General features: G+C 65.2%; 57 protein-coding genes (2 of these 57 cut by a window edge). 21 read left to right on the top strand and 36 right to left on the bottom strand.

Annotated features, from left to right (window positions below):
• Both LDZ24_RS16550 and LDZ24_RS16545 read right to left on the bottom strand, forming a co-directional pair.
• Positions 1–977, bottom strand: the 5' portion of a protein-coding gene (locus LDZ24_RS16550) for a purine nucleoside permease (protein WP_371747465.1). The gene continues 100 nt to the left of window position 1, outside the view; 977 of the gene's 1077 nt are visible here — the first part of the coding sequence; the start codon lies at positions 975–977; its stop codon lies beyond the left edge, outside the window.
• A 198-nt stretch (positions 978–1175) separates the two neighbouring features.
• Positions 1176–3734, bottom strand: coding sequence for a mechanosensitive ion channel domain-containing protein (locus LDZ24_RS16545; RefSeq protein WP_248323325.1), 2559 nt, complete (start codon positions 3732–3734; stop codon positions 1176–1178).
• 245 nt (positions 3735–3979) lie between these two features.
• Between LDZ24_RS16545 and LDZ24_RS16540 the strand changes: the two genes are divergently transcribed.
• A complete protein-coding gene (locus tag LDZ24_RS16540) occupies positions 3980–4204 on the top strand; it encodes a hypothetical protein (RefSeq protein ID WP_248323268.1) in 225 nt (74 codons plus the stop codon).
• Positions 4205–4229: 25 nt separating this feature from the next.
• On the opposite strand, the gene LDZ24_RS16535 is transcribed toward LDZ24_RS16540, so the two are convergent.
• The 3 genes from LDZ24_RS16535 to LDZ24_RS16525 form a co-directional block, all read right to left on the bottom strand.
• Positions 4230–5159 (bottom strand): cation diffusion facilitator family transporter, encoded by a 930-nt coding sequence (locus tag LDZ24_RS16535; protein WP_248323267.1) that lies wholly within the window; start codon positions 5157–5159, stop codon positions 4230–4232.
• 34 nt (positions 5160–5193) lie between these two features.
• Positions 5194–6273, bottom strand: a complete 1080-nt coding sequence (gene selD / locus LDZ24_RS16530) for a selenide, water dikinase SelD (protein ID WP_248323266.1) — start codon at positions 6271–6273, stop codon at positions 5194–5196.
• 65 nt (positions 6274–6338) lie between these two features.
• Positions 6339–6878, bottom strand: coding sequence for a putative glycolipid-binding domain-containing protein (locus LDZ24_RS16525; protein ID WP_248323265.1), 540 nt, complete (start codon positions 6876–6878; stop codon positions 6339–6341).
• A 204-nt stretch (positions 6879–7082) separates the two neighbouring features.
• On the opposite strand from LDZ24_RS16525, the gene LDZ24_RS16520 reads away from it, so the two are divergent.
• Positions 7083–7505, top strand: a complete 423-nt coding sequence (locus tag LDZ24_RS16520) for a BspC domain-containing protein (protein WP_248323264.1) — start codon at positions 7083–7085, stop codon at positions 7503–7505.
• Between the two features lie 300 nt (positions 7506–7805).
• Positions 7806–8009 (top strand): hypothetical protein, encoded by a 204-nt coding sequence (locus tag LDZ24_RS16515; RefSeq protein WP_248323359.1) that lies wholly within the window; start codon positions 7806–7808, stop codon positions 8007–8009.
• A 98-nt stretch (positions 8010–8107) separates the two neighbouring features.
• On the opposite strand, the gene LDZ24_RS16510 is transcribed toward LDZ24_RS16515, so the two are convergent.
• The 7 genes from LDZ24_RS16510 to LDZ24_RS16480 form a co-directional block, all read right to left on the bottom strand.
• Positions 8108–8584 carry a type VI secretion system tube protein Hcp gene (locus LDZ24_RS16510; protein ID WP_248323263.1) on the bottom strand — a complete coding sequence of 159 codons (477 nt, stop codon included), beginning with the start codon at positions 8582–8584 and terminating at the stop codon, positions 8108–8110.
• A 4-nt stretch (positions 8585–8588) separates the two neighbouring features.
• Entirely contained in the window at positions 8589–8912 is a 324-nt protein-coding gene (locus LDZ24_RS16505; RefSeq protein WP_248323262.1) for a hypothetical protein, read from the bottom strand.
• On the bottom strand, positions 8909–9388 hold the full coding sequence (locus LDZ24_RS16500; RefSeq protein WP_248323261.1) for a DUF2778 domain-containing protein: 480 nt from the start codon (positions 9386–9388) through the stop codon (positions 8909–8911). The genes LDZ24_RS16505 and LDZ24_RS16500 overlap by 4 nt, the downstream gene beginning before the upstream one ends.
• Before the next feature lie 344 nt (positions 9389–9732).
• Positions 9733–10500: an anti-sigma factor gene (locus LDZ24_RS16495; protein WP_248323260.1), complete on the bottom strand. Its 768-nt coding sequence runs from the start codon at positions 10498–10500 to the stop codon at positions 9733–9735.
• Positions 10497–11012 carry a sigma-70 family RNA polymerase sigma factor gene (locus tag LDZ24_RS16490; RefSeq protein ID WP_175941743.1) on the bottom strand — a complete coding sequence of 172 codons (516 nt, stop codon included), beginning with the start codon at positions 11010–11012 and terminating at the stop codon, positions 10497–10499. The genes LDZ24_RS16495 and LDZ24_RS16490 overlap by 4 nt, the downstream gene beginning before the upstream one ends.
• Positions 11013–11055: 43 nt before the next feature.
• Complete coding sequence (locus LDZ24_RS16485) at positions 11056–11433, bottom strand: hypothetical protein (protein ID WP_248323259.1); 378 nt, start codon at positions 11431–11433, stop codon at positions 11056–11058.
• A gap of 158 nt (positions 11434–11591) precedes the next feature.
• Positions 11592–12581 (bottom strand): AraC family transcriptional regulator, encoded by a 990-nt coding sequence (locus tag LDZ24_RS16480; RefSeq protein ID WP_248323324.1) that lies wholly within the window; start codon positions 12579–12581, stop codon positions 11592–11594.
• A gap of 218 nt (positions 12582–12799) precedes the next feature.
• Here LDZ24_RS16480 and LDZ24_RS16475 point away from each other — a divergent pair, with 218 nt between their 5' ends.
• Positions 12800–13852 (top strand): aldo/keto reductase, encoded by a 1053-nt coding sequence (locus LDZ24_RS16475; protein ID WP_248323258.1) that lies wholly within the window; start codon positions 12800–12802, stop codon positions 13850–13852.
• Between the two features lie 33 nt (positions 13853–13885).
• Here the strand turns inward: LDZ24_RS16475 and LDZ24_RS16470 are convergent, their stop codons facing one another.
• A complete protein-coding gene (locus tag LDZ24_RS16470; protein ID WP_248323257.1) occupies positions 13886–14752 on the bottom strand; it encodes an SDR family oxidoreductase in 867 nt (288 codons plus the stop codon).
• A 183-nt stretch (positions 14753–14935) separates the two neighbouring features.
• Between LDZ24_RS16470 and LDZ24_RS16465 the strand changes: the two genes are divergently transcribed.
• Complete coding sequence (locus LDZ24_RS16465; protein WP_248323256.1) at positions 14936–16117, top strand: 4-hydroxybenzoate 3-monooxygenase; 1182 nt, start codon at positions 14936–14938, stop codon at positions 16115–16117.
• 613 nt (positions 16118–16730) lie between these two features.
• Here LDZ24_RS16465 and LDZ24_RS16460 read toward each other — a convergent pair.
• Entirely contained in the window at positions 16731–19001 is a 2271-nt protein-coding gene (locus tag LDZ24_RS16460; RefSeq protein ID WP_248323255.1) for an amylo-alpha-1,6-glucosidase, read from the bottom strand.
• A 190-nt stretch (positions 19002–19191) separates the two neighbouring features.
• On the opposite strand from LDZ24_RS16460, the gene LDZ24_RS16455 reads away from it, so the two are divergent.
• Together LDZ24_RS16455 and LDZ24_RS16450 are read left to right on the top strand one after the other, a co-directional pair.
• On the top strand, positions 19192–19986 hold the full coding sequence (locus LDZ24_RS16455; RefSeq protein WP_248323254.1) for a sulfite exporter TauE/SafE family protein: 795 nt from the start codon (positions 19192–19194) through the stop codon (positions 19984–19986).
• A 222-nt stretch (positions 19987–20208) separates the two neighbouring features.
• Positions 20209–21915, top strand: a complete 1707-nt coding sequence (locus tag LDZ24_RS16450; protein WP_248323253.1) for an acid phosphatase — start codon at positions 20209–20211, stop codon at positions 21913–21915.
• On the opposite strand, the gene LDZ24_RS16445 is transcribed toward LDZ24_RS16450, so the two are convergent.
• Positions 21912–22310, bottom strand: a complete 399-nt coding sequence (locus LDZ24_RS16445; protein ID WP_248323252.1) for a RidA family protein — start codon at positions 22308–22310, stop codon at positions 21912–21914. The two genes, LDZ24_RS16450 and LDZ24_RS16445, sit on opposite strands and share 4 nt — an antisense overlap.
• 36 nt (positions 22311–22346) lie before the next feature.
• Positions 22347–23246, bottom strand: coding sequence for a LysR family transcriptional regulator (locus tag LDZ24_RS16440; RefSeq protein ID WP_248323251.1), 900 nt, complete (start codon positions 23244–23246; stop codon positions 22347–22349).
• A gap of 113 nt (positions 23247–23359) precedes the next feature.
• On the opposite strand from LDZ24_RS16440, the gene LDZ24_RS16435 reads away from it, so the two are divergent.
• On the top strand, positions 23360–24256 hold the full coding sequence (locus tag LDZ24_RS16435; protein WP_248323250.1) for an NAD-dependent epimerase/dehydratase family protein: 897 nt from the start codon (positions 23360–23362) through the stop codon (positions 24254–24256).
• Between the two features lie 58 nt (positions 24257–24314).
• On the opposite strand, the gene LDZ24_RS16430 is transcribed toward LDZ24_RS16435, so the two are convergent.
• The 3 genes from LDZ24_RS16430 to LDZ24_RS16420 all read right to left on the bottom strand — a co-directional run bounded on the left by LDZ24_RS16430 (position 24315) and on the right by LDZ24_RS16420 (position 29549).
• Positions 24315–25418: a malate/lactate/ureidoglycolate dehydrogenase gene (locus LDZ24_RS16430; protein ID WP_248323249.1), complete on the bottom strand. Its 1104-nt coding sequence runs from the start codon at positions 25416–25418 to the stop codon at positions 24315–24317.
• Positions 25419–25584: 166 nt separating this feature from the next.
• A complete protein-coding gene (locus LDZ24_RS16425; RefSeq protein ID WP_248323248.1) occupies positions 25585–27054 on the bottom strand; it encodes a M20 family metallopeptidase in 1470 nt (489 codons plus the stop codon).
• 71 nt (positions 27055–27125) lie between these two features.
• The gene (locus LDZ24_RS16420) at positions 27126–29549 is read right to left on the bottom strand and encodes a penicillin acylase family protein (protein ID WP_248323247.1); all 2424 of its coding nucleotides are present in this window, start codon (positions 29547–29549) and stop codon (positions 27126–27128) included.
• Positions 29550–29724: 175 nt separating this feature from the next.
• Between LDZ24_RS16420 and LDZ24_RS28145 the strand changes: the two genes are divergently transcribed.
• Both LDZ24_RS28145 and LDZ24_RS16410 read left to right on the top strand, forming a co-directional pair.
• Positions 29725–30006, top strand: a complete 282-nt coding sequence (locus tag LDZ24_RS28145; RefSeq protein WP_371747453.1) for an oxidoreductase-like domain-containing protein — start codon at positions 29725–29727, stop codon at positions 30004–30006.
• 97 nt (positions 30007–30103) lie between these two features.
• Positions 30104–30613, top strand: coding sequence for a DUF1993 family protein (locus LDZ24_RS16410; protein WP_248323323.1), 510 nt, complete (start codon positions 30104–30106; stop codon positions 30611–30613).
• Between the two features lie 138 nt (positions 30614–30751).
• Here LDZ24_RS16410 and LDZ24_RS16405 read toward each other — a convergent pair whose 3' ends face one another.
• Positions 30752–32041: a virulence factor family protein gene (locus LDZ24_RS16405; protein WP_248323245.1), complete on the bottom strand. Its 1290-nt coding sequence runs from the start codon at positions 32039–32041 to the stop codon at positions 30752–30754.
• On the bottom strand, positions 32038–34635 hold the full coding sequence (gene mprF / locus LDZ24_RS16400) for a bifunctional lysylphosphatidylglycerol flippase/synthetase MprF (RefSeq protein ID WP_248323244.1): 2598 nt from the start codon (positions 34633–34635) through the stop codon (positions 32038–32040). The genes LDZ24_RS16405 and mprF overlap by 4 nt, the downstream gene beginning before the upstream one ends.
• A gap of 318 nt (positions 34636–34953) precedes the next feature.
• On the opposite strand from mprF, the gene LDZ24_RS16395 reads away from it, so the two are divergent.
• Complete coding sequence (locus LDZ24_RS16395; protein ID WP_248323243.1) at positions 34954–35280, top strand: hypothetical protein; 327 nt, start codon at positions 34954–34956, stop codon at positions 35278–35280.
• A gap of 14 nt (positions 35281–35294) precedes the next feature.
• Here LDZ24_RS16395 and LDZ24_RS16390 read toward each other — a convergent pair whose 3' ends face one another.
• Positions 35295–35837: a hypothetical protein gene (locus LDZ24_RS16390; RefSeq protein WP_248323242.1), complete on the bottom strand. Its 543-nt coding sequence runs from the start codon at positions 35835–35837 to the stop codon at positions 35295–35297.
• Between the two features lie 136 nt (positions 35838–35973).
• Positions 35974–36669: a response regulator transcription factor gene (locus tag LDZ24_RS16385; protein ID WP_175941781.1), complete on the bottom strand. Its 696-nt coding sequence runs from the start codon at positions 36667–36669 to the stop codon at positions 35974–35976.
• A gap of 178 nt (positions 36670–36847) precedes the next feature.
• Here LDZ24_RS16385 and LDZ24_RS16380 point away from each other — a divergent pair, with 178 nt between their 5' ends.
• The gene (locus LDZ24_RS16380) at positions 36848–37300 is read left to right on the top strand and encodes a histidine kinase (RefSeq protein WP_248323241.1); all 453 of its coding nucleotides are present in this window, start codon (positions 36848–36850) and stop codon (positions 37298–37300) included.
• 13 nt (positions 37301–37313) lie between these two features.
• Here the strand turns inward: LDZ24_RS16380 and LDZ24_RS16375 are convergent, their stop codons facing one another.
• The 10 genes from LDZ24_RS16375 to LDZ24_RS16330 all read right to left on the bottom strand — a co-directional run bounded on the left by LDZ24_RS16375 (position 37314) and on the right by LDZ24_RS16330 (position 46257).
• On the bottom strand, positions 37314–38228 hold the full coding sequence (locus tag LDZ24_RS16375; protein WP_248323240.1) for an aldose epimerase: 915 nt from the start codon (positions 38226–38228) through the stop codon (positions 37314–37316).
• Positions 38225–39064 carry an ABC transporter permease gene (locus LDZ24_RS16370; protein ID WP_371747464.1) on the bottom strand — a complete coding sequence of 280 codons (840 nt, stop codon included), beginning with the start codon at positions 39062–39064 and terminating at the stop codon, positions 38225–38227. The genes LDZ24_RS16375 and LDZ24_RS16370 overlap by 4 nt, the downstream gene beginning before the upstream one ends.
• 68 nt (positions 39065–39132) lie before the next feature.
• Positions 39133–39996 carry an ABC transporter permease gene (locus tag LDZ24_RS16365; RefSeq protein WP_248323239.1) on the bottom strand — a complete coding sequence of 288 codons (864 nt, stop codon included), beginning with the start codon at positions 39994–39996 and terminating at the stop codon, positions 39133–39135.
• On the bottom strand, positions 39993–41069 hold the full coding sequence (locus tag LDZ24_RS16360) for an ABC transporter ATP-binding protein (protein ID WP_175941791.1): 1077 nt from the start codon (positions 41067–41069) through the stop codon (positions 39993–39995). Before LDZ24_RS16360 ends, LDZ24_RS16365 begins: the two co-directional genes overlap by 4 nt.
• Before the next feature lie 75 nt (positions 41070–41144).
• Complete coding sequence (locus tag LDZ24_RS16355; protein ID WP_248323238.1) at positions 41145–42317, bottom strand: extracellular solute-binding protein; 1173 nt, start codon at positions 42315–42317, stop codon at positions 41145–41147.
• Positions 42318–42650: 333 nt separating this feature from the next.
• Positions 42651–43586 carry a dihydrodipicolinate synthase family protein gene (locus tag LDZ24_RS16350; RefSeq protein WP_248323237.1) on the bottom strand — a complete coding sequence of 312 codons (936 nt, stop codon included), beginning with the start codon at positions 43584–43586 and terminating at the stop codon, positions 42651–42653.
• A 135-nt stretch (positions 43587–43721) separates the two neighbouring features.
• Positions 43722–44414: a FadR/GntR family transcriptional regulator gene (locus tag LDZ24_RS16345; protein ID WP_248323236.1), complete on the bottom strand. Its 693-nt coding sequence runs from the start codon at positions 44412–44414 to the stop codon at positions 43722–43724.
• Between the two features lie 149 nt (positions 44415–44563).
• The gene (locus LDZ24_RS16340) at positions 44564–45400 is read right to left on the bottom strand and encodes a 3-keto-5-aminohexanoate cleavage protein (protein WP_248323235.1); all 837 of its coding nucleotides are present in this window, start codon (positions 45398–45400) and stop codon (positions 44564–44566) included.
• A gap of 45 nt (positions 45401–45445) precedes the next feature.
• Entirely contained in the window at positions 45446–45727 is a 282-nt protein-coding gene (locus LDZ24_RS16335; protein WP_248323234.1) for a DUF3303 domain-containing protein, read from the bottom strand.
• 170 nt (positions 45728–45897) lie between these two features.
• Positions 45898–46257 carry a hypothetical protein gene (locus LDZ24_RS16330; protein WP_248323233.1) on the bottom strand — a complete coding sequence of 120 codons (360 nt, stop codon included), beginning with the start codon at positions 46255–46257 and terminating at the stop codon, positions 45898–45900.
• Between the two features lie 283 nt (positions 46258–46540).
• On the opposite strand from LDZ24_RS16330, the gene LDZ24_RS16325 reads away from it, so the two are divergent.
• The 5 genes from LDZ24_RS16325 to LDZ24_RS16305 all read left to right on the top strand — a co-directional run bounded on the left by LDZ24_RS16325 (position 46541) and on the right by LDZ24_RS16305 (position 50350).
• Complete coding sequence (locus LDZ24_RS16325) at positions 46541–46840, top strand: EF-hand domain-containing protein (protein WP_248323322.1); 300 nt, start codon at positions 46541–46543, stop codon at positions 46838–46840.
• Between the two features lie 13 nt (positions 46841–46853).
• Positions 46854–47567, top strand: coding sequence for a response regulator (locus tag LDZ24_RS16320; RefSeq protein ID WP_248323232.1), 714 nt, complete (start codon positions 46854–46856; stop codon positions 47565–47567).
• The gene (locus LDZ24_RS16315; protein WP_248323231.1) at positions 47564–48895 is read left to right on the top strand and encodes an ATP-binding protein; all 1332 of its coding nucleotides are present in this window, start codon (positions 47564–47566) and stop codon (positions 48893–48895) included. The genes LDZ24_RS16320 and LDZ24_RS16315 overlap by 4 nt, the downstream gene beginning before the upstream one ends.
• Before the next feature lie 62 nt (positions 48896–48957).
• Positions 48958–49641 (top strand): Crp/Fnr family transcriptional regulator, encoded by a 684-nt coding sequence (locus LDZ24_RS16310; RefSeq protein WP_248323230.1) that lies wholly within the window; start codon positions 48958–48960, stop codon positions 49639–49641.
• 334 nt (positions 49642–49975) lie between these two features.
• Positions 49976–50350, top strand: a complete 375-nt coding sequence (locus LDZ24_RS16305; protein WP_248323229.1) for a DUF3564 family protein — start codon at positions 49976–49978, stop codon at positions 50348–50350.
• A gap of 29 nt (positions 50351–50379) precedes the next feature.
• On the opposite strand, the gene LDZ24_RS16300 is transcribed toward LDZ24_RS16305, so the two are convergent.
• Positions 50380–50571 (bottom strand): DUF2964 family protein, encoded by a 192-nt coding sequence (locus LDZ24_RS16300; protein WP_175941813.1) that lies wholly within the window; start codon positions 50569–50571, stop codon positions 50380–50382.
• 252 nt (positions 50572–50823) lie between these two features.
• Here LDZ24_RS16300 and LDZ24_RS16295 point away from each other — a divergent pair, with 252 nt between their 5' ends.
• Positions 50824–51249: a phasin family protein gene (locus LDZ24_RS16295; RefSeq protein ID WP_175941815.1), complete on the top strand. Its 426-nt coding sequence runs from the start codon at positions 50824–50826 to the stop codon at positions 51247–51249.
• 3 nt (positions 51250–51252) lie between these two features.
• On the opposite strand, the gene LDZ24_RS16290 is transcribed toward LDZ24_RS16295, so the two are convergent.
• Positions 51253–53379, bottom strand: coding sequence for a serine/threonine-protein kinase (locus LDZ24_RS16290; protein WP_248323228.1), 2127 nt, complete (start codon positions 53377–53379; stop codon positions 51253–51255).
• A gap of 393 nt (positions 53380–53772) precedes the next feature.
• On the opposite strand from LDZ24_RS16290, the gene LDZ24_RS16285 reads away from it, so the two are divergent.
• The 3 genes from LDZ24_RS16285 to LDZ24_RS16275 all read left to right on the top strand — a co-directional run bounded on the left by LDZ24_RS16285 (position 53773) and on the right by LDZ24_RS16275 (position 54726).
• Positions 53773–54063 carry a hypothetical protein gene (locus tag LDZ24_RS16285; RefSeq protein ID WP_206468402.1) on the top strand — a complete coding sequence of 97 codons (291 nt, stop codon included), beginning with the start codon at positions 53773–53775 and terminating at the stop codon, positions 54061–54063.
• A 30-nt stretch (positions 54064–54093) separates the two neighbouring features.
• Positions 54094–54354, top strand: a complete 261-nt coding sequence (locus LDZ24_RS16280) for a hypothetical protein (RefSeq protein WP_206468403.1) — start codon at positions 54094–54096, stop codon at positions 54352–54354.
• Between the two features lie 156 nt (positions 54355–54510).
• Positions 54511–54726 (top strand): hypothetical protein, encoded by a 216-nt coding sequence (locus LDZ24_RS16275; protein WP_248323227.1) that lies wholly within the window; start codon positions 54511–54513, stop codon positions 54724–54726.
• Positions 54727–54736: 10 nt separating this feature from the next.
• On the opposite strand, the gene LDZ24_RS16270 is transcribed toward LDZ24_RS16275, so the two are convergent.
• Positions 54737–54756 carry the end of a DEAD/DEAH box helicase gene (locus tag LDZ24_RS16270; RefSeq protein ID WP_248323226.1) on the bottom strand. The gene runs 4414 nt beyond the window's last position, so the window shows 20 of its 4434 coding nt (coding positions 4415–4434); its start codon lies off the right edge, out of view; it ends in the stop codon at positions 54737–54739.

The raw sequence follows: 54756 nt of genomic DNA, 5'->3' as shown, positions 1-54756 counted from the left end.
AAACCGCCCTGCGCCGAATAGTTCAGAAGGTTGTCGCTGGCCGTCTGTCCTTCGTAGGGCCGGTCGAAGTCCGAGCCGGCGCGCAGGTCCGCCACGCGCGACAGATCCACTCGCCTGACGCTCGCGGCGCGCTTGAGCGCCTCGAAGGTCGCGTTGTCCTCCTGCTGCGTCGTGCAGTAGACGCCCTTCCCGTCGGTCAGCAGGCGCGTCCAGTAACGCGCCCGCTCGCCGATGTACTTGCCCGACCACCAGGTATCGCCTGCGAGCGTGTCGCACTGGATCACGCGTGGCTGCTGGTTCGCCGGCGCGTAGTTGAACTTGGCGCGTGCGACCTTCGCCTGATCGCTGTCGGAGAGCGTCACGTTGCGCGAAAGCGCATACGCGGCGTCCGCGAGCGACGCGTTCAGCGCAAACACTTCCGTGCGATAGTCGAGCGGCGGTTTGTCGTGCGGACTCTTCGTGTTGATGCCGAGGAAGCCGGTCGGCCAGTCCGCCGGCTTTTCGCGTGCGTCGATTTCCCACTGGATGCCGAAATCGACCAGATACTTCGCCCACGCCGCCGAGCCGAGCGTGCCCCGCGCCGGATCGATGCCGGCGATGCCCGCGATCAGGAAGTACGTGTGCCGCAGATCGAAGCGGTCGGAGAACGTCAGCGCCATGATCGACGCCGTGGCGTTCGCGTGGCCCATGCCGGTCGTGATGACGCACACGTCGTCGCGGTTGCAGTGCACGTCCGGATAGTCCGGCGAAAGTCCCGGCACATGCACCGCCTGCCACGGGCCGAGGTTGTCGAGCCAGACCTGGCCTTCCGGCCCGAACATGGTGACGATCATCACCTTGACGTGCCGGCCGCCGTCTCCATGGCGTTCGCCGTCTCCGTGGCGTTCGCCGCTCATGTCGTCGGGTTGTTGCGCGAAGGCGCAACCGGTGAAGGCGCACAGCGTCGCGAGGCCGGCGGCGGCGAGCGCCGTGCGCATCTTCGCGGGCGCGCGCTTGAAACGAGTCGATTGAAACCGTGCGGCGATTTTCATGGCGAGCATCGTCCTCTTGAAGGTTCGAACTTCGAAGAAAAGCCGCCGCGCCGTGGCAATCATGTACCGGCGCGGCCGGCCCGGACGATTATAGGAGAGCCAATAGCTATTCGACCGCGCGGGCTCCCCATGCTCATGTGCCGCTCATGTACCGCTCTGCGCGCCGCGCGGCGGCGGCGCGCTCGCGGCGACATTGCTGCCCGCGGCCGCTTCGCTCGTCGGATGCTGCGACGCCTTCGACGGCTCCGCGCGCTGTTCCGCGCCCGTCCGCTCGCTATCCTGCTGAAGCTCCTGCGCGGTCTCGTGCCCGTTGCCGCCGACGATCACGAAGTTGCGCTGCGGATTCGCGATCTCGATGCCGCGCGCCGTGAACTCGTTGAGAATGCGCCGGTTGAACTCGCGCTGCACCGGCCAGCGCGCGCTGTCGCGACACTGAATCTGGCCGGCGAGCGTGACGGTCGAACCATCGACCGCATCCACGCCCCAGAAGCTGAAGTCGGAGAGAATCCCGTCGCGGAACGCCTCGTCCTGGCGCAGCGCGTTGCCGATCTCCTTCAGCGTCGCAATGGCGAGATCGACGTCCTGGCCGAGCGCAATCGACACGCGCACCGCCGCGTTGCCGATGCCGCGGTTCGTGTTGTTCACCGTCGTCACCGAACTGAACGGCACGGTGTACAGCGAACCATCGCCGCCGCGCAGCCGCACGGTGCGAATGGACAGATACTCCACCGTGCCCGACACGCCCGCGACCGTCACCCAGTCGCCGACCTGCATCGCGTTTTCCATCAACAGGAAGATGCCGGTGATGAAGTCCTGCACGAGCTTCTGCGAGCCGAAACCGAGCGCCACGCCGAAAATGCTCGCGCTCGCGAGCAGCGGCGCGGTGTTCACGCCGATCTCCGAGAGCCCGGTCAGCACGACCACCATGCCGATGACGACGAGGAGCGCCGTGCGCATCATCGGCAAGAGCGTGCGCAGGCGCGCGGCGCGCACGCGGTCGCCCGTGGCGTTCCACTGTTCGAGACGACGCTCGACCAGCACGTTGGCCGTTTCCCACACGAGCACCGCGAACACGGCGGCGACCGCGATGGTCAGAATCGCCGACGCGAGCCGGTTGCCCACGCCGCCCGACGTGAAAAAGCGCACGACATGCACGCCCCACACTTCGAGCAGCGCAATGACGGTCGCCACGCCGATGACCGTCTGCACGATCCGGCGCAGCACCGGGTAATAGCGGTATGCATGGCGATGCGCGATGGACTTGCTCGCGAAGTCTTCGTCGTCGTTGTCGCGGAAGATGCGCCCGAGCGCGCCGAACGCGACGATCGCAGCCACGCGCGCGCCGACCAGCACCAGCAGCGACACGCCGCCCAGGTGGAAGAGCGTGCTGTAGCCGTTCTGCACGTCGAGCGCCCACACGAACCACAGCGCGATCACGAAGAAGATCGCGACGCCCGCCCAGATATCGGCGACCCAGCTGCCGACGAGCGCGACCGACCGATACGCCGTCATGCGCTGGCGAATGCTCTCGCCGACGAGCCTGCGCGATTCGAAGATCACCCACGCGACCATCAGATGCACGACGAGCGTGACGATTTTTAGAATCGCGATATGCGCGGCATCGGTCAGGCCGAGCGGCTCGCAGCCGTTCGCGAGCGCGATGCCCGCGCCCGCCACGATCACGATGCGCAGCAGCCAGCGGTACATGTACATCGCGTACTGATCGCGCATCTGCAGGAGCCGCAAGCCACGCGCGCGCGGCGCGACGAAGAAGCCGAACACGATCATCACGAGGCGGCAGACCAGATAAACGTCGATGAGCGCGCCCGCGACGTGCGCCTCGGTCGTGTTGTCGTCGATGAAAACCGACATCAGCACGGTCGCCGCGCCCATGAACACGCCGAGCGGGATCAGCTTCAGCACGAGATACAGCAGCGCGTTCGGCAGACGCCGCAACAAAGTCCAGTGCCGAGCCGCATGGCGCTTGCCGCGTGCCGCGTCCGCCTTGCGCTCCGCGACATGCTGCTGCACTTCGTCGCCGGAGCGGTGCGCCGCATCCTCGGCATGTTCGGCGGCGCGTTGCTCCTGCACCAGTTCCGGCTCGGTCACTTCGGCGTCCGCGACCCCGCGCGCGGCGACTTTCTCGCGCGACTTCCTCAGAAGACGCCCCGCCAGATATTCGATCACGAGCGCGGGCAGGAGCGAGAGCAGCACCGACCATGCGACGTGGGCCATCAGATCCCGCGCCTGCTCGCTCGCGAGCCGGTCGTGCCACCAGTGCACCACCGAGCGCACGTTGAGCAGCGCCGCCACCGAGTGCCGCAGCCCCGTGCCGAAATGCACGAGCCAGTTGCCCGCCTGACGCGAAATCTGCGATGCGAGGCCGTTGGCCTTCAGCGAATTCGCCAGCACGCCCGACGCCCCGGATGCCGGCGCGGCGCCCGCAGCCGAAGCGGGCTGCGCCGCGCTCGCGGGCACGGCGAGCGTGCCGGCCGCGGCCACCGCGCGCAGCGTGTCTGCCACTTGCGCGCGCCGCTGCGGATCGTCGAGAACGGAGAGCGCATCGCGCGCCTGTTGCGGCGTCAGCGCGACCGCGGGCTGCGACGCATGCTGCGCGGGCGCGGCGGCCAGGGCGGTTGGCGAGAGCATCGAGACGAGGCCCGACACGACAATGAAATAGACGGCAAGTAAATAGTTGCGCATGGGTCGGATGAAGATCACGAAATTTCGGGGACTCGATGCGGACGACGCGCACGGCACGGAATCACGCGATGGCTCGACAGGCGACGCGCCGCAAGCACTGCACGCCGCGGACCGAAGCGTGCTATCGCGTTGATGTTGAAACCACAATGACAAGGACAATGCTCAAACGTTCGCAGTACCGGGGTCGATTTCGCTGGTTGAAAGTCGGTGCGCACGGGGCGAAAGTCGCGCTCGCGGCGGCTTCGTTGTCTGTAGCACTTGGCGCACCCGCTCCGCTTTTCGCGTCGCCGGGCGGCATGCCGAACACGCCGCGCGCCGCGTCGGGCGCGCTTGCCGCGAACGGGCGACACGCCGCGCCGTTGCCCGAGATGGGCGTCACGCAGGTTCCGGGCCGCGGCCGCACCCGAGTGCCCGCAACGCCTGTCACGCCGCGTCCGCACTATGCGCGGGCACCCGCGCATTTGCCTTGAGTCTGCCTTATATGCAGCGCGGGGCTCAGGCAGCGGCGGCAGACTTGCGCACTTCGCGCGGCACATCCGGCTCGAAGAACACCCAGCGCACTTGGGGAAAAGCACGCTGAAGGTCGTCCTCGATGACGTTGATCGCGTCGATCATCGCGCGGCCGCTCGGGTAGTCGATCATCTCGGCCTGCACTGCGACGACGAGATGCTTGCCCCACTGCAACGTAATGAGGCTGATGATGTGCGTGACTTCCGGACGGGCGCGCAGATGCGCGTCGATGGCCTTGCGCACTTCGGGGCTCGCGGACTCGCCGACGATCATCGACTTCACCTCGCGGGCGACGAGAAACGCGATGACCATGAGCAGCAGGCCAACGCCGATGGAGCCGGCGGCATCGTAGGCGGGATTGCCGGTGATCATCGTGAGCAGCACAGCGGTGAAGGCGATGGCGAGACCTGCGAGCGCGGCCACGTCTTCGCCCGCCACGACGAGCAGTTCCGATTCGCGCGTCTCGCGGAACCATCGCCATAGCGTCTTGTTCGGCGTGGTCTTGCGGATCTCGCGCATGGCGCCGGCAAGCGAAAACGCCTCCAGCGCGACGGACACGCCGAGAATCACGAGCGCGACGATCGGATTCGACAAAGGCTCATGGTGCAGCAGCCGATGCGCGCCCTCGTACACCGAAAACGCCCCGCCCACGAAGAAGAGCAACAGCGCCACGAGAAGCGCGTAGAAGTAGATCTCGCGTCCCGAGCCGAGCGGATGCAGCGCGTTCGCCGGAGCCTGCGCACGCTTCAGCCCAAAGAGCAGCAGCAGTTGATTGCCGCAGTCGGCGGTGGAATGAATGGCTTCCGCGAACATCGAGCCGGAACCCGTGAACGCGGCTGCCGCGAACTTGCAAACCGCAATGCCGAAATTCGCGGCGAGCGCGTAGAAGATGGCTTTCGGCGATTCTTCCTTCATGAGCACCCGCTGAGGATTGTCCAGGAGAGTTGTGTTAGCGCACCTCTACGCGCCCCGCGCCGTCCGTCATTTCGCCGATGACCGCCGCCTCGGCGAAGCCATCGGCACGGAAAATCGCCAGCACGTCGTCGACGGCTTCGGGCGCGCACGACACGAGCAGCCCGCCCGATGTCTGCGGATCGGTGAGCAAGGTTCGGGCCGCTTCCATCGACGTGCCCGCCAGTTCGCCCAGCGTGACGTCCGCGCCATACGCGGCCCAGTTGCGGCCCGACGCGCCCGTGAAGATGCCGGCCTGCACGAATTGCTCGACCTGCGGCAGCCACGGCAGCGCGGCATAACGGATGCGCGCTGTCAGCCCCGCGCCGCGCGCGAGTTCCAGCGTGTGCCCGAGCAGGCCGAAGCCCGTGACATCGGTGAGCGCGTGAACGCCGTCGAGTTGCGCGAGTTCCGCGCCGGGGCGATTGAGCTTCGTGGTCGCGGCGATCATCGCGGCGTAGCCGGCCGCATCGAGCTGATTCTTCTTGAGCGCCGCCGACAGCACGCCGACGCCGAGCGGCTTGCCGAGAATCAGCACGTCGCCCGCGCGGGCGGCCGCGTTGCGCTTCACGCGCGACGGATGCACGACGCCGAGCGCCGCGAGCCCGTAGATCGGCTCGACGGAGTCGATCGAGTGGCCGCCCGCGACCGGTATGCCCGCGTCCGCGCACACCGCCTCGCCGCCCTTCAGCACCTGCGCGATGACTTCGTGCGGCAGCACGTTGATCGGCATGCCGACGAGCGCGAGCGCGAGAATCGGCTTACCGCCCATCGCGTAGACATCGGAGAGCGCGTTGGTCGCGGCGATGCGGCCGAAGTCAAACGGATCGTCGACGATAGGCATGAAGAAGTCCGTCGTCGCGACGATGGCTTGTTCATCGTTGAGCCGGTACACGGCGGCGTCGTCGGCGGTGTCGTTGCCGACGAGCAGATTCGGGAACGCGGGCATCGGCGCGCTGCGCTTGAGCAGGTCGGCCAGCAGCCCCGGCGCGATCTTGCAGCCGCAGCCGCCGCCATGCGAGAGGCTCGTGAGACGCGGGCCGTTTGTCGATTCAGGAGTAAGTGCGGTATCGGTCATCGTTTGAGTCATGCCAGAAAGTCTTCGATGACCTGCATTATCGCCGCTCGCGGCCCGGCGCGTCTTTACGCGATCCGTTCGAAGAGGCCGGGGTAGTCGGTCACGAGGCCGTCGTCATCGACCGCGATCTCGGCGGTAAAGCCCGTGTCGAGTCCTTCGAAGCGGTAACGCCTGTTCGGCTCGATACATGTATAGGCTTGCGCGACGGCGCTCACGGTCATCTCCGGAACACGCACGTACGCGACGCGAATCTCGCGCCGCTCGCCCGGCTGCAAGCGCAGGCGGCGGATGGGCAACGTATTGGTGAACGGCGTCGCGATGATGTCCACGTCAATGCAGCCGTTGAGCGCTTCGTGCGGCGCGCCGTGCTCGTCGGTCCACGCCTGCGCGCGCTGCAAATCGATCGACCCGCCGCCGGCTAGCTTCACGGCAAGCCGCGTGACCTGCCAGCGCGCATCGCACTCGATGCGGTAGGTGATGCCGAACGGCCCGGCCTCGCCTTCGCCCACGACGACGCTTTCGATGACGACGCCATCGGACCGCTCATCGAGCACGAGGTGCTCGAGCCCTCGGCCATCCCGCTGCATCCATCGCGCCTGTTTCATGATGTGCCTCGATTCGTAAGCCGGCTCACGACAAGCATACAACGCGACGCGAAGGCTTTCGATCGGCATTCGATCTTCGATGCGCTCGACGGAGAAAAACATCGCACGGTATACTTCGGCATCTCAAAAACGAGGCGCGCTTCTCCCTGCGATGCGCGTCCGTGCTCCATCTCGTTCCCTGCCGACAACGCCCATCGTGACTGCATGAAAACCTTGATCGCCCCTGCGCTGTGCGCGCTTCTGCTTTCGGCGTCGCTGTTCCAGATGGTTCAAGCTCAAGAGACGCCCGACCCTACCGAAGATTATTCGTATCTCACGCGCCTGCATGTGCCCGATACCGTCGTGCAATGCGTCGCGGCCTTCGACCGCTGGGTCGAGAACGCGCCGAAGTACGACACGCTGATCGTGCCGGACCGCCGCGTGCTGTCCGCGAAGATCGACGACGACACGGCGATTCTGAGCCCCGCCAATCCCATTCCCGTAGACAAGGTGATCTTGATGCGCGCGTTCGCCAAGGCGCGCGGCAAGGCGCAATGGATGCGCGTCGATAGCCGCTGCGGCGTTCGCGACGGACAAGTGGTCGGCGTCTCGCTCACGCCGAACTTGAAGCCGCAGATCGTGCGATGAACGGCGGCAAGCGTCGCGTTTATAAGCCTGCTTCGTAAATATTTCAGGCAACACTTTTGCTTACAAACGAACACGGCTTGTCATTTTGCTAACGGCTAAATTGGTTTCCACGGATTCACACGGAGAAACCCATGAAGAAGTTAGCGATTCTTGCGGTGCTGAGCGTGGTGTTGGGAAGCACGCTGTCGGGCTGCATCATCGTGCCCGACGGAGGCGGCTATCACCACCATCACGACTATTACCGCTAAAGCCGCAACGGCCTGACACGCTGCGAGTCATCACAATACCAAGGAGCCAATCATGTTCGACAAGACAAAAAAGAGCCTGCTTATCGCGTCCGTTGCTGCTTCGCTGGGCATGGGCCTCGTGAACGTCGCCTCGGCCAATGTGCATCACGGGCATCACCATGCCGTGAAGGTGGGCTGGCACGGCGATCGTTACTGGGACGGCCATCGCTATTGGCAGCGCGCGGAGTGGGAACGTCATCACATGCATCGCGGTTGATCGGGCGGGCTTCGCTCGATGGAAAAGCCGCAGCGCGTTGTGTCGCTGCGGCTTTTTGTTTTTCGGCGGGTCCTTCGTGCACGAGCTTGCAATGGAGCCTACGCGGTCTGATTGTTCCTCATGTCAATCAATCCCGTAACGGCACCCATGGCGCCGCCATGCCGATTTTGCAGAACATATTCTTGCTTCATGCGTGAGAACGACAGACCGACCGTTTCGATTGCGTATCCGCCATCGGCCGAAGGCAGGACCTTTGTGATCACCACATCGGACATCGTGATTCGATAGAACGTAAACGGCGACCCTCCCGCTTTGCGCATCGAGAGTTTGACTTCGCTGATGTGCTTGCCTTGGAAGCAGAACGCGGCGAGCGTCGGTGATGCGCAATCTACCTCGTGCTGAAACACGAGATCGGACACTGAGGCTTTGCTTGCGCCGCCGCCGGAGCCCGACAGCATGCGTGCATCTTGTTCGATCAGGAACTGCCAGTGAATTACGTCGATGGCATTGAGAAAGTCCGCATCTTGTGATTCGCCTTTGATGCCGTCGAGTTGGATAAAGATGTCTGAGGTCATTGCACTATTCGATGGAAGATTCGCTTCGCGAATCATTGCTTATTGACTTACGCCTGCGGTGCATGCGCTTCGCAAACTTCCAGACAAGAACTAAGGCCGCCGCTACGCTTGCCCAACAAGCAAGAACAATCGAGTAGAGTCCGACATCCTGAATATCTTCAGGCGCAGGGTCCTTCACGCCAAAGACGCCAAGTAGCCAACGGATCGCCATATCCTCTTCGTAGGACATCATTCCGGACCGGACAATGATGGCGCGTGCTAGTAAGACGCCTAGAACTAGCGACGCAACGGTGATAAGGACGATGTACAGAGCCTTCGTGTGCTTCATCGAACCGTCACCGTGCCATATGCTTTTAGCGCCGACCCCGGGACGCTTAGTGCGGGCGGGGACCGGCGAATGAATCGTTGAAGGAATTCGAATTCAGCGGGATTAACGAGCGTAATGCATCCTTCACTGATACCGTGCGTTCCCTCGGGATGCAATCGGAATTGCCCTCGCTGTATGCCGTTGATCATCGTCACGTCGCCAGTTCGCGGGTTCCAGAGCATGAACCATTTCCTACGGTCTGTGCTCCCGACGAAAGGAGCCCCGAAATCGCGCAATGCTCCCAATATTCCTCCTGAAAGACGATCCACAATATAGTATTGCCCCGGCGGTATGGGACCGATCTTCGGCGTAGCTATCTTCTCCGGATTATCCCGGCCCTCCTTCTGGCCCGAGAACGCCTCTACCGTTCCATATCCCTCACACACTAGCGTAGAAGTGCGGCGATGATTAAGAGTGAAGATGCAGCGAACCGGCATACTCAAGACCTCGTTGCTTCGCGCACAGCGCTAGAAGAATGCGGCGTAGACGAACGGTCGCCGCAAGTCATCGCGCTGGCTCGGCTGAACGACGACGCCATTAAGTCTTGCGACAGCGCAGCCATCTCGGAACTAATGGGCCGAATGACAACGAACCGAGCACCGAGGAAGTCGCTACCCGGATCGTCCTTGGCACGCACTGAACTTCCCTGATCATAGTTAGCATTCCCTATTGATATCGACATCGGCGCTGTAAGAGTAGCGCTAACGAAGAATGCTATGTATGGATTTCTGTCACGTCACCTGACGCTTGCATCAAAACAGAGATCGCGTGAATCCACTCGTCACCAATTCTTCGGATCCCCGCCCAGTTCCTTGCAAGTGTCATAAGCGATCGCCTGCAGCTTCGCCTGCCCGATCTGCCCGGAGAGCGCATAGCCGACGCGATCCGATGCCCAGTAGTACGTCGTGCGCGGACCGTCTTGCAGCATCCTGACCTTCGCGTCATTGCGGGCGACCGTGGTCATGTACAGCGTGAGCCGTTCGCCCGATGCGTTCTGATACATGAATTGCGCGGCCGGCCCTTCTTCGCCCGGCAAGAGGCGCCCGCCGACAAGCTCGAAGCCGTACTCCGCAAGCGACGGAATCGTGAGCGTCCGGTTCAGGCGCTTCGACAGCCAGTTCACAAGATGATCCTGCTGCGACGCCGCCACTTCCACCGCGTGGCGCTGCTCGGGCGCATACACCGCGTAGGCGATATCCGCGCGCTCCGCGAAACGCGCACGCGGCTCGCCCAAAACGGGCAGCAGCATGTGCATGAGAAACCCGCACGCGATGCCGACAACCAGCAGGCACGCAGCCAGCAGATAACGTTGCCTCGCGGGCGGCCGCATCACGACGATCTGCGGCTCCGCCTGTTCCGCCGCGAACAGCGCGCGCAATGCGTTGTCCTGCGCGCGATAAGCGGCCACCGTCGCTTCGCAGGCGGCGTCGTTCGCGATGCGCGTGGCGGTCGCGTCGCGTTCGTCGCCGGGCAACTCGTCGTCGATATAGGCGGACAGCGCCTGCAACGCGCGCTCGTTGTCGTCGGCTGGGCGGTCTTGATTCGTCATGAGCGGCTCACCACTTTCAACGGCGCAGGACGCTCCTTCTCTTCGCCCAGCAAGACGCGCATATGTTCGCGCGCCCGCGAGAGGCGCGACATGACCGTGCCCGCCGGCACGTTCAGCACCTGCGACGCTTCCTGATAACTCATTTCCTCGACGCATACGAGCAGCATCACTTCGCGCTGCTCGACCGGCAGGCAGTACAGCGCGCGCTGCACGTCGCGCAGCACGAGGCCATCGACTTCGCCGCGCGGCGCGGCCATCTGCCGCCAGGGCGCGGTTTCATCGTCGACGGCAATATCGCGGCGTCCCCGCAACTGGTCGATATAGATGTTGCGCATGATCGTGAAAAGCCACGCACGCAGATTCGTGCCCGCGCGGAACATGCTCGCGCGGTTGAGCGCGCGTTCGGTGGCATCCTGCACGAGGTCGTCGGCCCACGCGCGATCGCCCGTCAGTGCGCGCGCATAGCGGCGCAACTGCGGGAGATGCGCGAGAAGATCGTGCTCGAAGTTCACGAGCGTGCTTCCGAGTGTGCTTTATAACGCGCCGGTCACGGCTTCAAGGCTTGACCACGTGCCACGCGTTGCGAAAGTTGTCGCCGTTCTTGTCGCCGGGCTTCGTGTCCTTGGCGAACCGGTACACGCGCTTGCCGTCGTAGGCCCATTGCTTGCCGCCGTCGGCCGATTCGGTCGTCCATTTGCCGCTCGGCTGGTCGGAGTCGCTCGCCATCGCGGCCGGCCACGCCTGCGCGCAGCCGCCGGTGCACGCGCTCGGGCTGCCTTTGGTGTCCTTGTCGAACGTATAGAGCGTCATGCCGTTTTCGTCGACATACATGCCGTTGGCTTCCTTGGGCGCCGCCGCGAAAGCCGACGACGCGACGCAGGCAGCGGTGCTCGCGACGGTTACAGTGACGGCCAGCAGAATGTGCTTGTTCATTTCATCTTCCTCGCGAAAAAAGTACGTGGCAGTTTCCGCAGAACGTCCCGCGGCGCTGCGTTATTCCGCGGACGATGAAATAAACCGATGCGGCAGCGCCGACGCATCGCCAGTCAGCATTCGTGAGGTCATGCGCAGTGCGTCGTGCGTCGTACGGCTCAGGCGCCGGCGGCGGCCGCATCGCGCCAGCGGCGCGTATCGCGCAGGGGCGGCGCGCCGAAGAGCCGGCTGTATTCGCGGCTGAACTGCGACGCGCTTTCATAGCCTACGCGATGCGCGGCCGTCGCGGCATCCGCGATATCGAGCAGCATCAACCGCCGCGCTTCCTGCAAGCGCAATTGCTTCTGATATTGCAGCGGGCTCATCGCGGTCACGGCCTTGAAGTGATGATGCAGCGACGACACGCTCATATGCACGTCCTTCGCGATGTCCTCCACGCGCAACGGCTGATCGAAATGCTGACGCAGCAGCTTGATGGCCTTCGCGATGCGCTGCGTCTGGCTGTCGTTGAGCGCGATCTGCCGCAGCCGCGCGCCGGAGCCGTTCATCAGCAGCCGGTACAAAATCTCGCGCTTGACGAGCGGCGCGACGATCGGCACGTCTTCCGGCGTGTCGATGAGGCGCAAGAGGCGCAGCACCGCGTCGAGCATCGACGTGCCGAGGCGATTGACGAACAGGCCGCGCGAAGCGTCGGTCTGCGTCGCGGGCGGCAGGTTCTGGTCCTGGATCAGCGAGGTGATCTCTTCGACATCGAGGTCGAGCCGCAGGCCGAGATACGGCTCCGAATCGCTCGCGACCGTCACCTGCCCGATCACCGGCAAATCGACGGACGAAACGAGATAGTGCATCGGATCGTAGACATACACCTCGTCGCCGACGATCACGCGCTTCGAACCCTGCGCGATGAGCGCGAGCGCCGGTGTCTGGATGCCCGGCTTCGGCCCGCCGGGATTCATCACGCGATGCAGGAAAAGGCCCGGCACCGGCGTCTCCGTCGTGCCTTCGCAGCCTACGGTAAAGCGGTCGATCAGCGCGACGAGATCGAGCCGCGCCTGATCGAGCGTGGAGTCGGATGAAACGCGGTGCGTTTCGCGGGAATGATCGTGAGCATCTTTTCCGGCGAGGCCGGGCGTGTCGTTCAGCGCCATGGTTTCCGAAGGGACTCGAGCGTGGAAGAAGTCGACATAGCTTACTCGCGCGAGCGCGATCGTGCGCGCGCCCTGCCCCCGCGTTTGCAGGAACAGGCAAGGATTCGACAGGATCAGGCTATGAACGCCGCGCGTTGCCGGACGATACTGCATTGGGGGCACCGAACGCTCGTCGCATTTCAGCGAACGCTTCACGCCTCGTCCACTCGGGAGCAACCATGCGCTACAGGAAATTCGGCAACACCGGCCTCTTCGTCTCCGAACTGTGCCTCGGCACCATGACGTTCGGCGGCGGTGGCGGCGGCATCTGGGACAACATCGGCCAGCTTCAGCAGGCGGACGCCGACAAGCTCGTCGGCCGGTCGCTCGACGCGGGCATCAACTTCATCGACACCGCCGATGTCTACGCCGACGGCCAGTCGGAAATCATCACCGGACAGGCGCTCAAGAACCTGAAGGTGCCGCGCGAGAATGTCGTCGTCGCGACGAAGATTCTGGGCGAAGCGGGCACCAAGAGCGTGAATTCGCGGGGCGCGTCGCGGTTTCACATCATCGACGGCGTGAAGGCGAGCCTCAAGCGCCTGCAACTCGATCACGTCGATCTCTATCAGATTCACGGCTTCGATCCCGCCACGCCGATCGAAGAAACGCTGCGCGCGCTGGATACGCTCGTGCAGCACGGCCACGTGCGCTACATCGGCGTGTCGAACTGGGCGGCCTGGCAGATCATGAAGGCGCTCGGCATTTCGGAGCGGCTCGGACTCGCGCGCTTCGAATCGTTGCAGGCCTATTACACGATCGCCGGACGCGATCTGGAACGCGAACTGGTGCCGCTGTTGCAGAGCGAAAACGTCGGGCTGATGGTGTGGAGCCCGCTCGCCGGCGGCCTGCTTTCCGGCAAGTTCACGCGCGAAGGCGGCAAGGAAGAAGGCAGCCGCCGCTCGAAGTTCGACTTCCCGCCGGTCAACGTCGATCGCGCCTACGACTGCATCGACGTGATGCGCCGCATGGCCGAGGCGAAGAGCGTGTCCGTTGCGCAGGTCGCGCTGGCGTGGCTCCTGCACCAGAAGGTGGTGACGAGCGTGATCGTCGGTGCGAAGCGTATCGAGCAGCTCGATGACAACATCGCGGCGACGAACGTGCGGTTCAGCGAGGACGAACTCGCGGCGCTCAACGAAGTGAGCCAGTTGCCGGCCGAATACCCCGGCTGGATGCTCACGCGCCAGGGCGAATACCGCCGCAACCAGCTGAAGGAAGCGGCGGGCGAGTAAGTCTCGGGCTGGTAGGGTTAGCCGGCAGGCCGGTCAGATGATCGGCTTGCCGCCCGTCACCGCGATGGTCGCGCCGGAGATGTAGCTGCCCTCGTCCGAGGCCAGCATCACATAGGCGGGCGCGAGTTCGGCGGGCTGGCCGGGGCGCTTCATCGGCACCTGCGATCCGAAGTTCTTCACCTTCTCGGCCGGCATGGTGGATGGAATCAGCGGCGTCCAGATCGGGCCCGGCGCGACGCAATTCACGCGAATGCCGCGCTCGGCCAGCAACTGCGCGAGTCCGCCCGTGAAGTTCTGGATCGCGCCCTTCGTGCTGGCATACGCAATCAGGCCGGGATTCGGCGAGTCCGCGTTCACGGACGTCGTGTTGACGATCGCCGCGCCTTCCTTCATATGCGCGAGCGCCGCCTTCGTGATGCGGAACATCGCGCCGATGTTCGTCGAATAGGTCTTGTCCCACTCGTCGTCGCTGATTTCCTCGAGGCTGTCGTAGGTCATCTGATACGCCGCGTTGTTCACGAGCACGTCGAGCCGGCCGAACGCTTCGGCCGTCTTCGCGACGATGTCGCGGCAGTGCTGGCGATCCGTGATGTCGCCGGGCAGCAAGAGCGCCTTGCGCCCCGCCTGCTCGATCCAGCGCGCGGTTTCCTTCGCGTCGTCGTGTTCGTCCAGATAGGCGATGGCGACGTCCGCCCCTTCGCGCGCAAACGCGATCGCCACCGCGCGGCCGATGCCGCTGTCGCCGCCCGTGATCAGCGCCGCTTTGCCGGCAAGCCTGCCGCTGCCTTTGTAAGTCTCTTCGCCATGATCGGGCTTCGGATTCATCGCTTCGGTCAGGCCCGGCGTGCGTTCCTGTTGCTGGTCGGCGAAAGGCGGCTTCGGATATGCGCTTGCGTCCATGTCGGTGTCCTCGTGTTGATGAGTCGGGATAAACCCTTGGTCAGCAAGCACCGGACCCGATTTCACGCGGGTTCGCGGCCGTTATCTCAATAATGGATAGGCGCTATCCGCTGTATCGCGTTGCGGCATATCGCCACGATGGCGACACTGTACGCACAACATCACGACGCAACGGAGACATTCATGCGTACTCAAGTCGGCATCGTCGGCGCGGGCCCGGCGGGGCTTCTGCTCTCTCATCTCCTTCATCTGCGCGGCATCGAATCGGTCGTGCTCGAAGTGCGCAGCCAGCAGGACATCGAATCCACCATTCGCGCGGGCGTGCTCGAACAGGGCACGATGGACGTGCTCAACGAAGCCGGCCTCGGCGCGCGGATGCAGGCCGAAGGCGCGCTGCATCACGGCTTCGAACTCGCGTTCGAAGGACAGCGGCGGCGCATCGCGCTGACCGAACTCACGGGCCACTCGATCACGGTCTACGCGCAGCACGAAGTCATCAAGGATCTGGTCGCGGCGCGCATGGCGGCGAACGGTGCGCTGAAGTTCAACGTGTCGGACGTTTCGCTGCACGACTTCGCCGAGAACAGCGACCGCAAGCCGCGCATCAAGTACCGCCACGAGGGACGCGACGAAGAGATCGAGTGCGACTTCATCATCGGCTGCGACGGCTCGCAAGGCGTGTCGCGCAAGTGCATTCCGGAGGCGGTGCGGCAGGACTATCAGCGCGTGTACCCGTTCGGCTGGTTCGGCATTCTGGTTGAAGCGCCGCCTTCGTCCGACGAACTCATCTACGCGCGGCACGACCGCGGCTTCGCGCTCATCAGCACGCGCTCGCGCGGCGTGCAGCGCATGTACTTCCAGTGCGACCCGAAAGATTCGGTCGATGCCTGGTCCGACGACCGCATCTGGGCCGAACTGCACGCGCGCGTCGATACGGCGGACGGCTGGCAGATCACTGAAGGGCGCATTTTTCAAAAGAACATCGTCGGCATGCGTAGCTTCGTTTCGACGCCGATGCAGTCCGGCAAGTTGTTTTTGGCTGGCGACGCGGCGCACATCGTACCGCCGACCGGCGCGAAGGGCATGAATCTGGCGGTGTCGGACGTGCGCGTGCTGACGGCGGCGGTCGTCGGCTTCTACGAGGAAGGCGACACGACGCGGCTTGCCCGCTACACCGAGACAGCGCTCAAGCGCGTGTGGCGCGCCGAGCACTTCTCGTGGTGGATGACGCGCATGTTGCACAAGCTCGAAGACAACTCGCCTTTCGAGCAGCGCCTGCAGGTTGCGGAGCTCGAGCACGTGACGACGTCGCGCGCGGCGGCGACGGCGCTTGCGGAGAATTATGTCGGGAGCGTTGCGGTTTGAGTTAGCGGTTGCTTCGCTAGGCGCTGATGGCAAGGCGCTGGGCGTGGCGGACGATCAGCGGCTGTAAGTCGCCGAGCTTCAATCAGGCCGCGACCATGACTCGGCAGCTACCCGGCAAAAGTCCGGCGCGAATCCGGTCGTCGCGCTTGCGCCGGACCGCCGCAGCCGCGCGCTCTATCGACTCGCAGCGCGAACGCGAGCGCGACTGCTCGGACGCGACGCGGGCGAAAATCCGCTTGCCGCACTCGCGCCGGTGCGCCGCAGCCGCGCTTACCCTCGACTCGCAGCGCGAACGCGACCGCTTCGCGCGCGGCGCACCCAGTTCGCGGGGGACGAGCTTGCCGTCGTCGCCGAAAGCCGTCCGATCCCGACCGCGCCAAACGGCGCTTGTAAAACTCGACGGCCTCGCCTACGCCCGCACAGACGATGCGCGGCGCGAGCGAGTGCATGCCTTCGCTTCGGGAGCAGTTTGACGAACTGGGAGACACGGTGGCGCCGTGATTCAACGTGTCGGACGAGCGGACTCATTCGGCAGCTTGCCGGTCTCTAATCCCAATCACGCTTCGCTCTTCGACGAGGGCGCCCGGCATTTTTCGAAGCGCCCCAGCCGACTTTACAGCACCGCCACGACCCGCGCATCGCCCTCCACCGACGGCACCACTTGCCCGCCCACACGCCGGAACGTGATGGTGACGTTCTTCTCGCCGATTCGCAGATCTCCGATCTCCAGCCAGTCGATGCCTTCTGGCAACTGCGGCCGGTCGACGCGAATTTCGTCGTTGACCGCGTCGATCGTCACGCCCAGACACGCCTCCAGAATCATGAACGGTGCGCCCGCCGCCCACGCCTGCGGCAGGCACGCGACCGGATACGCGATGGGCCGCTCGCCGCGCTGCCGCGTGAAGCCGCAGAAGAGCTCGGGCAAGCGCATGTCGAACGTGACGGCCGCCTCGAACAGCGATTGCAGCAAGCCCACCGCCGCCCCGCGCTCGCCGTAGCGCGCAAGGCCGCGCGCGCAGATGGCCGAATCGTGCGGCCATACGGAGCCGTTGTGATACGACATCGGATTGAAGCGCGGCTGCCCGGCCGCGAGCGTGCGCACGCCCCAGCCGGTGTGAAAGAGCGCCGATTCGAGTTGCCGCGCGACCGCCTCGCCGCGCTTGCGCTCAACGAGATCGAATGCAAGCAGATGCCCCGCATTCGACGAGAGCACCCGGCAAAGCTCGTTCCGCCCATCCAGCGCGATGCCGTAGAAGTCCATCTCGGGCATCCAGAAGAGCGCCTCGACGCGTTCGCGTATGTGCTCGGCGCGCCGCTCGAACTCCGCCACCTGCTCGTGCTCGCCGCGCTCGCCGGCAAGACGCGCCATCGTGGAGAACGCCGTCGATGCGTAAGCCTGCACTTCCACGAGCGAAATGGGGCCGATGGGAAACTGGCCGTCCGCATGGAACACGGAGTCATGGCTGTCCTTCCAGCCCTGATTGGCAAGGCCGTATTCCGTCGCCCTCTGGTAGCTCAAGAGACCGTGCGGGTTGCGGTCGCAATGGCGCGCCACCCAGCCGGCGGCCAGTTGCAGCGCGGGCCAGATTTCGTCGATGAGCGCGCGATCCCCCGTTCGCTCCGCATACGCGCCGGCAAGCACGATGAAAAGCGGCGTGCTGTCCACGCCGCCGTAGTACAGCGCGAACGGCACTTCGCCGGTGGCCGCCATTTCGCTCTTGCGCGTCTCGTGCATGATCTTGCCGACTTCGGCGTCCCTGAACGCCGAGTCTTCGCGCGCCTGATGCGCAGCCAGAAAGCGCAAGACGCCGCGCGCGAGCGTCGGCTGCAGCCAGAGCATCTGCAGCGACGTGATGATGGCGTCGCGTCCAAACGGCGTCGAGAACCACGGAATGCCCGCATACGGGTACGGACCGGTTTCGAGATCCGTGGTGAGCAAGCCGAGGTCCGCGAGCGACCGGTCGATCCATTCACTGAAGAGCGGATTGCTCGACCTGACGCGGGCGCCGGCGCGGCGCTTGTCGCGCATGCTGCGGTGCGCGTCGACGAGCGCCTCGCGGATGGCCGGGCGTCCCGACTCCGGCGCGCATTCCGGCGCTTCCGCTGCGTTGCGCTTGCTTTCCTCGCTGGCGTCGTTCAGGGCGTGCGTGACCGCCGTCACCGACAGATACACCGAAATCGCCGTTTCCGACTGAATGTGGAGCGCGTAGTCGGCGCGCGTTGGCGAGAGAACGTCCGGGGCGGGCGTGAACTGGATGCGCGCGGTGCGCTCCACCTCGTCCAGTCCGATGTAGCTCAGGACGACTTCCCCGTTTTCGACGGCGGGCGGGCGCAAGGTGCCGCGTTTCGGCCGAATGGTGCCGCGCACTTCGAACATGTCCAGGAAGTCGGCGGCGAACGAGATGGAAAGCGGCACCGTCGACGGTTCCGTGCCGTAGTTCGTGAGCACGATGCTTTCGTGCAGCACGTGTCCCGATAGCACACGTTTGCGCTCGACGTGAATCACGCCCTCGGGCGTGCGTGCCCCGCCGATGGGCGGCAGGGGCCGGTTCGTCAGATGCGCGGTGAACACGGCGTTGTCGCTCGAAACGCTCCCCGATAGCAGCGAAGGTGCGCGGCCGCCGAAGGTCAACACCAGTTCCGAAAGCACGCGCGTGTCGTTGACGAACAGGCCGTCGTCACGACCGCGGATATCGCCGTTGGCGTCGTAGACGGCGAAGGTGTTGCCGGACTTGAGAACGAACTGCCGCTCGGTCGGCTGGTTGACGTTCTCGGTGGGGATGAATGCCTCGTCCGCCGCCGCCAACTGCTGCTGTTGCTGCTGTTGTTGTTGCTGTTGTTGTTGCTGTTGCGTCGGGTTCTGCGTCTGTTCCTTCGTATCCATTGCACCTTCCTGAAAGTGACGTGAAAGGGGCGCCCGATGGCGCAAAGTGGCGATTCGCAGTGCGCCGTGAGCCGTTACAGGCGAACGGCCGGCGGCTCGCGCACGGGTTTCGTGCAGCAGGTGAGCCGCTGACCGGCTATCATCGACGGTTTTTCGACCCACCGACGCCTGACCGGTTCTCTCCGCGCGCATGTCATTTCCGCATATCGACTTACTCTATTCCGCTTCCGGGCTGGCGGTCGGCTTTCTCGTCGGGCTGACCGGCGTGGGCGGCGGCTCGCTGATGACGCCGCTGCTCGTGCTCCTCTTCGGTATCCATCCGGCCACCGCCGTGGGAACCGACCTGCTCTACGCCGCCGCCACCAAAACCGCGGGAACGCTCGTCCACGGCCTCAAAGGGTCCGTCGACTGGCGCATCACCGGTAGGCTGGCGGCAGGCAGCGTGCCCGCGGCCGCCGTCACCCTGTACTTCCTGAACCAGCACGGGATTACCTCGCCCGGCACGGCGCGGCTGATTCAATTGATCCTCGGGACGGCACTCCTGATCACCGCCGTATCCCTCGTGTTCCGACCGCAGCTCGCGCGCTTCGCTTACCGCAAGGGCCGCAGCCGCCCGGAACGGCCCGCGCGCACGGCGGCGTGGACCGTGCTGACCGGCGCGATCCTCGGCATGCTGGTTTCGCTCACGTCGGTGGGCGCCGGGGCTATCGGCGTGACGGTGCTACTGCTGCTCTACCCGCGCCTCGCCACGGTGCGCATCGTCGGCTCCGACGTCGCGCACGCCGTGCCGCTCACGCTGATTGCCGGCGCGGGCCACTGGATGATGGGCTCGGTCGACTGGTCGTTGCTCGTGTCGCTCCTTCTGGGTTCGATTCCGGGCATCGTGATCGGCAGCAATCTTTCGTCCAAGGCGCCGGAAGCATTGCTGCGTTATCTGCTCGCCGCCACCCTCGTTCTCGTCGGAATAAAGCTCGTGTTCAGTTGATGTTAGTCACGCGGCTCGGCGGTTTCCAGTCGGCCGAATGTCATAGGCAAAATCGCACGTTCCGGTTTTTTTGCTTATGCCGTTCGGCCGGGTTTCCGGCAGCCGGTCGATGCGGCATCATGCGCTGTCAGAGCCAACGAGGCGCCAGCGTCAGGCGAGCGTCGTTTTGGCGTCGATCATCCGCGCGCCGGCCGGCGTGTGCATGCAACGAGGAGTCACGCGATGAAACCGAACGACGAGCCGAACGACGAGCCGAACCGCGAGCCGAATCACGACCTTCCCGCAGGCCACGACGCCCCCGCCGACCCGGCGCGGCGGCGCTTGCTGGCTGCGGGCGTCGGCCTTGCCGGATGGTCCCTCGGCGGCTGCAATCTGTTCGATCACAAGCCCGCCACGCCGAAGACGGCGGCAGACCTTTCGGTGGATCGCGCGCTCGCGGCGCATGTGCGCCAGATCGTCGTGATCTACGCCGAAAACCGCAGCTTCACGAATCTCTACGGCGACTATCCGGGCGTGCAGTATCCGCTCTCGGCAGTGACGTCCGCGCAATACACGCAGTTCGACCGCGACGGGGTGACGCCCCTGCCCACGTTGCCCAAGATCTGGGGCGGCCTGGTGCCGCAGGCGCAGGACGTGGATGGCAAGCGTTACGCCATTGCGGAACATCAGATCAGCGAGCTGCCCAACGGACCGTTCCGCCTCATGGACGCGCACGGCGACCCGCTGCCCAACAGCGTCATCACGCGTGATCTGGTGCATCGCTTCTATCAGAACCAGATGCAGATCAACGCCGGGCGCAACAACCAGTTCGCGGCGTGGGGCGACTCGGGCGGCCTCGTCATGGGCCACTACCGGAATTCGCCCGATACGCTGAAGCTGTGGGGCCTCGCGCAGCAGTACACGCTCTGCGACGACTTCTTCATGTCCGCATTCGGCGGCTCGTGGCTGAACCACATCTTCCTGATTTCGGCGCAGGCACCCTTCTATCCGGACGCAAAGAACGGTCCGGCGGCGAAACTGCTGGCTGTCGTCGAAGGCGACGACCCAACCGGCACGCGTCTCAAACTCGCGCCGGATTCGCCGGGCTCTGCGCTGGACGGCCCGCCGAAGTTCGTGCGCGACGGCGCGCTGACCGCTGACGGCTACGCGGTCAACACCATGTTCCCGCCGTATCAGCCGAGCAACGTGAAGCCCGCGCCCGGCGGCGACCCGCGCCTCGCGGATACATCGAACGCGCTGGTGCTCCCGCCGCAAACGTACGCGACCATCGGCGACCGCTTGTCGGACAAGGGCGTCGACTGGGCGTGGTACAGCGGCGCGTGGCAATACGCGCTCGATCACCGCGACACGGGCGCGGTGCCCGACTTCCAGTACCACCACCAGCCGTTCAACTACTTTCGCAACTACGCGCCCGGCACGGCCGCCCGCGAGCGGCATGTGCGCGATGCCGGCATCGGCGACGATCCTTCGACGAACAAGCTGCTCGCCGATATCGACGCCGGCCGCCTGCCGCCTGTCACGTTCTACAAGCCGCAGGGCAATCTGAACATGCACGCCGGTTACGCGGATGTGGCCTCGGGCGACCGCCACATCGCCAATGTGATCGAGCATATCCGGCGCGGTCCGCAGTGGCAGAACACGGTCGTCATCGTGACCGTCGACGAAAACGGAGGCTGGTGGGATCACGTCGCGCCGCCGAAGGGCGACCGCTGGGGGCCGGGCTCGCGCATTCCGGCGCTCGTCATCTCGCCGTTCGCGAAGCAAGGCTATGTCGATCACACGGTCTACGACACGAACTCGATCCTGCGCTTCATCTCGCGCGTGCATGACCTTGCGCCGCTCGACGGCGTCGCCGCGCGCGACCGGGCGATGGCGGCCAACGGCGAAGCGCCGCTCGGCGATCTGACGAACGCGCTGGATCTTGCTTAGACCGGAGCCGGTTCGACCCACGCACGCGCCGAGATTTCGAGCAGATAGCCGTAATGCAGCGCGCCGACCGGCACGACGGCGCGCGCCGGTTTCCACGCGCCGAAATGACGCGCGTAGATGTCGTTGAACGCCTTCCAGTGCTCGACGCCGACGAGATAGACCGTCACTTCGATGCAGTCCGCGAGCCCCGCGCCCGCCGCTTCGAGCACGGTTCGGAGGTTGCGCAAGGTCTGCTCGGCCTGCTCTTCGAAAGGAAGGTCGCCGGTGTGCGTGCCGTCCGGGCGCACGGGCAACTGGCCCGAGACGCAGATCAGATTGCCGGCGCGCGTCGCATGGCTGTAGTGGCCGGCGGGAATGGGCAGGCCGGGGGCGTTGATCGCTTCGATCGGTGGCATCGTGGAGTCCTGTATCGAGTGCGAGCAGCGGTGCCGTCAAAGCGCCAGCTTGCCCGCGAGGAAGTCGAGAAACGCGCGGGCGCGCGCGGCCATCGACTCGCTTTGGTAATAGACGGCGCTGATCGGCTGGCGGACGTCGCGCAGCGCATCGTCGAGAATCGGGCGCAGGCGGCCCGCCTTGACGTCGGCGGCGGTCATGAAGTCGGCGAGACACGCAATGCCGCCGCCGTCGATTGCCAACTGCCGGATCGTCTCACCGCTCGATGCGGAAATCGCGGGCTCCACGGTCAGGAACTCCGTCTCGCGCCCTCCGCGCCTATTGCGCAGCGGCCAGTCGTTGAGACTCTCGGGCGCCGTGAAGCCGATCAGCCGGGCGCGCATGAGTTCGTCGACGTCGCGCGGCTCGCCGTGCTCGGCAAGATAAGCCGGACTGGCGAGCACGCGCAAGCGGCTGCTGCCCAGCGCGCGTGCGTGCAGCGTCGAATCCTGCAGCGCGCCGATCCGTATCGCGATATCGACACGCTGTTCCAGCAGATCGACGATGCGCTCATTGCTCGTCAGCTCCAGCGAAATATCCGGATAGAGCGCGGCGAACGCTCTGACGTGCGGCACGACGCAATGAAGCATGAACGGCGACGCCGCATCCACGCGCAGCCGGCCCGCCGGACGCTCACGGCGTCGGGAAAGCGCTTCCTCGGCGTCGTCCATCGCGGCGAGTATCGCGCGGGCGCGGGTCAGGAACAGCTCGCCTTCGTCGGTGAGTTGCAGCCGGCGGGTCGTGCGGCGAACGAGCGTCGCATCGAGTTTCTTCTCCAGCCGCGTCAGCGTCCGACTCACGCCCGAGACCGTCTGTTGCAGGCGTTCGGCCGCCGCCGTCATCGATCCGCTGTCGACGACGGTGACGAACACGAGCAATTCGTCGGTGTTGGTCTTCATGGCAGCGCGTCGATTATTGAATCGTAGTCAAGTTTCCTTTGAGACTAACACGCTTTTTGCGAAAGTCGAAACGGACGATACTGGGCGCACTGGTTCAACCAATGGAGCAACGAATGAATATCTTTGTGACTGGCGCGGGCGGTTTTATCGGTGGATCGATTGCGGCGGGGCTCGTTCGTGACGGCCATCGCGTGCGTGGACTCATCCGCCGCGAAGAGCAGCGTGAGGCGTTGAAGCGCGCGGGTATCGAGCCGGTCGTCGGCAGTCTGGACGACAGCGCCCTGCTCGCCGATGAAGCGCGAACCGCCGATGCCGTCGTCAACGCGGCGAGCAGCGATCATCGCGGCGCGGTCGAGGCATTGGTGCATGCGCTCGAAGGTTCGGACAAGCCGCTGCTGCATACGAGCGGATCGAGCATCGTCGGGGATGGGTCGGGCGGCGAGGCGTCGGAGGACATCTACACCGAGGCGCAGTTGCCCGAGCCGACCGCCGACAAGGCGCCGCGCGTCGCCATCGACCGTCTCGTGCTCGACGCAGCCAAGCGCGGCATGCGCTCGGCGGTGCTCTGCAACACGCTCATCTACGGACACGGCGCGATTCCGGACACGGCGAGCGTTCAGTTGCCGCGTCTCGAGCGGCAAGCGAAGAAAAGCGGCGTCGTCAGGCACGTCGGCCGCGGCATGAATATTTGGTCGAACGTCCATATCGACGACGTCGTCGATGCGTACCGGCTGGCACTCGAGAAGACGCCGGAGGGCACGTTCTACTTCATCGAGAGCGGCGAGGCGCAGTTCCGCGACATGACGACCGCGATGGCGAAGGCGCTCGGCCTGCGCGGTCCGGAAAACTGGCCGCTGGAACAGGCGATCGAGGAATGGGGTTACGAGATGGCGTCGTACGGGCTCGGGTCGAACAGCCGCGTACGGGGCGAGCGCGCCCGCACGCTCCTCGGCTGGCAACCGAAGCGCACGTCGGTGATCGAGTGGATCGAGAAAGAGATGGTGCGCTGATGCGCACCACGCGGGCCGAAATTGGCTTGACCAATTTCGGCCCGCCAGCGTCTTGCGCTTACTTCAATGCGTCCGCGTACTGCGCGATTTCGGCTTCGGTCATGCCGGATTTTTGCGCCGATTCGCGAATCTGCTTCCACGTGGTCGGATCGATCGGCACACCGTTCGCGCCGCGTTCCGCGAGACGCGCTTCTTCCGGCTCGCCCGGCGCGTAGATCGCATCGACACCCTCGGCGTGCGGCGACGCCTTCATCCATTCGAGGAAGGCTTCCGCTTCGGCCTGCGCGGCGGGCGCGTCGAACGCGTTCGGATCGAGAATGACCGAGGTCATGCAGTTGTAGATGGCGCTCGACTTCTCCAGCGTGCTTTCGTGCGTCGTATAGCCGCCCGACAGCGCGCCGCCAAAAATCTCGCAGAGCGCGGCCAGTCCCGAACCCTTGTGCAGGCCGAACGCCGTCAGCGCGCCGAACGGCTCCTCGTGCATGACTTTCGGCTCCACGGTCGGGCGGCCTTCGTGGTCGAGCAGCATGCCCGGCGCGACCTTCACGCCCTTGTTATACGCGACGCGCGTCTTGCCGTAAGCGATGCCCGCCGTCGCGAAATCCAGTACGAGCGGGTTCTTGCCGTCGCGCGGATACCCCGCGCAAAACGGGTTCGTGCCGAAGCGCCGGTCGATGCCGCCGAACGGCGCGACGAGCGGATCGCCCGCTACGTTCACGAAGTGGAACGACACGAAGCCCGCCTTCGCGCATTGCTCCGCCCAGTGGCCGATGCGCCCGATGTGGTGCGCGTTGCGCAGCCCCACCGCGCACACGCCGAACTTCTTCGCGCGCTCGATGCCGTGTTCCATCGCCTCATACGCGACGACCTGCCCGAAGCCCTTGCGGCCATCGATGGTCAGCACCGCGCCGGCGTCGCGGACGATCTCCGCGTGCGTGTTCAGCTGCAATTGCCCGTCGGCGAGCGACGACGTGTAGCGCGGAATCATGCCGACGCCGTGCGAATCGTGGCCCGACAGATTGGCCATCACGAGGTGATCGGCCACGAGTTCCGCCTCGCGCGCCGCGCTGCCGGCGTGCTCCCAGATGGCGCGGACGTAGGCATGCAAGGTGTCGGCGGCGATGCGCTGTTCTTTTACTGCGGTTTGGCTCGTTTCGTTCATTGCGACTCTCGTCTCCAAAGTCGATTGCTGACGCGTCGTCTCTACGTGCGACGCGGGGCCTTCTACTTTACAGACGATCAACTGGCCTGACCAGTTTCATTTTCAGCCAAACCAAAGAAAACGCCCGCAAGCGCGGGCGTCAGTCCTACAACCGTACAAGGAAAGCTCAGGGCGCCGCCGCGATGACTTCCGCCACGGCCGCCGTCAGCTTGCGGGCATACGGCACGTGCAGGAATTCGTTCGGTCCGTGCGCATTCGATTTCGGGCCGAGCACGCCGCACACCATGAATTGCGAGCGCGGGAAGCCTTCCTTCAGCGTATTCATCAGCGGAATGGTGCCGCCCTGCCCGATATAGGCCACATCGGCGCCGAAATGCCGGCGCGACGCGTCGTTCAGCGACGACGCGAGCCAAGGCGCGAGGTCCGGCGCGCTCCAGCCCGTGGCCGCGCCCGCTTCCGGCTTGAACGTGACCTTCGCGTTGTACGGCGGATCGAATTCGAGCAAGGACTTCAACTGCGCGACCGCCTCCGTCGCCTCGACGAGCGGCGGCAGGCGCAGCGACAGCTTGAATGCGGTGCGCGGCGCGAGCACGTTGCCGGCGTCCGCGAGCGGCGGCAGGCCGGCTGCGCCCGTCACGGTCAGCGACGGCCGCCACGTCGAATTCAGCAGCGCTTCCTTCGGATCGGTGGTGGTCGGAAGCACGCTGCCTCCATCCTGGCCGCAGCTCCACGGCAGCTTCTTCCAGACGTCGTCGCCGAGAATTTGCGCCGTGGCTTCCGCTTCGCGCAGGCGTTGCGCCGGAATCGCGCAGTGGAAGTCTTTCGGCAGCAGATTGCCGGTGGCAGCGTCTTCGAGGCGCTCGAACAGTTGCCGCATGATGCGGAACGTCGACGGCGCAATGCCGCCGTAGCCGCCCGAATGCAAGCCTTCTTCGAGCACTTGCACTTCGAGGTCGCCCGCGACGAGCCCGCGCAGCGACGTGGTCAACCAGAGCTGATCGTAATTGCCCGCGCCCGAATCGAGACAGATCACGAGTCCGACGTCGCCGAGGCGGTCGCGCAGCGCGTCGATGTACGGCAGCAAGTCGTAGCTGCCCGACTCCTCGCACGTCTCGATGATGCCGACGCAGCGCGGCCGCTCGACGCCCTGCGCGTCCAGCGCCGCCAGCGCGGTGATGCTGGCGTAGGTCGCGTAGCCGTCGTCCGCGCCGCCGCGCCCGTAGAGCTTGCCGTCCTCCAGCTTCGGGGTCCACGGACCCAGATCGCTGCGCCAGCCTTCGAACTCCGGTTGCTTGTCCAGATGGCCGTACAGCACGACCGTCTCGGTGCTGCCCGAGCGCGTGGCGGGCGCTTCGAAGAAAATCACCGGCGTGCGCCCGGTCAGCCGCACGATCTCGACTTTCAAGCCCTTGACTGGCTGCGCCTTCACCCAGTCGACGGCGTCCGTGACCACGCGCTCGATGAAGCCGTGGCGGGCCCAGTCGACGTCGAACATCGGGCTTTTGGCGGGAACGGCGATGTAATCGGTGAGCGCCGGAACGATCTCGTCGTTCCATTTGCGGTCGACGAACGCCTGCAGGGCGGACGCGTCGAGCCGGACTGCTTCTTCTTGCGGTGTGCTGTCGCCAGTAGTCATGACAGAGGTTCCATGCGGGCAAACCTCCATCATAGACGGGAAACTTCCGGCCCGCGAAGCGTCTCGCGATCTCAACGCGTGCCGGTGACGACGATGCGCGTGAGCGCCGGATCGGCATCGATGGCTTCGTCGGTGAACGGGAACCGCTGCCAGTGCTTCGCCGCGAACAAACGCGTGGCGTCGCCCGAGCGAGGCGAAGCGGGATCGTCCGATTCCGACGGCGCGAGCATGGTGTCCGCCTCGACGCCCGCCGCGCCGTCGGCCGTGAACGTGACGACCTGCATGTAGCTGTCGCCGTGGCCGTTCGCGTCCATCGAATAGCCCTTCGGATCGAGCGGACGCCCCGCGCAGACGACCGTGAAGTAGCCGGCGTCGTCGCAGCCGCCGTAGAGCGGCACGTTCGCGCCGTTGCGCGTCGTGTAGAGCAGGTCGCCACGCCGCGAATCCAGCGCGAAACCGTTGAGCCGCAGCGAGAGCGCCGCGCCGCCGAGCGCCTGCCGCAACTCCTGCACGACCTCCGGGCTGTCCGTCTTTAAGCCGCTCGGCGTCGCGAGCGGGCGCGCCGGGTCGAAGCGCGTCGCGGCCAGCGTCTCGGGCGCGAGCTTCGTGACGCGCCGCCAGAACTCGTCCCACAGATTCGCGCCGCGGGCGTCGATATCGGCCGTGCCGTTCCAGTTGCGCAGCACGTCGCAGGCGTCGTTGAGCGCGCTCATCGCGTCGCCGGGCGTGCAGACGGCGTCGAGCACCGGCTGACGGTACAACTGCTCGGACAACGAGTGCGTCTCCAGCACGGCCTGCTCGACCGCGCCCCGCGTCACGCCGCCGGGCTCGCGCTGCAGCCGCGCCGCGAGCAGATGCCCGTAGCGGGTGCGCATGGACTGCTCGTAGCGCGTCGCGCCGAGCACGCGCGCGTAGCCGGTGAGCGGGACGTTCGCGTTCGTGAGCCAGTAACTGTCGTTGAAATTGCCGACGTAATCGCCGCGAAGCATGCTGGGTAATTGAGTAACCGGCAATGTGCCCGGCTGCGCGCCCGCCGGATCGCTGCGCCACATGCAGGCGGTTTTCGAGCCGTCGAGGACAGGCACGCCGGGCATCCGGCTCGCCAGGGCGCGGCCGGTCGGCGTCGTGCAGGCGTCGGCGAGCGCGTCGGGCACGCCGGGAATCGGGCCGATATCCGCGAACCACGCCCGCGGGTCGCCCCGGCCGATGGCGAACGTGTTGGCCCACGGAATCGCCTTGTACCGCTTCTGTATCGCGATGAAATCGTCGAGCGAGCGAGCCTGGTCCCACGCGAAGAAGTTCTCGAAGCTGCGCACGTTGTCCGCGTTGACGTCAGCGAATGCGTAGGCGCTCTGCGCGTTCCAGCCGAGGCCGGCGTTCATGGCCGACAGATCGACGACCGGACCGAAGCGCGTGCGATACAGCGTGCGCGACACCGATTCGAGCGAGCCGTCCGCGTGGCGCACGCGCACCGTGAGCGGCACGGGCGTCATCGGCTGGCTCGCGCCGTCGAAGAGATAGTGCGTCGGGTCGGCGGGATCGAGCGTCATTTCGAAGAGGCCGAAGCGGCGGCCCGTCGAAACGGTATGCGTCCACGCGATGTTTTCGTTGAAGCCGAGCACGACGAGCGGCATGCCGAGAAACGACACGCCCGCCACGTTCAGGCGGCCGGGAATGGTCAGCTGCGCCTGATAGAAGCGGTCCGGGCCTTGCCAGGACCAGTGCGGATTGCCGAACAGGATGCTGCGCTTCTCCCGCGTGATCGGCGCGCCGAACGCGAGCGCGTTGCTGCCGAGGCCGGACATGTCGCCGACGGCGTCGCGCCGCTCTCTCCTGTCCAGCGACGCGGCCGGCGGCTGCGCGCCCGGCTTCGGCGGGTGCGCCGCCGCGATGGCCTGCACGAAACGCGCCGATCCGCCCGCCAGATTCGCCGCGATCACGCGACGGTAGATGTCGTCCGGCTCGATGTTCTCGACCCACGGCTGGCTGCGGCAAGCGGCGTGCGCGCCGGGAAACTGGCCGGCTTTGAGATCGGCCAGATAACGGTTGTAGCCGGATGCGAAGCCGTCGACGAGATCGCGCAACTCTGGCGGCTGCGCGGCGCGATAACGGTCGACGGCGGCCTGATCGTCGACCAGGCGGAAGAAGAAATCGGCGTCCAGATTGCGCGCCTGGCCGAACGTCGATCCGCTCGGCAGGCGGGCGTCCGCGCCGAAGTACGCGGACCGCTCGCCGCGATAGGTCACGAAGCCATCGGCGAGCGTGCAGAGCGTGTCTTGCGCCTGCGCGTAGCCGTAGCCGAAACCGAGGCTGCCCCAGTCGGCGGCGCGGACGTGCGCAATGCCGGACTGCGTGCGGCGGATTTCGGCGCTGTACGGCGTGTCCTTGCCCGGCGCGGCGCGCGCCCGGTCGGACGCATCCTGCGACGACGCGCAGCCAGCGAGCACCGCGCTCAATAGCGCGCCGAAGATCGCAAGCCTGATGGTCTGATTCATCGAGGGAGTCCTTCGATCCAGTCGAGTGGGTCGGATGCCGCAACTGCGTTCGCGACGTTCGCGGCAGTATCGCATTGAGCGAATGATGAACCCGCCAAAAGTTAGCCGTTGAGTTTGCCGTTGGGAGCCGCTCAGTCGGACGTGTTTGCGCGCGCACGGCTTGCGCTTGCGTCGGATGAACCGGCGGTCCAAGCTCAATTGTCGGCCCTGCCAAAACGTGGCGGCCTGCGAACGCAGCCGCCCGTCGCGTCCGACGAACCGGCATCCCAGTTCAATGCACAATCACGATCCCGACGCTCCTCCAGACGACCCGCGCCCCACGCCGCCCGAGCGCCCGGCCCCGGGCGATTGCTGCCAGAGCGGCTGCAATCCCTGCGTATTCGACATTTATCAGGCGGCGCTCGAACGCTATCAGGCGCAGTTGCGCGAGTGGGAGGCTCGGCACGCGCGGCCGTAGCCGGCGGTTTATGCGCAGCGCCGCGGCGGGCGCTATGCTTGTCGCCCATCACTACCCGGGCCGTAACGGTCCGCATCACGTCAAGGAGCGCAAGACCATGTCCCTCTCGATGTATCGCGCGTCGATTCCGGTGTTCATCCGCGGGCTGGAAGTCTGCTCGTCGCTATTGGAGAAAGGTGCCGCCTTCGCCGACGAAAAAGGCCTCGCCCACGCCGACGTCATCGCCGCGCGGCTCGCGCCCGACATGCTGCCGCTCGCCGCGCAGATCCAGCGCGCGAGCGATACCGCGAAGCTCTCGGCGCAGCGTCTTTCCGGCGTCGATGCGCCGAAGTTCGAGGACAACGAGGACAGCTTCGCGGCACTGCAGGAACGCATCGCTAAGACGATCGCTTACTTGAAGAGCATTCAGGAAGCGACGATGGAAGGTAGCGAGACGCGCACCGTCACGCTCAAGTTTCCGGACTTTTCGCCGTCGTTTTCGGGCGTCGATTATCTGTTCGGCTTCGGATTGCCGAACTTCTATTTTCACGTCGCGACGACTCACGACATCTTGCGCCACCTCGGCGCGCCGATCGGCAAGCGGGATTATCTGGGGCCGCTGAAGTGAAGTCGACGCAGAGAGGAACACACGTCGACCGCGCCCGATACGGACGCACACGCTGAAGCAAAAGACGCTGCGCAGTCGTCGAGTTGACCAAGCAGCCAAACGGCCGGCTCAATCGAACCGGCCGTCGTCGCCCTGATCTCACGCCGCTTGCTTCGCCGCGATCTGCTTGCGCCAGCCGGCCAGAATGCGCCGCGCGAGCGCATCGTAGTCGCCGCCGAAGTGATGATCGCCCGGCAGCTTCACTACGTCGATGCCCGTCTTCGTCAGCGCCGGGCACAGCGTATCGTCTTCTTTTTCGCCGTAGATGCACTGGACCATCGCGGGCGGCAGTTGCGCGAGCTCCGGCTTCACCTTGAGCGCCTTGTCGCTCGCCTTCATGCCGAGCCAGCCGGTCACGCGAATCTGGAAATCGGCCTCGGGCGCGAAGCCCATCAGCGAAATATACGAGACCTGGCGCCGCACGTCGTCGGGCAGACGGTTGTACGCGAACGGCATCACGTCCGCGCCGAACGAGTAGCCGACGAGCGCCACGTGGCTCGTATGCCAGCGCGCGCTGTAGGTGCGCACCACGCGGGCGATATCCGCTGCGGTGCGCTGCGGCGACTTCTCGCTCCAGAAATAGCGCAACGAATCGATGCCGATCACCGACACGCCGTCGCGCTGAAGGGCGAGCGCCATCGTCTTGTCGAGGTCGCGCCAGCCGCCGTCGCCGGAAATGACGATCGCGAGCAAGTCAGTCGGCTGCGACGCGCGAAGTTCGATGAGCGGCAGATCGGACACGTCGTTCGCAGCAGGCGCCTCGGGTTTGGTCAGATGCGGCGCGGTCATCGCCACGAGCGCGTCGGCCTTCGTGCGTCCGGGCTGCCACGCGGCGCGTTCCATGAAGCCCGGCAAGCCCTTCATGTGGATGATGGTCGGGTCGGGCGGACACGGCTTGAAGCGCGCGTCGAGCGTGGCCTCCGGCGCGAGCGACACCGCGCCCGCCACCGTGTTGTCCGGCGCCTGGCCGAGCGCGTGTTCCGCGACGGTCGCGCCCTGGCCCGCGCCGGCGAAGATCGGCGAGAAATAGCGGCTCGTCTCGACCGTGCGTTCGAGCTGGTGGCTCATGTTCTCGGCATCGCCGACGAGGTTGTGGCACGTCTCCTTCTTCTCGGCGGCAAGGCGCGCGGCGTAGCGCGGCGTATCGACGCCGACGACCATCGCGCCCTTGGCCGCGAGCGCATCGGCGGCTTGCTGGTCCGACTCGCTCCAGCCGCTCTCCTCCGACAACAGCACGACGAAGCCCGTCATCGCGCCCGCCGGTTTCGTCACCGTGACCTGCCCGTAGCGGCCGCCCGAAACGGTGTTCGCGTGCGCCGCGCCGATCAGGGAGACGCCGCAGACGGCGGCCGCCGCGAGCGCCGCCAGTTTCTTGCCAAACTTGTTCATGAACGCCAGCCTCCCGCCAGCAACGAGAGGTCCGCCAAAGTGAGAAACACGCTGACCGAACCGGACGCCGCGAGATAACGCGGCTCCCAGTGCGGCTGGAACTTGCTCTTGAATCCGCGCAGGCCGCGGAAGTTGTAGAAGCGTCCGCCGAAGCGCCATACGAGCCCCGCCAGCCGATGCCAGTACGACGCGAGCGGCGTCGGCTCCATGCCGGACAACGGCGCGATGCCGAGCGACAGCGATTTGAACCCCGCCTCTTTCAGATGCAGCGCGAGCTTGGTGAAGAGGTACTCCATCGCATACGACGAGGCTTCCGCCACATGACGCATCACGCCGACCGTCGCTTCGGTGTTGAGGTCCGTCGTCATGAAGGTGACGAACGCCACCGGCACGCCCTGCTGACGCACGAGCAGCACCGACTGCGCGGCGAGATATTCCTCGTTGAACGCCGCCACCGAGAAGCTTTTCTCACGCGCCGAGCGGCTGTCGAGCCAGTCGTCGGAAATCTCGCGCAGCATCGGCATGCTTTCCGCGATGCGGTCCGGGCCGATCAGTTCCGTATCGAAACCGTCGCGTTCGCCGCGCTTCAACGCATAGCGCAAATGCGCGCGGTGCGATCCTTTCAGATCGAACTCGGATAGCGCGACGTGCGCTTCCTCGCCGAGCTTCATCAGCGTGAGACCAGCGTCGAGATAGAGCGGCAGCGCGTCCGCGCGCACCTGATAGAACGCGGCGCGGCCGTTGTGCGAATGCGCGAGTTCCACGAAACGGCGGATCAGCCCCGCCCACTCGCTGCGCGGGCCGACCGGATCGTGCAGCGCGGCCCACGTGCGGCCGTGCTTCGCGTACATGAGAAACGCCTCGCGCGACTCGGAGAACAGAAAGCTCTTGTCGCCCATCATCGCGAGGCCGGCGTCGCTGCGCTCCTGCGCGCGGAAAATGCGCGCGGCATCGGCGAGGTCCTGCGGCGCGGGCATCTCGAAGCGGCCCGCCGCCGGGCGCAGCAATTGCCAGACGGCGAACGCGCACGCGAACACGCCCGCTGCGAGCGTCGCGCGCAGCGCACGCGGCGCGCGCTCGTCGAACGCGAATTGCCACCACAGGTCCGTGTTGTACGGCACGTCGCGGAAGGCGAAGAACATGATCCATACCGCGACCGCCATCACCATGCCGACGGAAACGAGCCACGTCGCCGTGAACCGCTCGGCGAACAGCGACGCCCGGCGGTTGAAGCGCTCGCGCGTCAGGACGAGCAGCGCGATGAGGAACGCGAGAACGCCCGCTTCGATGAATGCGAGCCCCTTCGCCAGCGACAGCGCGAAGTTCGCTACCGCGAGAATCAGCGCGACCCACCACGCGGCGTCGAGCCGGCGCATGAGGCCGCGCGCCACGAAAAGCAGCATGACGCCCATCACGCTGCCGAGCAGTTGCGAGCTTTCCAGCACCCACAGCGGAATGACGGTCTGCAAGAGCGCGATGCGCATCTTGAACGCGGGCGTCGCGCCGGAGATGACGAGCATCGACCCGGCCGCGAACGCGATGATCGCGAGGAACAACGGCGCGAGCGACGACACGCGGCGCGGATGCAGGAACGCGAAGCGGCCTTTCAGCGCGCGGCCTTCGAACGCGGCCATCACGGCGGCCGAGAGAATCAGCGGCAGACCGAAATAAATCGCGCGATAAGCGAGGAGCGCGGCGAGCACGTCCGGCGTCGCGACGTTGCGGCCGAGCGCGAAGACCATCGCCGCTTCGAACACGCCGACGCCGCCCGGCGTATGGCCGATCATTCCGAGCAGCATCGCGGTCGAGAACACCGTCATGAACTCGCCGAAGCCGACGTGCGCGCCCGGCAGCATCGCCCAGAGCGCGAGTCCCGCGCCGAGCACGTCGACGACGGCGAGCGCCGTCTGCGCGATGAAGTCGCGGCGCGTCGGCAACGTGAACGCGAGCCACGTCCAGCGCGAACGCAGCGTGCGCTGCTCCCGTCCGCAGAAGACGAGCATCGCGACGAACACCGCGAGCAGCGCCGCGCCGAGCACGCGCAGTATCGCGGGCGAGAGATGCAGCATGCTCGCCACCGTGCCCGCCGAGCACAGCATGCCGAGCGCCGCCATGAACGCGAGCGAGAGCGCGAGCGTGACGCCCGTGAAGATGGACAGCCGGCCGACCTGCGCGGGCGTCACTTCCGCCGCGCCGTAGACGCGGCAGCGCACCGCACCGCCCGTCAGCGCGCCGAAGCCCGTGACGTTGCCGAGCGCCGAGCCGACCGTCGCGCCGACCCACAGCAGCGAACGCGGCACCGCGACGCCGATGTGCCGCAAGCCGACGGCATCGCGGCCGACGAGTGCGGCGAAGCTCAGCGCGGTGGCGAACAGCGCCGCGCCCCACGCTTGCAGCGAGAGCAGCCGCAGCGAGCGCACGACCGACTTGTAATCGACCGTATGCGACAGATGCTGGAACACGACGAGGAGCAGCGCGCACACGAGAACCGTGAGCGCGGGCGCGGCGAACCGTTGGAGATCGAGACGCGCGAAGCAAGAGCGTCCGAACGTGCGAATGGCGCGAAGCGAGGTGAACGACTTTCTGCGAGACATGCGTTTTCTGGACTTGCTCGCGCCGCGATCCGGCGATGACACTGCCGGCTGCGGCGCAAATCGTTGTTATCGGGGGCGGCGCATGATGCACAGTGGGCGCGCCGCGTCGGTATTCGCCTGCGGCTCGCCATACAAAACGGTTTCTGCGTAAGAAACGCCTGTATAACGGCTACGGTTGACCCAACTTGACCGATATTCGGGAAGCGTCGGGAGCGAAGGCTGCTTCAATACGAGCGCGCCGCGCATCATCGGCGAGAAGACTAAGCGGATCACACCACCAAAGGCATCGGAAATATGAGAAAAAGTGTCACAAGCACGTTGGCAGTTTGTTTCGCGCTGGCGCTCAACGGCTGCGTCAGCACCGACGACGCGCTGCTGAAAACCGTGCCGATCGGCTCGGGCGCGTCGACGCTCGCGACGTTGGATTTCACGAAGTGCGTCAAGGCGCGGTGGACGCCCATCGCGCCGCGCGTGCGGGAATATGGCCTCGGCCCCGATTCGCTGGCGGTATCGGTTCCGGGACAGGGCGGCTCATCGGCCATTTTGGTGGTCGCGCAGCCGGCGGCCTACGGCACCGGCTACACGATCTACGGCGACAGCGCAGCGGGCAGCCGCTACGTCACGGCCGCGCACGCCTGCGACTGAAGCGCGCCGCGTACTTACGACGGCTTGCCGTTGCGCATGTCGACGCCGGCGAGGTGCGTGCCGACGATCCGCCCAATCAGATAGCCGTCGGACGCGCACGCGTTGGTGCGCTCCTTGCCGTCCCACTGGATCTTGTACTGCTCGTCCTGCGAGTGGATCGCCGACGGGTCGAACTTGCCGAGCTTGCTCTTGAGCGGTTTGCCGCCGTTCTCACGCACGGCCTCGCCGACGAGCCGGTTCCATGTCAGCGCATAGCCGTAGCGCACGCCGTCCGCGAAGGCGGCGTTGTCGCAAACCTGCGCGGGCGGCGTCGTCTTGACGGTCACGCGATACCCGTTCGCCCCGCCCACCACGATGCGCTGTTCCGTCGGCCCCGAAGGCTGCGCGGCGGCCTTCGCCGCTGCCGCTGCGGAGGCCGCCTGCGCGGCTTGCACCGCCGACGCAGCCGCGGCCGCGTCGGCGCTTTTCTGCTGATCGGGGAGCGGCGCGCATGCAGCGAGCGCGACCGCCGTTGCCAGCGCGAACGCCGCGCTGACGCCTTTCGTTCCGTAAGTCATCGACCTGCTCTTCACCTGCGCGTTTCCCATCTCAAAATAAACCGGGCTCTACCTTACCATTCCGGTGGGAATCCTCGGAGTTTTGAGAAAAGGGGACGCGGTGCGCGCGCGACGCCGCCGTGCCGCGAAGAACGGCTCAGGACGCCGACGACGTATTGCCCATCGGCATTTCGATGCCCCGCCGCGCCATCTCGACGATCAGGAAGGTTCGCCGCGTGACATGAAAGCGCGCGAGCAGGTCGCTCGAATATTCCTTGGCCGTGTTCTCGCTGATGTTCATCTTGCGCGCGATGGCCTTGTTCGACAGCCCTTGCAGCAGATAGCGCAGCGTTTCGGTCAGGCGCGGCGGAAGATCGAGCGATTCGATGGTGACGCCCGCATGCGTCGAGACGGGCTTCGGGCTGTGGCCGCCCTTGCCGAGCACGGTGTTCGGCAGATAGACGCGCCCGTTGAGAATGGTCTTCAGGGCTTCGCGGAACACGCTCGCGCCCTGCTCGCTGCCCTTCGAGATGAAACCGCACGCGCCGTTTCGAATGCATTCGAGCACGGTATCGCGGTCGTCCTGAGCGGACAGCATGATGGTCTGAACCTCGCGCTCCTCCTCGCGTATCCAGTTGAGCAGGTCCATGCCGGTGGCCTGGCCGCGCAAGTGATAGTCGAGAAACATGAGATCGTACGAATTCGCCGAGAGCTTCGCTTTCGCCTGCTCGAATCCATCGGCTTCGTCGATCTCGAGCAAGGGCTCGTTCGCGAGGATCAGCGTCTTCATCGCGCTGCGCGTGAGCCCTTCGTCCTCTACCAGCAATACTGTTTTGAAATAGCCGTTTTCCATTGCGAGTCCCCGAGAACGCTTCCGATATTACGCGCGCCCGTCATCGATCGAACCCCTCCATTCGCAGGGATACGTTCGGCAGTCTCCCAGAATCTTCGCCGTTCCCCGCCGCCGCCGGGTGTCGGGCGGCGCGCGGCCGGCCGACACTCGACGCATCCGTCACGAAGAGGAGAACGCGATGCCACCCCGCTCATCCGACAACGAAAGCGAGTTCGCGCTGTGGCGCATCAAGCGCGCGCGCCCGGGCGACTCCGCGCGGCGCGTGCTGATCGCGCACAAGGACAAGTCCATCGCGGATTCCCTCGCGGTCCAGCTTCGGCTGAAAGGCTTGCAGGTCATCCACGCGCAGGATCTGGCGTCGGTGCGCGCGCTGCTGCATAGCTGGCAGCCGCAGGCGCTCGTGCTCGATACGGCTCTGGACAGCGATCCCGGCTATGTCTTCATTCGCACGCTGCGCATGGACGCCGACGTGACGGGGCGTTTGCTCGTCGCGATGAGCAACGTGTGGCCTGCCGATCCGGTGCAGAACCTGAAGGACGCGGGTTTCGACGCGCATTGCAGGCGTCCGTGCTCGACATGGCGCATCGTCGATCTGGTCGATGCGTTCTTTACCGCGCCGCTCGCGCGGTGAGCGGCGGACCGGTTCAGCGCCCCGGTCTCATGGCGAGCGACGCGGACACTTCGCTTCCCGGCGCAATGACGACGACGCCCGTTCCACCGATACCTTGCGCGTCGAGATTGAATCCGTCGCTCACATGCGAGACCGGCTCGACGCACAGATACGCGCCGCCTGCCGGGCAATGCACGACCGCATGCCCCAGCGCGCCGTCCGCTTCGAGCGCGAGCGCGCGGCCATCGGCATAGGAAAGCGTCGCGCGGCCGTCCCAGCCGCTCAGATACCGCGTATAGCCGTCCGACTCTCTCACATGACGGCGCAGCGGATGCTCGTCCGACACTCCCAGCGCGATCTCGGCTTCATGACGCCAGAGCGTCGCGGCATCGAGCTCGGCTTCGAGCGCCGCGAAATACGGATGAAAACCGAAGCCCGCCGGCATCGGACGCGGCGAGCGGTTGACGACGCGCATCGACCAATGTGCGCCGTCGGGGGCCGCTTGAATCGTCTGGATCGCGTCGAACGCCCACGGCCAGCCGTGCTCGCCCTCGCGATGCGAGTAACGCAGTTCGATGCGATCCGCTTCGTGACCTTCGACGCGCCATGCCGCGTACTGGCCGAAGCCATGCAGCGCGTGCGCCATGCCGGGGAACGTCGACAGTCGGACGCGCTCGCCGCCGGGCGCGGGAAATTGCGCATCGCGCACGCGGTTCGAGAACGGCACGAGCGGATAGCTGCCGCCCTTCGGCCACGCGTCACACGGCCAGCTCGACGCGGTGATCGGCACCAGCCAGTCGTGCGCGCCGGTTTCGTCGTGCGTCGTGAAACGCGTGATGCGCCCGCCTGCGGACGGCGCCACCTCGATCACATGCGGGCCGTTCGCCACGCGAAGGCGCGGCTCGGCCCGTAATTCGATGACCCCGCGCATCGGCTGCGAAGACGTCATTGCCGCTGCTCTTTCACGCGCGAGACCAGTTGCGTCGGACTCACGAATTGCAGCGCGATCAACACCCAGACCAGCGTGATGGCCATGTAGATCATCGCCATCGCGTCGATGGATTGCGGCGCGCGCACGCCCGTCGAAAACACCGCGTAGTACAGCGCGACGACGAGCGTCTGGGTCGTCGGCCCGGCAGTGAAGAACGTCAGCTCGAACATGCCGATGGTCCGCACCAGCACCAGCAGCCCCGCTGCCAGCATGCCCGGCACGAGCAGCGGCAACAGCACGTAGCGGAAATAGCGCACCGTGTTCGCCCCGAAAATGCGCGCGGCGGATTCCAGATTCGGATCGATCTGCTCGATGAACGGCGTCATCACCAGAATCACGAACGGCAGCGCAGGCACCAGATTCGCGAGAATCACGCCGGTGAGCGTGCCCGCGAGATGGAACTTGTACATGACCGTCGCCATCGGGATGCCATAGGTGACGGGCGGGACCATCAGCGGCAGCAGGAAGACGAGCATCGCGAAGCGCTTGCCGGGAAACTGCACGCGCGCGAGCGCATACGCCGCGGGCACGCCGAGCACGATGGACAGCAGCACCACCGCGCCCACCACTTCGAGCGTCACGAGCAGCACGCTCGACAACTGGAAGTCGCTCCACGCCTGCGCGTACCAGTGCAGCGTGAAGCCCTGCGGCAGCAGCGTGCCGAACCAGCGCGTCGCGACGGAGTTCACCGCGACCGTCGCGATGAGAAGCAGGACGTTCAGCAGGAAGAAGCCCATCGTGACCCAGACGAACGCCTTCCACACGCGGTCGCGCAGGCTCGCTTGCTGTTTCATGTTCTTGCCGGAGCGTTGAGTCGGCGCGGGGGCCTGCCAGGCGGGCGCCGCGCGGTTGTCGGTTGCCATTATCCCTTCCCTCCGGTCACCGGGCCGGTGTAGAAGAAGCGGCGCGCGCCGAGCATGCCGCCCACGACCAGCAATTGCACGAAGCCCATCACGATCGCAATCGTCGATGCGAGCGAATAGTCGTAGCTTTCGAACGCAGCCTCGGATGCGGCAATCGAGATCACGCGCGTCGGACCTGCGGGCGCGCCGAGCAGCACCGCCGACGGAAACACCGAGAACGCCTGCACGAACGAAAGACACGCGGTCATCGTGAGGCCGGGCAGCAAGAGCGGCAGATAGATCTGGCGGAACTGCTGCCACGGACTCGCGCCGAGCGTGGCGGCGGCGCGCGCGAGCGTCGGGTCGATACCCGTCACGTACGAAAGCGTCAGCAGGAACGCGAACGGAAAGCCCGACACGATCAGCGAGATGAGCACGCCCCAGTAGTTATGCGTGAGCCGTACTTCGTCGCCATAGAGATGAAGCGCCTGAACCGCCTGCGGAAACCAGCCGTTCGGGCTGAAGTACGTGAGCATGCCGTCGGCGATCAGCACCGTGCCGAGCGTCACCGGAATGACGAGCAGCGTGGTCACGAACTTCTGATACGGCGACGAGCGCCGCAACGCGAACGCAACCGGCACCGAGATGCCGACGTTGATGATCGTCGCGGGCACGGCGAGCTTCAGCGTGACGATGATCGTCGGCCACATTGACGTATCGGTGAAGAACGACACGTAGTTCGCCCAGGCACCGCCGCCGTTCATCGGATTGAACGACAGCATGAGCCCGTACGCGAACGGATAGATGAACAGCGCGATGATGAAAACGAGCGCCGGCGCGACGAGCCAGCCCTTCGGGTCGCGCTGCGCGGGAAGCGCGATCATTTTTCTTCTCCGTACACGAGCGCCTTCGCCGGCGACACGCGCAGCACGATGCGCTCGCCTTCCGCGCATTCGCCCGCGATACGTGCCCACAGCTTGCCGAACGCCGTATTCACGCGGATGAGCGAATCGCGGCCGCCGTATTCGACGGTCTCGACGTGCGCGTCGAACGCGTTCTGGTCGCCGGGCGCGGCGCGTTCCATGTCTTCCGGACGCAGCGCGACGCTCACGTTCTTGCTGTCGAAGCCTTCCATCGGCGTGCCGAAGAGACGCACGCCGTTCGCGCTCACGGCAACCGTATCGCCCTGCGTGCCTTCGAGCGTGAACGGCGCGACATTACGAAAGCCCATGAAACGCGCGACATGCAGGTTCTTCGGCCGCGAATAGACTTCCTTCGGCGGCGCGACTTGCTGCACGACGCCCTCCTTCATCACGACGATGCGATCCGCCATCGAGAGCGCTTCGTCCTGATCATGCGTCACGTAGATGGTCGCGCGCTCCAGCTTGCCATGAATGCGGCGAATCTCGGCGCGCATCTCGATGCGCAGCTTGGTGTCGAGATTCGAGAGCGGCTCGTCCATCAACACGAGCGGCGGCTCGATGACGATCGCCCGCGCAATCGCCACGCGCTGCTGCTGGCCGCCCGAAAGCTGGCCGGGGAGCTTCGCGTCGTGGCCCGTGAGCTGCACGAGTTGCAGCGCCGCTTTCGCGCGCTTGACCGCTTCCGCTTTCGACACGCCGCGCATCTTCAGTCCGAAGCCGACGTTATCGAGCACGGACATGTGCGGAAAGAGCGCGTAGTTCTGAAAGACCATGCCGAAGCCGCGCTTTTCGGGCGGCAGGACGTCGATACGCTTGTCGTCGAGCCAGATGCCGCCGCCCGTCAGCGGCTGCAATCCGGCGATGCAGTTCAGCGCGGTCGACTTGCCGCAGCCCGACGGTCCGAGCAGCGCGATGAACTCGCCGCGCTGGATGTTGAGATCGAGGCCTTTCAACGCGGCGAGCTGATGTCCCTGCGCGTTGGTGAAGCTGCGCGAGACCGAGTCGAGGCGCAACTGCTCAAAAGTGTGCTTCATGGCGATTTCCCGTTGCGCGAGCGGCGACGCCCCCGAAGGAGCGCCGCCGCCCAAAGCCCTGCGAGTGCGATGTGCTTACTTCGTCTTCTGCGCGCCGATTTCGCGATCCCACTTCTGGAACGCGGCGACCATCGCTTGCGCATTCAGCGGCACGACATGCGGCCGGTCGGCCAGCAGCTTCGCGTACTCGGGGCGGCCGAACTTCTGAATCACTTCCTGGCTCTTCGCCGGCGCGGCCGAGAGCGGCACGTCCTTGACTGCCGGGCCGGGATAGAAATAGCCGTCGTCGTACGTCAACGCCTGCTGCGCCGGCTCCAGCATGAAGTTCATCAGCTTGTAGAGCACGTCGAGCTTCTCTTTCGGCACGCCCTTCGGAATGACCATGTAGTGAGCGTCGTTCACCCACGTCATGTTGTCGAATGCCTGCACCTTGAATTCGGCCGGCACGATACCGAGTGCGCGCGGATTGATGTCCCAGCCGGTCACGGTCACAGTCATGTCACGCGTGCCTTCGCCCAGTTCCTTCATCACGGCCGACGTGCCGCCCGGGTAGTAAGGAATGCAGTCGTTCAGCTGCTTGAGGAACGCCCAGGTCTTGTCCCAGCCGTTGACCGGGTCCATTGGATTCTTGTCGCCGAGCACGTAGGGCAGGCCCATCAGGAAGGTGCGCCCCGGACCGGAGTTGGCCGGACGCGCGTAAATCAACTTGTTCGGATGCGCCTTGCACCACGCGAGCAACTGATCCGGCGTCTTCGGCGGATCGCTGACCTTCGCCGGGTTGAATTCGAGCAGCGGGCCGGCGGGCATGTACGTGACTTCGAGACCGTAGCCTTGCGCGATGTCCTGCATCTTGCGCGGACCGGGCGCGTATTTGTCCAGCACGCCGGGGAACACCGCGGCGTGTTCGGGCAGCAGCTTTTCCCACAGGCCCTGCTGGATGCCGGCGGCGAGCGCATCGGTGCCGGTCACCACGAGGTCGATGTCCGAGCGGCCTGCCGCCTGCATCGCCTTGATCTTGCCAGGCAGTTGCGGCGCGGGCGCGTTGGTGAACGTGATGCTGGACACGAGGTCCGGGTACTTCGCCTTGAACGCTTCGAAGCCCTTCTGCGTCAGTTGAAGATTGCCGGCGACGTCCACGATGTTGATCGCCACCGGGTCTGCCGCCTGAGCCGCGCTCGTCGCGAACGCCGCGCTCACGGCGACGCACAGCGCCGCCAGTTTCACTGACAGTCCTGCCTTGAAAGCCATGTTGTCTCCTCACTTCTCTCGCAACCGCTATTGGGACGAGGTCCGGTCGCTTGTCGATTCTGTCGATGAATTCGATCGCCGGCCTGTTCGTGCTTCGTTCTGATGGTGCTCGGTGCGCTGTCTCTTGGTCTGTCGGTCGGCGCCCTCGCGTCGTTATTAGCTCACGAAGCAGCAAAATAGCCAACCGAATCATCGTATGTCAAGCAAATCGGCGGCGGCTTTCCCTGTTTCCTTGCATCGCAGAAAGGGAGCTTCATGCGTTGTGGCGCGGCGTTGCGGCTGGCTGTCGGGATATACCCGGAGCGCGCCGTTACCCCGCTTGTTTTACTTCTTTTAACCGGCGTTTCCTGCCAGCGTGCGGTCGAATGCCAGCAGCGCCCGCGCTTCGCGCTCGACGGCGGGCAACGCATGATCAGGCGTTGCCGAAAGGAGCGGCAGGATCGGACCCATGTCCGCGATGCCCGAAAGCGTGACGGCGTCGTGCAGCACGCGTATCAGCGAGATGTCGTCGCGCAGTGTTTCGAGCGGAAGAAAGCGGTCGTAGAGACGCTGCGCTTGGTCCGCCTCTCCGGCCTTCGCGGCCCGCAGCAGCGCCATCACGGCGTGCGGAGCGATGCAACCCGAGCCGGTCGTCCAGGCGGCGAGGCCGAAGTCTCGCGTGTGGACCAGCGCGGGGCGCTCGCCCATGCCGGATATCACTTGCGACGCCGGCACGCTGTCGAGAAGCCGCCGCAGGAACGGATCGTCGGACGGGTCGGCACGCACGATCGCATATTTGACGGCGAGCAGCGTGCCGTCAGCGACGAGCGCCGCGAGGGTATCGACATCGATGTAGTCCTCGCTCTTGATATAAAGCGTGAACGGCATGCCGGCGATATCCGTCAGTCGCCTGAGGCCGGTCGCGACGCCCTGCGGCGTCGTGAAACCCGCTAGCGGCAGGACCATCGCGGTGCGGTAGTCGGTCTGCGCCAGCATGCGCGCCTGATCGAGCATCTTGCCGTAGTCGGGGCCTATCGCTGGGATCACGCGCGTTTGCGGCCCGGCGATTTGCGCGAGCATGTCGAGTAGCTCACGATATTCGCTCACTGCGACGTGATAGAGGTTGGCGTTGCCGCCGTACAGCAATGTGCGCACGCCGCCGGCCTCGATATGGGCCACCAGGGCGCGGTTCTGCGCCTCGTCGAGTGAATAGTCGGCCCGCCGCGCAAGGGGCGGCACGGCCATGACGCTTTGAGAGAACTCACTGACGGTGATGGGCTCGACTTTCATGAATAACGCCTCGCTCGGCATGGGCTGACCGTGCGTGGAAGCTAGCAAGGCGGTATCAAGTTGTCAAACAACTTCATCGATCAAAAGGCGTTAATCAGCGTTTCCCCGAATGCGCCGACGAGAGTCGTATGACATCTAGTTGCCGAACATGCGCTCCAGCGCGCCGGCAAGATGCGACTTCATCGCCTGACCGGCGCGAACTGAGTCGCGCGCGCGAATGGCTTCGAGGATATCGAGGTGTTCTCGCTGCACGAGCCGCTGCCGTTCGAGCGTCTTCACAAGCGACAGATTGCGCGAGAGATTCATGCTGAAGACGACCTGCTCTTCGATGAACGATATCGCGCTGATGAAGAACTGGTTCTTCGATGCGCGGGCCACCGCGAGATGAAACGCGAAGTCATCGCTCGCGCCGATGCCCTGCTGAGCTTCCACCACGCGTTCGAGTTGATTCCACGCTTGCTCGATGGCGCGAAGATCCTCGTCATCGGCTTTCTGCGCCGCGAGTTCCGCCGCGCCCGCCTCCGTGACGATGCGGAATTCGTAGCAGCGGCGAATGTCGGAGAGCGTTTCGAGCGGGGCGAAGCGCCGCACGTCCGGATCGGGGCGGCGGCCGACGGTCGTGCCCGAGCCGCGCCGCGTCACAATGATGCCGTCCGCGCGCAGACGTGCCAGCGCTTCGCGCACGGTCGGCCGGGAAGTCGCGAAGCGGTCCGCGAGCGCGTGCTCGGTCATGAGCCGGTCGCCTTCCTTGAACTCGCCTTCGATGATGCTGTTGAGAATGTCGCTGTAGATGCGGTCGGCCAGGCCGGGCGACTTACGCTCGTTCATGTTCACGCTGGACAGCTTGTCAGGGTAGACGACGATTGTAAGGCAGATTTTCCGGCAATTGGCTACTGCGTCGTTGGCACTGAGCCCGGCGTGGCACCCGACACTCGCGGGTGCCCGCCCTTATCTGCAAGCCGTCTCAGCGCCAGTTGTTAAAGCGAAAGCAGCCGGCGCGCCTCCTTCGCGCTCGCCACCGGACGCCCATACTCGGCGCACAACGACGCCACGCGGCTCACCAGTTGCGCGTTGCTTTGCGCGAGCGTGTCTTTGTCCCAGCGGACGTTGTCTTCCAGACCGGTCCGGCAGTGGCCGCCCATTTGTAGCGTCCAGTGATTCACTTCGAGCTGATGCCGCCCGATGCCCGCCGCCACCCACGTTGCGTCGGGCAAATGCTTCTTCAGTTGCTCGACTTCGAATTCGAGAATCTCGCGGCGCGCCGGCAATGCGTTCTTCACGCCGAGCACGAACTGGACGTGGACCGGCCTCTTGAGCAAGCCCTGATTCACCAGATCGACCGTGCTGTACAGCATCGCCAGATCGAAGACTTCGATTTCAGGCTTCACGTTGTGATCGAGCATGAGTTGCGCGAGCGAGCGCACGAAGTCGGGCGGATTCTCGTACACGATCGTCGGAAAGTTCACCGAGCCCGTGGCAAGCGACGCCATGTCCGGCTTCAGGTCCAGCATCGCGCCGCGCTGCTCGAACGATCGTCCGCGGCCGCCCGTCGAGAACTGAATGATGATGTCCGGGCAATGCTTGCGGATGCCGTCCTGTAGTTCTTCGAAGCGATGACGGTCCGAACTCGACCGTTCTTCTTCGTCGCGCACATGCAGGTGCACGAGCGTCGCGCCGGCTTCGTACGCCTCGTGGGTGCTTTCTATCTGCTCGGCAATCGTGATCGGGACCGCCGGGTTGTCCTTCTTGCGCGGCACCGACCCCGTAATGGCGACGGAAATGATGCACGGTTCGTTGGTAGTGGCTTGCGTCACGCTTGTCTCCTGTCCGGGGTATCCCCGATTTCGCCGCGAAAACGTCTAGCGCCGCCCGGCCGCATCGGCGAGCAGCTTGCCGAGCTGTTCGTCCGTCAGCGCGGGCATGATGTCCAGCGTGAACAGATCGGACCATTCGTACGCCCATCGCGCGACCGGTTCTATATCGTCGCTCTCTGCCACGCCGAAGCCGCGTATCGACCCGATGCCGTGCCAGCGCCCGAGCAATCGGACGCCGTCCGGCGGCGCGCCGGCGTTCTGAAGAAACCGCTCCGCTGCCCGCTCGCGGACTTCGGGCAGCGCGGTCCAGCTGACGATGAACAACATGGCTCGGCCCTCCTTCTGACGATTGCCACGCGACGAACATCATGCGCCGACGTGGTCCATTCAGTATAGAAGCCGTGGATGCGTCATCGCAGGCTTGAGCGCAAGCATCGGTCCCGCGTCAGCGCGTTCGCATGGCGCGGGCGAAATGCACTATGCTCAGTGCATCGCGGTCAACGCACGACGACCATCGGCGCGGCCACGACCGGCTGCGCATACAAGACGCGCACGGGCGGCGCGTACACGCGCACCGGCGCGCTCACGGCCACGACCGGCGGTTTCATCGGCGGCGGCGGCGGCGCGATCACCGCAACCGGCGGCGCGACGGGCACGGCGACGACCGTGCGTGCGGGCACGTAGTAGTAAGGCGGCGCGGGCGGCGCGTAGTAGTAGACCGGACGCGGCGGCGGCGCATAGACCACGGCCGGCGCGACGTAGGAGACCTGAACGGCCGTTCCCGCCGACGCGCTCTGCGTGCAGGTCAACGTGAAAGCGGCGGCAGCGGAAAGACTGAGCAGACGGATGTTCATCATGATGTCCTTTCGTATCGTTGGGTTGAATCGACGGATTGAATCGATGAGTTGGATCGCTGAAGACGCGACCCGAGCAACGATAGCCAAAGGAGAAACGAAAGCGTTAGCGGCAACTTGTGTCGCCGCATGTCGCCCTATCGGCGCGGCGCATGACTGCGGACCACGACATATCTCGACATGATTCGTAGCGCCGGTGTCATTGCCTTCGATGCGCGCCTCAATAAAAATCTCTGTCACCGATTACTTCGCTTTGCATTTCGACAAGGAGAACGTCGTGCAGAAGATTGCCGCTTCAATTGCCTCATTGGCCACATGCCTCGCCCTTCTTTCCGCTCCGGCGTTCGCGCAGACCGCGACGCAGCCGATGGGCGTCTCGCCGCGCGTCGAACGCGGCATGCAGATGCTGCAAACGCCCTTCGCGCAAGCGAACGTCACGCACGACGGCAAGCTCACGCGCGATCAGGCCTCCACCGGCATGCCGATGGTCGCGAAGCATTTCGACGAGATCGACACGCAGAAAAACGGCTACGTGACGCTGCCGCAGATCGAAGCCTTCATGCGCGAGCACGCCGCGCAACGCTGACCGGGGCCATCTCATGGAAGCGGCGCCGAAGATCATCGTGCTCGATGACGAAGCCGAACTGCGCAACATGCTTCAGCGGTTTCTCACGTCGCAAGCGTTCGAGGTGCGCGTCGTGGAAAACGGCAAGCGCCTCGACCGCTATCTCCAGCGCGAACCGTACGACCTGCTCGTGCTCGACTGGATGATGGAACCGGAAGACGGCCTCTCCGTGTGCCGCCGCTTGCGCGCCGAAGGCCATACGCTGCCCATCCTCATGCTCACCGCGAAGGGCGATCCGGTCGACAAAGTGGTCGGGCTCGAAACCGGCGCGGACGACTATCTGGCCAAGCCGTTCCTGCCGCAGGAACTCGTCGCCCGCGTGCGCGCGTTACTGCGCCGTCAGAAAATCGCAGCAGGCGATCCGACGCTGACCACGCAAGTCATCCGCTTCGGCGACTTCCGGCTGGATCTCGGCAAGCAACGTCTGTTTCGCGGCGGCGAGCCGTTCGAGATGCACTCGGCGCAGATGCAGTTGCTCAACGCGCTCGGATCGTCGCCGAATCGCGCGGTGAGCCGCGATAATCTTATCGCCCGAACGCGCGGCCGCGAACACGACGCGCTCGACCGCAGCATCGACGTGCAGGTACTGCGCCTGCGTCAACTGATCGAAGACGATCCCGCCAAGCCGCGCTTCATCAAGACCGTGTGGGGCGTAGGCTACATGCTGCTCGCGGATATCGAGCCGTGAGCCTCGCGCCGCGCTCGCTTTTCGCGCGCAACGTGCTGCTGCTCGTCGCGCTCGTCGCCGTGAGTCAGGTCTGCGCGCTCGCCGTGCTCCTGCACTTCATCCAGACGCCGCGCATCGAGCGGGCCGCCGCGACGTTCGCCAGTTACATCGAGACGCTCGATACGGTGCTGCGCGACATGCCGGCCGGCACGGCGCGTCTCGACGCCCGCGCAGAATTGCCTTCGAGCGCGAACACGGAGCCGCCCCGCTCGTGGCTGCGCTTTTATCGGACGTATCAGCGCGATACGTTCGTCGCAAGCCTGCGTCGTTATCTGCCCGCCGACATGCCAGTGCGCTGGCAAAGCGCCGAGACATCCGCCGATGCGCAGCAGCGCTTGTGGATTCGCGTGCATCTCGCAGGCGAGCCGCGCTGGATCGCGCTTCCCGTGCCGGAAGCCGCGCATGACGACGGGCTGACCACGACGCTGTTGCTGTCGCTCGGGCTCGGCGCGCTCGCCATCGCGACGGCGTACGCGATCCAACGCCACCTGAACCGCCCGCTTGCCGATCTCGCCGATGCCGCGCGGCGCTTGTCCGCAGGCGGCGAGCCGGGCGTGTTGCCGACCGACGGCCCGACTGAAATCGCGCAAGTGAGCGCCGCGTTCAATCGCATGACAGCGGCGCTCGCCGAAGCCGAGGCCACGCGCGCGCTGATGCTTGCCGGCATCTCGCACGACATCCGCACGCCGATGACCAAGCTGCGCCTCGCCATGGCGATGTCCTCGGTGCCGTCGGTGGACGCATCGTTCGCGGCATCGGCGGAAAGCTATCTCGACCAGATCGACACCATCCTCCAGCAGTTCATGGACTACGCGGGCAGCGGCGCGAAAGAGTCGCCCGTGGTCGGCGACATCAATGCGCTGGTCGCGAATCTCGCTGCGGATTTCGCGGGCCTCGGCCACGAGTTCGCGCTGTCGCTCGGGGACATACCGCCGTTCGCATTTCGCCCCATCGGCATGATGCGCATGCTGATGAATCTGATGCAGAACGCGGTGCTGTACGGCGTCGTCGGGCTCGGCGTGCGCACGTGGATGGACGAAAAGACCCGCAGTGTCTGCATCGTCGTAGAGGATCGCGGCAAGGGACTCGGCACGCAGGATGCCGAGTCGCTCAAGCAGCCTTTCAAGCGCGGCGGCGGCGAAGGCCAGCCGAAGGGCACGGGCCTCGGGCTCGCCATTGTGGAGCGCATCGCGCGGCTGCACGGCGGCACGCTCGAACTGCGTCCACGCGAAGGCGGCGGCGCACAGGCGCGGATCGTCTTGCCGCTGGCGAATGCCGTTGCCAATTGATGCATTTCCGTTACGCGTGGCGTAGACCATACTGGATGCGTGGAACTTGCAGGAGAACGGGCATGGTCAGCGCCAACGATTCCGACGACGCGCGTCGGCCCGCCGCCCTGCATGTGCACTTCGCGGACACCGACGGCATCGCGTTTCCGACTCGCTCTGTCGTTCGTGGCGATGCGCTCTACTGCGCCGCCGAGCCGCTTCGGAGCCTCTATACGGTGCAGTCGGGCAGCTTCAAGAGCGTCGCCGTCTACCTCCCCGCCGCCGACGACACCGCCCCGCGCACGCAGGTCACCGCTTTTCATTTGGCAGACGAAACGCTCGGGCTCGACGGCATCTGCACCGGCTGTCATCAGAGCGATGCCGTCGCGCTGGAAGACAGCGTCGTGCGCATCATGCCGGTCGGCATTCTCGAACCGCTGTGCCGCGAATATGCGCGGATGCAGCACGCGCTGCTCGCCATCATGAGCGTGGAAATCGTGCGCGCGGCACGGCTCGCGGTGATGCTCGGCACGTTGCCGGCGCGCGAACGCGTCGGCGCATTCCTGCTGGATTTGTCGTCACGACTCGCTTCGGACGATTGCGCCGACATGCTGTTGCCCATGACACGCGCCGACATCGCGAGCCATCTCGGACTGGAACTCGAAACGGTGAGCCGCGCGTTGTCGAAGCTGCAACGCGAGCGCGCCATCGAACTCACCGGGCGGCGTTTGCATATTGTCGACCGGGCGCGGCTCGCACACGTCTGACGATCGTTCGTTATGCCGTCTATCTTTCGCGAAAGCCCGATCCCGGGCGCAAACCGGACGCGCTGGTGCATGGCGCACTCGTCTGGCGCTCGTCTGCCAAGCCATATCCACGCGATGATGACGGTTGTCGTCAAAGCGTCAGCGGCTGGGACTATGCTTGAAGCACGCGCGCGAGGATTTCACGACATCGGCACCGGACTTGCTTTTCATCGCTCGTGAACCCAATGTCTCGCGCATAGTCGAACCCGATTCGAAGCTCCAGCGACGCAACCCACAACACGCCGCTAACGCAGTCAGCGTCCGCCCCGTCGAAACTCGTTTCATGGAGGATGTCATGCGTATTACCGTCAAGCTCGATGGTTTCGAGGGCGCGCCACCCGCCGCCTACGCCATCCTGTGGCTCGACAAGGAAACTCGCCGCTGGTCGCGCGAAGGCCATCAGTCGGTAGATGTGCCGGACTGGGGCGGGCTCGGTTCCGCGGCGGACGGCACGCTGATCTGCCATCCGCATGAGCAGCAGCCCGTTTGCAAGCTCGAAGAACTCGATGTGGAAGCGCCCGGCGGCCCGCCCGAAGGCGTCGCTGGACGCGTGCTGTGGTATGCGGAGGGCGCGTCGAACCCACGCGTCGGCCGCTGGCATGTGCAGTGCGTCGACCGCGCGCAGATCAAGGCCGAGCACAGCGTATTCGCGGACGACGAATATTTCTGACGCGGCGCACGCGCGGTCCGGCGGAAGCGTCAGGCGTGGTCTTCGGGCATCGGCATCAAGAGGACCGCGAATGACGTGACGCCGATCAGAACCGCGAGCGCGCCGTAATCGAGCGCGGCCTGCCTGTCGAAGACAAGGCCGTGCAACGCGACCATGATGCCCGCGAGCGCCACGAAAACCGCTATCGCCGCCGCGACGATGCGCGCTTCGGCTTTGACCATCGCTTTCTCCACGCCGCCTCGTGCGGCTTCTTCATTCTTATGATGGTCGATTGCGGCGAGCCGCATTTGACCTGAATCAAGTCGTCCGTTGCGCGATCTGGTGTTTTCCCTTGCCCCATTTCGGACACGTATATTGGTAGTATCAGGAGCCGGCCGCTCGTATTAAAAACGGCGGTAAACGGCGCACTGCCGCGTGAAGGCGACGGTCATCGAATCGCGCCCGCGCTTGTCCGAATGAACCTGGGAGGCAAGATGAATCAATCAAAATTCAGCGATCCGTTCAGCCAGTTTGCCGCCATGTTCCAGCAGTATCAGCTACCAGGGTTCGACGTCACCGCCATCATGGAATCGCGGCGCAAGGACGTCGAGGCGCTCGCGGCAACCAATCGCGTCGCGTTCGGCGGCATCGAAGCGTTGCGCGACAAGCAGCTCGAAATCCTGCGCCGCACGCTGGGCGATCTGGAGTCCATCGCGAAGCAGATCGCGTCGTCGTCGGGCAAGCCGCCGTTCAACGCGAACGAGGTCGTGCAGCGCGCGCTGCACAACGCGCTCGCCGACATGCAGGACATCGCGCGCACCACGCAGCAGACGCAGGCCGAAGCCTATGCGCTCGTGAGCAAGCGCATGGAGGAAGCGTTGCAGGAACTCAAGGCCGCGGTTGAGAAGCCGCAAAGCTAACGCTCACTTCTTCGGCTGCGTCGTGATCTGAACGATATCGACGGCCACGCGCTCGCGACCGTAACGGGCCGCGAGCGCGGCGAGCCGCTTGTCGACCGCGCGCAGATACTCGGGCTTCGCCTCGCTGTCGGGGCGCGGGGCGTCGAAAAGCGGCGCGGGTGCGACCGTGAGCACGATCATCTCGGCGCCGAAGGGCTTGCCGACCACCCAGTCGCCCATGCTGCCGAGCGTCGCGGTATAGCCGGGCGGCGCCTGGTTATCGCGAGCATGCGCGTTCGGCAGCAGATGCACGACGCTGCCGTCGAGCATGAAGTAATCGACATTCACGTAGGAATCGAAGCCGGGGGTCATCAGTTCGACGATCAGCGGATCGCCTTCGGTCAGCCGCGTCTGGTGGGACCGCGTATGCACGGACGCGGGCCGGCCAGACTGCCGGTTGGTCGTCCAGTACGGGCCGAGGACCTTGAGCAGATCGCACTTGTCGTCGGCGACCGGCTGCACGCCGAAGTTCGTCGTCCTGACGCCCGGCACGCGCCCGAGCGCGCCCTTCAACTGCGTCAGGCCGTATTGCTCCGACACGAACCCTTGCACGTCGACGGTCTGGTCGTGAACCGATGCAACGAGCGCCGAGCACGGCACGCTCGCAAGGACCGGCGCGACGGCGGCCATCGTGAGCGTCGGCGTCGTGGCGGCGGGGATAGCGGGCGTGATCGCGGGCTTCTCGGGCGTCGGCATGGGTGTCGGCGGAGCGACCGCGACGGCAGGCGGCGCATTCCCGCCCTTCTTGTGCGCGACGACGTAATACGCTGCTCCTCCGATCAGCGCGAGCGCGACCGCGCCGATCACGGCTTTCGGCAAGTTCGCGGGCTTCGCCTTCGGTGATCGCGACGCGGCTGGCGGCTCCTCGCTGATCTCATCGAGAAACTGCGCGACAGTCGGCGTGCGCGCTTCGCGCTCGAACGCAAGCGCCGCCTTGAGCGCCTTCCATTGCTTGTTGCCGAGTTGCTCGGGACGCTGCGGCTTCATGCCCGCGCTTTTGGCCTGCGTCGCCGGCACGCGGTCGAACGGATGCTTGCCGGTCAATAGCTCATAGGTGATGCAGGCGAGCGCGTAGATATCGTCGCGCGGGTCAGGCTCGCGATGTTCGAGCATTTCCGGGCTCGCGTACGCGGGCGTCAGCGCGCCGAGGCTGCCGGGATCGAACACAGTGGCTTCGCTTTCCTCTTCCGGGCGCTGGATCGCCCGAGCGATGCCAAAGTCGATGACCTTCACTTCCGACGCATCGGTCACGAACACGTTCGCGGGCTTGAAGTCGCAATGCACGAAGCCGCGTTCGTGCGCGTAGGCGAGCGCGGTCGCCATGCCCTTAAAGAGCGGAAACACCTGCGAGAACGGCATGCCTTTATAGTTCGGCGTCCGAAGCATTCTAGACAGCGGCTGGCCGGAGAGATACTCCATCGTCAGATAGACAATGGCGTTATCGCGATCGAAGTCGTAGACCGTGACGATATTGCGGTGCGCGAGCTGCTGCGCCTTGCGTGCTTCGCGTTGCAGCGCGATGAGCGATTTCGGGTTGCCGCGAAACTGCAGATTCAGCACCTTGATGGCGACATACGGCCGCCTGTCCGACGCCTCCAGCTTGCGCAAATCCAGCGCCTTGTAGACGGTGCCCATCCCGCCTATGCCGAGACACTCTTCCAACACGAAGCGATTATTGAGCGTGTCCCCGACGCCCTTCACCTGTTCCGTGTCCGCGAGCACTTGCGTCGCCTGGCCCGATGTCGCGCCGCTCGGGTCGCTGCCCGCGCCCGGGGCGTTCGTCACGCGCGGCGGCAACGGAGGCGGAAAGTCCGGCGGCGCGCGCATGCGCGTTTCGTCACGGCCGGGCTCGAACGCGGTGCCGGGTTCGCCTGCGAAGCGCGTGCGCGCCGAATGCTCGATGCGGCGGCGGATGGCGGCATAAATATCCGGCGGGAGCGGATTGGCCGCGTGGGCTTCGTCGAGGATCTGCATGAGCCGCGCGGGCGGGCTGCGCTCGGCGGCCAGTGCGCCGTCGACTCCCGCAAAGAACGCGTCGCGCGATCCGCCTTCGCCCCGGTATGCGCGAAGCGATTCTTGAAAGCTAGTCATCTGTGCGACGCGTTGCGGCTCCGGATGAACGTGGTCGGCCGGCCATGCACTTGTCGTAACAAACGCCGGTGGATCGTTCGATACTAGCCTTCGTATCCGGCTTAAGCAAATGGCGTTTTATCGGATGCGCGGCATCGCGCACATGTCTTTCGCATACCGACACAATGCATTCGGCTGTTGGGTTCGGCGCGGCATTGACGAGATTTCGCGTCTTCCTCTCATGCCCGGCTCGTCGACGCATGAATCTCGCAAAAGCCCATGAAACAAGGCACTTCCAGCGTTTTCTTCCGCGACACGCGGCGCTTGGCACACCCTATGCGTTTAACTGGCCCGAGCAAACATGTTGCTCGAATCCGCAACCGAACGCGCCATGCGCACCCAAGGAGAACCGCTATGAAGACGCTGACCATCAAAGACCTGCCCATCGCCGAACAACTCGATCGCCGCGCGATGTCCGCCGTGCGAGGCGGCATGGGCTACTTCGTGCCGAGCTTCGACTTCTCGAAGACGTCGCTCTCGTTCAATACGCAGCAAATGGTGCAGCAAGAGCAGAACACGTCGAGCCAGAACGGCGTGAACGTCGCGTTCGCAAGCGACATCGATGCCAAGGTCAAGCCGGTCCAGACCGCCAGCAACTCGAGCAACATCAACATCGGCGGCGGTCTGGGCATGCTGCGCGCCTGACCTACGAATCTCTTCGCGAGGAGCACCATCATGTCGTCCATCGTCGTACGGGACTTGTCCCACAGCAAGGAGCTGGACTGCCGCGCGATGTCCGCCGTCACGGGCGGGCAAGCCTACGGTCCGTATGCGAACGTCAACGTGAACGTCGGCATCCTGCAGAACATCTCGCAGCTGCAAAACGTGAACGTCAACACGCTCAATGACGTCGGCGTAATCGGCGCGAACTTCGGCGCGCCGTCCATCAACGTGGATCCGAAGCAGTTTGCGAATCTGAAGGCCGCAGTGTTTTGATGCGCCACGTGCATTGCTAACGACAAGCGCCCTTAAGAGCGTCGGCGGCGGAAGGCTTCGGCCTTTCGTCGCCCGTTGGCTTTTGTTAGACGCAACCACGCGCCCGGTTACTTTCTATACTCAATGGGACGCGGCACTCATCAAGGAGAAGCAGTCATGGCTGTCATCAAGATCAGGGACCTCGCCGACAGCGTCGAGCTGGACCGGCAAGCGATGGCCAGCATCGCCGGTGGCTCGCGCGAGCGCATGCGTTCGTCGTTTCGCATTCTGCATGCAAACCCGCAGCGCGTGGTCGATTACCCCGGCGTGCCCGTGAAAGACGTGCCCGTGCAGCAGCCGGGACCGTTCGTTCACAAGCTGGTATCGAAGTGATTCGGAGCGATCAGTCGGGAACCGCCACCT

This window comes from Caballeronia sp. Sq4a (assembly GCF_023170545.1).
In the GTDB taxonomy this organism is placed as follows: domain Bacteria; phylum Pseudomonadota; class Gammaproteobacteria; order Burkholderiales; family Burkholderiaceae; genus Caballeronia.
This window is presented reverse-complemented; position numbering and strand designations above follow the sequence as displayed.

What these genes read in the sequence shown, in the direction of transcription:
- LDZ24_RS16390 (WP_248323242.1), bottom strand. Translation starts at nt 35,837, where the DNA reads ATGACTTACGGAACGAAAGGCGTCAGCGCGGCGTTCGCGCTGGCAACG.
- LDZ24_RS16535 (WP_248323267.1), bottom strand. Translation starts at nt 5,159, where the DNA reads ATGAAGGAAGAATCGCCGAAAGCCATCTTCTACGCGCTCGCCGCGAAT.
- LDZ24_RS16430 (WP_248323249.1), bottom strand. Translation starts at nt 25,418, where the DNA reads ATGAACGAAACGAGCCAAACCGCAGTAAAAGAACAGCGCATCGCCGCC.
- LDZ24_RS16330 (WP_248323233.1), bottom strand. Translation starts at nt 46,257, where the DNA reads ATGATGAACATCCGTCTGCTCAGTCTTTCCGCTGCCGCCGCTTTCACG.
- LDZ24_RS16290 (WP_248323228.1), bottom strand. Translation starts at nt 53,379, where the DNA reads ATGACTAGCTTTCAAGAATCGCTTCGCGCATACCGGGGCGAAGGCGGA.
- LDZ24_RS16470 (WP_248323257.1), bottom strand. Translation starts at nt 14,752, where the DNA reads ATGGACGCAAGCGCATATCCGAAGCCGCCTTTCGCCGACCAGCAACAG.
- LDZ24_RS16420 (WP_248323247.1), bottom strand. Translation starts at nt 29,549, where the DNA reads ATGAATCAGACCATCAGGCTTGCGATCTTCGGCGCGCTATTGAGCGCG.
- LDZ24_RS16440 (WP_248323251.1), bottom strand. Translation starts at nt 23,246, where the DNA reads ATGAAGACCAACACCGACGAATTGCTCGTGTTCGTCACCGTCGTCGAC.
- LDZ24_RS16305 (WP_248323229.1), top strand. Translation starts at nt 49,976, where the DNA reads ATGCGTATTACCGTCAAGCTCGATGGTTTCGAGGGCGCGCCACCCGCC.
- LDZ24_RS16485 (WP_248323259.1), bottom strand. Translation starts at nt 11,433, where the DNA reads ATGAACAAGCACATTCTGCTGGCCGTCACTGTAACCGTCGCGAGCACC.
- LDZ24_RS16300 (WP_175941813.1), bottom strand. Translation starts at nt 50,571, where the DNA reads ATGGTCAAAGCCGAAGCGCGCATCGTCGCGGCGGCGATAGCGGTTTTC.
- LDZ24_RS16445 (WP_248323252.1), bottom strand. Translation starts at nt 22,310, where the DNA reads ATGCCACCGATCGAAGCGATCAACGCCCCCGGCCTGCCCATTCCCGCC.
- LDZ24_RS16355 (WP_248323238.1), bottom strand. Translation starts at nt 42,317, where the DNA reads ATGGCTTTCAAGGCAGGACTGTCAGTGAAACTGGCGGCGCTGTGCGTC.
- LDZ24_RS16360 (WP_175941791.1), bottom strand. Translation starts at nt 41,069, where the DNA reads ATGAAGCACACTTTTGAGCAGTTGCGCCTCGACTCGGTCTCGCGCAGC.
- LDZ24_RS16320 (WP_248323232.1), top strand. Translation starts at nt 46,854, where the DNA reads ATGGAAGCGGCGCCGAAGATCATCGTGCTCGATGACGAAGCCGAACTG.
- LDZ24_RS16380 (WP_248323241.1), top strand. Translation starts at nt 36,848, where the DNA reads ATGCCACCCCGCTCATCCGACAACGAAAGCGAGTTCGCGCTGTGGCGC.
- LDZ24_RS16500 (WP_248323261.1), bottom strand. Translation starts at nt 9,388, where the DNA reads ATGCCGGTTCGCTGCATCTTCACTCTTAATCATCGCCGCACTTCTACG.
- LDZ24_RS16370 (WP_371747464.1), bottom strand. Translation starts at nt 39,064, where the DNA reads ATGAAACAGCAAGCGAGCCTGCGCGACCGCGTGTGGAAGGCGTTCGTC.
- LDZ24_RS16450 (WP_248323253.1), top strand. Translation starts at nt 20,209, where the DNA reads ATGAAACCGAACGACGAGCCGAACGACGAGCCGAACCGCGAGCCGAAT.
- LDZ24_RS16295 (WP_175941815.1), top strand. Translation starts at nt 50,824, where the DNA reads ATGAATCAATCAAAATTCAGCGATCCGTTCAGCCAGTTTGCCGCCATG.
- LDZ24_RS16410 (WP_248323323.1), top strand. Translation starts at nt 30,104, where the DNA reads ATGTCCCTCTCGATGTATCGCGCGTCGATTCCGGTGTTCATCCGCGGG.
- LDZ24_RS16525 (WP_248323265.1), bottom strand. Translation starts at nt 6,878, where the DNA reads ATGAAACAGGCGCGATGGATGCAGCGGGATGGCCGAGGGCTCGAGCAC.
- LDZ24_RS16310 (WP_248323230.1), top strand. Translation starts at nt 48,958, where the DNA reads ATGGTCAGCGCCAACGATTCCGACGACGCGCGTCGGCCCGCCGCCCTG.
- LDZ24_RS16365 (WP_248323239.1), bottom strand. Translation starts at nt 39,996, where the DNA reads ATGATCGCGCTTCCCGCGCAGCGCGACCCGAAGGGCTGGCTCGTCGCG.
- LDZ24_RS16350 (WP_248323237.1), bottom strand. Translation starts at nt 43,586, where the DNA reads ATGAAAGTCGAGCCCATCACCGTCAGTGAGTTCTCTCAAAGCGTCATG.
- LDZ24_RS16280 (WP_206468403.1), top strand. Translation starts at nt 54,094, where the DNA reads ATGTCGTCCATCGTCGTACGGGACTTGTCCCACAGCAAGGAGCTGGAC.
- LDZ24_RS16495 (WP_248323260.1), bottom strand. Translation starts at nt 10,500, where the DNA reads ATGACGAATCAAGACCGCCCAGCCGACGACAACGAGCGCGCGTTGCAG.
- LDZ24_RS16435 (WP_248323250.1), top strand. Translation starts at nt 23,360, where the DNA reads ATGAATATCTTTGTGACTGGCGCGGGCGGTTTTATCGGTGGATCGATT.
- LDZ24_RS16460 (WP_248323255.1), bottom strand. Translation starts at nt 19,001, where the DNA reads ATGGATACGAAGGAACAGACGCAGAACCCGACGCAACAGCAACAACAA.
- LDZ24_RS16480 (WP_248323324.1), bottom strand. Translation starts at nt 12,581, where the DNA reads ATGGCGCTGAACGACACGCCCGGCCTCGCCGGAAAAGATGCTCACGAT.
- LDZ24_RS16455 (WP_248323254.1), top strand. Translation starts at nt 19,192, where the DNA reads ATGTCATTTCCGCATATCGACTTACTCTATTCCGCTTCCGGGCTGGCG.
- LDZ24_RS28145 (WP_371747453.1), top strand. Translation starts at nt 29,725, where the DNA reads ATGAACCGGCGGTCCAAGCTCAATTGTCGGCCCTGCCAAAACGTGGCG.
- LDZ24_RS16475 (WP_248323258.1), top strand. Translation starts at nt 12,800, where the DNA reads ATGCGCTACAGGAAATTCGGCAACACCGGCCTCTTCGTCTCCGAACTG.
- LDZ24_RS16425 (WP_248323248.1), bottom strand. Translation starts at nt 27,054, where the DNA reads ATGACTACTGGCGACAGCACACCGCAAGAAGAAGCAGTCCGGCTCGAC.
- LDZ24_RS16465 (WP_248323256.1), top strand. Translation starts at nt 14,936, where the DNA reads ATGCGTACTCAAGTCGGCATCGTCGGCGCGGGCCCGGCGGGGCTTCTG.
- LDZ24_RS16275 (WP_248323227.1), top strand. Translation starts at nt 54,511, where the DNA reads ATGGCTGTCATCAAGATCAGGGACCTCGCCGACAGCGTCGAGCTGGAC.
- LDZ24_RS16385 (WP_175941781.1), bottom strand. Translation starts at nt 36,669, where the DNA reads ATGGAAAACGGCTATTTCAAAACAGTATTGCTGGTAGAGGACGAAGGG.
- LDZ24_RS16285 (WP_206468402.1), top strand. Translation starts at nt 53,773, where the DNA reads ATGAAGACGCTGACCATCAAAGACCTGCCCATCGCCGAACAACTCGAT.
- LDZ24_RS16375 (WP_248323240.1), bottom strand. Translation starts at nt 38,228, where the DNA reads ATGACGTCTTCGCAGCCGATGCGCGGGGTCATCGAATTACGGGCCGAG.
- mprF (WP_248323244.1), bottom strand. Translation starts at nt 34,635, where the DNA reads ATGTCTCGCAGAAAGTCGTTCACCTCGCTTCGCGCCATTCGCACGTTC.
- LDZ24_RS16505 (WP_248323262.1), bottom strand. Translation starts at nt 8,912, where the DNA reads ATGAAGCACACGAAGGCTCTGTACATCGTCCTTATCACCGTTGCGTCG.
- LDZ24_RS16335 (WP_248323234.1), bottom strand. Translation starts at nt 45,727, where the DNA reads ATGTTGTTCATCGTCAGCTGGACCGCGCTGCCCGAAGTCCGCGAGCGG.
- LDZ24_RS16515 (WP_248323359.1), top strand. Translation starts at nt 7,806, where the DNA reads ATGTTCGACAAGACAAAAAAGAGCCTGCTTATCGCGTCCGTTGCTGCT.
- LDZ24_RS16345 (WP_248323236.1), bottom strand. Translation starts at nt 44,414, where the DNA reads ATGAACGAGCGTAAGTCGCCCGGCCTGGCCGACCGCATCTACAGCGAC.
- LDZ24_RS16545 (WP_248323325.1), bottom strand. Translation starts at nt 3,734, where the DNA reads ATGCGCAACTATTTACTTGCCGTCTATTTCATTGTCGTGTCGGGCCTC.
- LDZ24_RS16405 (WP_248323245.1), bottom strand. Translation starts at nt 32,041, where the DNA reads ATGAACAAGTTTGGCAAGAAACTGGCGGCGCTCGCGGCGGCCGCCGTC.
- LDZ24_RS16510 (WP_248323263.1), bottom strand. Translation starts at nt 8,584, where the DNA reads ATGACCTCAGACATCTTTATCCAACTCGACGGCATCAAAGGCGAATCA.
- LDZ24_RS16520 (WP_248323264.1), top strand. Translation starts at nt 7,083, where the DNA reads ATGAAAACCTTGATCGCCCCTGCGCTGTGCGCGCTTCTGCTTTCGGCG.
- selD (WP_248323266.1), bottom strand. Translation starts at nt 6,273, where the DNA reads ATGACCGATACCGCACTTACTCCTGAATCGACAAACGGCCCGCGTCTC.